This is a genomic window from Catenovulum agarivorans DS-2, assembly GCF_000568405.1.
Lineage (GTDB): Bacteria > Pseudomonadota > Gammaproteobacteria > Enterobacterales > Alteromonadaceae > Catenovulum > Catenovulum agarivorans_A.
Genome location: NZ_ARZY01000036.1, coordinates 1 through 47,117 on the forward strand (window position 1 = coordinate 1; position 47,117 = coordinate 47,117).

The following is a 47,117-nucleotide window of genomic DNA, read 5'->3' on the forward strand; positions in this document are numbered from 1 at the left end:
TTAGTTAATGCCCATGTCGGGCGTACACAAGTAAATCCAGGTGACGCCTACGGCGCACCTAATTTAGGCGCTATGTGTTTAAGTAAAAATGGAGATTACGATGAATAGATTTAAAACACTTGGATTAACTTGTGGCCTATCTGGTGCTGGTATAGGTTCATTTCTTAGCTATTTGGCTATCACAGAATCATTAAGTTCTACCGTAATTACAGCGCAACAAGCGGGAATGTATTCTGCTATTTCAGCAACGATTTTTGGTATCTCTTTGGCATTTATCGGCATTATCTATAACAAACAAAATTGATAAAAACACATAATAATCAAGCAGGTGTATCGTAAAGCATAGCCGCATATCAAAGTGTTGAACAAGGCCAGAGCGCAGACGTTTGGTGTGGAGAGTAGGGTTGGTTTGACAGCCCTTCTTTATATAGCAAACATCAGAGCCACTGTATTTTTTATAGCCTCATTATGTACTTAAAGAAAAATGAAACGTATTTGCCCTAATTGCCTAAATAAATCTATTGCTATATTGCCGCTGATACTTTGGTCTGCGCGTTGCAAAGTGTGTAATTCAAAAATAGCAATCAATCAGTTTTATAGCTTTTTGTTTTATATATTATTTACACCAGCTTTGATTTTCGGTGCATTCTACTTTCACGATTATATGAGCTATTATTTGGTTTTATTTGTTATGTTTGTCTATTTTGTGTGCATTGTTGGGTTCGAAATAGTTGGGCCATTAGTAATACGAGAGCGCGGCAGGTAAAAAACGGCACACAATAAATAAAGGGTATGTGTCGCGAAGCCGACATATCATCCAAGTATTGAACAAGCTCGGAGCGCAGACATTTGGTTTGAGGGAAGGTTTGACAGTTCTTCTGTATATAGCAAATATCATCGCCACTGGAGAATTTGAGTAAACACAATACAAGAAAATGCTAGGGAAGCAGACGCGCCCAATATTTCGGCGTTGAGACTGGAGGAATTCTACTGTCTCGTTAGACGTACGAGGTAACTGTTTGAAATATATATTTATTCTTTTTATATGTTTAGGGCTAAGCCAAAATTCATTTGCTGCTAGAAATTACATATTCTCGCCAACCCATGTTTATTTTGAGTATAGTGGCGGGTATAAAGTTGAAATTAAGACATCTCAGGATGGAAAATCACTGGATTCATTAACTGTAACACTAAAAAGCACTATTATTTCGATACCAAGTGAAGACCTTAAAATAGTTAAAAATCCTGTATTAAATAACGTTTCTGTCGCTGGCGGCACTATGGGTAGTGGTAAAGATGATGTTCTTCAATACGTTACACTGGGGTATGGCGCTATTTACTACCTTGGTGATGCTGTTGAAGAGCCAATTCCTGACGATTTGTTTGAAAACAGCAAGTATTTGGCTTTGCCTAGTAAGCAGGATCTGGGTTTAGGTAAAAAGCTGGCGATTACTTTTGTTGCTGAAACACTGCCAGATCACCTTGATAAAGCATACGAAATTTTCAGCCGTAAAGGTGCCTATGCGAAATTTAAAGCGTTTTTGAGTTCTGTAGACAAGCTAGAACTATGGTATGAGCACGAGGCGCAATCCCTTAATCAAGCGATAAGAGACTGGTGCAATAGCAACAGCATTAAAATTACCAGCGATTCCTAATAATCAAATGTTGGGGTCGGCTTGGCTCACTGTCGTTGTCATTATTAAAATCAACGTATAAAAACACCTTTGCCGGATGTGCAGCAAAGGTGTTTAGCTTGTTGATTATCAAATCAAACAAAGGGACAGGGTTTAAAACAATTTAAAAGTTGTAGCGGGCGCCTTCACCGAGCCAATATCGCAAACAGTCGGTATAGCTGTTCGATTATCCAGAGCTAGGAAAAATACCTCGCTCTGGATAAATAACTTTGCTAGAAATCAACCAGTAGCGGGGCGCTGGGTTGATAACCAATGCGATGGCTAATTATTTTTACTGTGGCGCCTGCAGGTACTTGGATTGCTTGTTGATAAATAGACCATGTTTTTGGTTCGTAACCATTTTCTATTACTTTATAGCCAATTGAAGCACCAGCTGTTGCACAGCGAATGGTTAATTGATTGCCATTTTTGTGGACCTGTGGATTTTCAGTAACCGGTTGCGTGGTTTGGTTATTCCATAGTTGGCTGACTAAATCACGCTCTGGCAACTGTGGGTTATCTCCAATTGAATTTAACCAGTTGTTCATTTCTATCCGAAGTGTTTGTAGCTGTTGTGCATATTTTGGATCTTGCGCTAGGTTATGCAGCTCATGAGGGTCTTCGAATGTATCAAATAACTCTTCTTTCGGTTTTGAATCTCTAAACCATTGAGCTTGATGTGGCGTGAGTTTGTTTTCTGCTTTGAGCCGCAACAGTTCTTGCATTGTTGGTATTTTTTCACGATAGGCCACAGGTAAATAGTAACCTTGTTGTGGGCGGTAGTTACGAATGTATTTATAACGCTTGTTTTTAACTGCTCTAATTGTGTCGGTAAAACCGTCAAAACGGTCGGCAGCCGCGTGTATATACTGTCGTTTTTGTCCGTCTAAGAAATTTTGGCCGTGCATGTTTTTAGGGATGGGAGCGCCCGCAATAGCAAGCGTTGTGGGCGCAAAGTCGATAAAACTAATGAGCTGATCGTCAGTGGTTTTGGCCCATTTACCATTAGGGAAGCGCACTACTAGTGGTACTTTTAGGCCACTGTCGTAAATCAGGCGCTTCTGCCGTGGCAATGGCCCTCCATGGTCTGAATAGAAAAAGATGACTGTATTGTCGAGTAACCCATCGTTTTTTAGTTGTTGTAATACCGCGCCCATTTGTCGGTCGGTCTCGGCTAAATTATTGTACATTTTCCACATGTCTCGACGCACAATGGGGGTGTCAGGCAAATATGGTGGGATATTAAATTGAGTTGTTTTCGCAACATGGATGGGGGTTTCATCTTCGCTGGTTTTAATCGCATGATGTTTTGGTAGTTCTGCGATACGCGCAACATCATCTGAAAAGTAATGGCGCGATTCTATTTTTCGAATGCCATAGGGTTCAAACAAACCTGACTCGTGCGTGGTGGTGAAGTTAAATACTGCAAAAAAAGGTTTGCCTGAGGGGCGATTACGCCAGTGCGCATATGGGCCATTTTCATCCCATGCGGTAACAGGGGCTTTAAATTGATAATCGGTTTTTAAGTTATTCACCGTATAATAACCCGCCATGCGCATTAGCTCACTGAGCATCTTTGCTTTTGCAGGCGGGATGGCTTCGTATTTTGGTAACCCTGTTTCGTCAGTATTGGACGTTGTACGCATATGATTGGCACCAAATGCGCTTGGATACATACCAGTCGCAAGTGCCGCTCGACTTGGTGCACAAACACCGGATGTTGAGTATACATTGGTATATTTTACACCTTGCTGTACAAGCTCACTTATAGTCGGTGTTTTGATTGTGTTGTCGCCATAGTCGGGCAAGATAGGGCTCATGTCTTCTACCACTAGCCAGAGTATATTTGGTGGTTGTTGCGAGGTTTGATTAGCTGTCGCCACCAAAGGGGGCAATAGCGCTGAACAGGCAAATACAATTGCATACTGCCTTATGAATTTTAATAGTTGCATGTGTTAATCTTCCAATACTTGAAGTTCAATTGACTTAAATTGAATAGTGCTATTTTCAGCCTGAATAGCGATATAACCAGACTTCATTTCAGTGCCTTTGTAATACTGAGCCAACGACTGTGATTTTTCATCTAACACTGGTCGACTATATTCCATCACCAGTTGTCCATTGACATAATGCTTAATTTGCTGATTTCCTCGCACTTCTATTTCCACATCGACCCATTGAGTGCCGCGATAAGTCTTTGAATTCGAGTTGATGCAATGTTTGGTAATCAATTTGTTTTGCATGTATATATGTGCACCTGGACTACACATATTAGCGGTCGACCTTTGTTCTGTATCGGCATTTGCGCCCAAGAGTTGAACCTCTATGCTAGTTGGAAAACGTTGTTTTAACTCCATGGACTCCGGCGGCTGAGCGTGGATCATAAAACCATTATTCTTCCATGCATTGCGATAACCTGGCAGTTGTTGTTGTAAAAATCGGTAGGTTGCGCGCAGCTTGTAGTGCGAATACGGTGTTTTATAAAAGAGATGGCCAAACTCGAAGTTAAATTTTTCGTATTGGTCGTAATTCGTTGTCAAATAACCGTCTTGAACTCGAAAGGTGTTTTTATAATTTTCACCCAAAGGGTAACCAGCAAATTTTGCTGTCCATCCGTCTAGCGTTTTTCCATCGAATATGGCTTGCCATTTGCTCGTATTGGCCAAAACTGGAAAATTTATACTAGCTGTCGCTAGCAATAAAATAAGGATATTTTGAAGCTTCATAATGTTTACCGAAAAGAATTTTGGCTATAGCTAAGCAGAATATTCATAAACAATCAATATGCGTCTGGTTTTACACATTTATCATTAACATTAATAAAGTTTGTTAACATGTTTAACTTTGTTTGCTTGATTGTGATTGTAAGTGATGGTTAAATGGTGTTTTTTGTAAGTAACTGCGTATATTGAATGAAAGTACAATTGTTAAAGACACTGGTTGTCGCCCACTTTGCATTTTACTCTTGGGCTTCCCATGCAGCTCCTAGCTATGTTGAACAAAATGGAACTGTGGTGATTGAGGCAGAAAACTTTGCTGCGCAGCATTTAGACAACAAGCGTCGCTGGCATATTTTTTCGCAAACACAATTCCAACACAAATACCAAGACAGTGATTTACCTCATTTCGAAAACGCAAGTCGTGGCGCATATATTGAACTACTACCAGACACACGCGCAAACCACCACGAAACCTTAGTTAGAGGGGAAAATTTCGCTGAGTTTGGTGGTGCGGTGGCGGTATTGTCTTACCCTGTTTTGTTTGAAACGCCTGGTCGGTACTATATTTGGGCGCGTGCTTTTAGCACGGGTAGTGAAGACAATGGGGTGCATTTTGGTTTAAATAATCAATGGCCAGAATCGAGCGCGCGACTACAATTGTGTGATGGTAAAGATCAATGGACTTGGTCGTCTGCTCGTCGTGTACCAGAAAATCATTGTGGAACACCGAATACGGTAACGATCGATGTGCCAACTGCCGGAGTGCACAATTTTATGTTATCGATGCGTGAAGATGGCTTTGAGTTAGATAAGATCATTTTAACCCAAGACAAGCATTTTCAGCCGAATGGCCACTCCATGGCTGAAACAATTGCAAGCCAACAACAGTTTCCTGAGAAAACTCAGCTTAAAGGTATTTTGCAATACAAGCGTATACTCGACTCAAGCGAAAATTTTAAATATGTAGTTGATAAGCGAGAGGTCGGTACTCATCAACTTACTCTAGTGACATTATCGCAGCGTATTGGGCAAACCAGTTTTCAAATTCTGCAAAATGGTCAACAAATAGCAAGTTTTACTAACCCCAAGATGTCAGTCGATAATAAAGAGCTTTATCTATCAGTTGACGGGGTGTCTTTAAGTAAAAACGATATTATTGAAGTTAAAGTTCAACCAGATCAAAGTGGACAGCCTACACAAAACTTATGGCGGGCGCTGGTGGTTGGAACGCAAAAGTAGTTAAAAACCTTTGGGTTGGGAAATAGTGTGATAAATACAAGATTTAAAAAATGTGCAATGGTGTTAGCTGTTGCGATTCTAAGTGCATGCTCTAATGGGCAGCAAACGGATAAGCAAGCAACGGCTGATATTCAACAAAAGCCGGTTAAAAAGCCTAATATATTGTTTATTTTGGCCGACGATCATAGGTGGGATTTAATTGGTAAGTATCATCCGATTGTCAAAACACCAAATATAGATAAATTAGCCGACCAAGGCACAGTGTTTAAAAACGCTTTTGTTACCACACCCATTTGTGCTTCTAGTCGCGTGAGCATTTTAACGGGTTTAACGGAGCGCACGCATGATTTTACCTTCGCTCAACCAGCCACGGGCGCTGAAGAGTCTGCGTTAACTTACCCTAGTGTTTTAAAACAAAATGGCTACCAGTCTGCTTTTGTTGGTAAATATGAGATCAAGCTTTCAGGTGAAGACAGCGAAAGATTCGACTATTTTAAACCCTTGCTGCAGGCAAAAACAGAGCAATACAAGGGCAAAGAATTACCACAAACTTATTATATTGCTGAGCTTGCAAAAGACTTTATCCATCAATCAAAGTCTTCAGATAAACCATGGGTCATGGCCGTCAATTTTTGGAATCCACATGCGCATGACAGAGACGAAGAACTGCAATTCCATTATCCTGAAGAGTTTGAATCTTGGTATCAAGACGTAGAAATCCCGCCAGCAAAACTGTCATCAGATGCAGATTTTGCTGCTCTGCCAGAGCCATTAAAACAGTCAGCTGCTAGAATTCGTTGGCAGTTTAGATTTGGTAGCCCTGAGCTGTATCAAAAGATGACTAAACGCCACTATCGTGCGATTAGTAGCGTTGATAAAGCGGTTGGCATGATTTATCAATCGTTAGAAGCGCAAGGCATGGCCGATAATACAGTTATTATTTATACCGGTGACAATGGATATGCGATGAATGAACGTCAACTTGCTGGTAAATGGTACGGATGGGAAGAAGATTTACGTGTACCTTTGATTATTTACGACCCGCGCAATCGTCAAGCGGGTGGAAAAGAAGTCGAAAAATTGGCATTGAATATAGATATTACGCCAACTATTTTGGATTATGCTGGCGTTGACGCACCAAAATCTTACCAAGGTCAAAGTTTACTTCCGTTAGTCGGGCAGGCTAACGATGTAAATTGGCGCGACGAATTCTTTTTTGAGCATATGTATCAGCCGAAACGCTTTTTAATACCTCCTATGGCTGGGGTTCGCACGGAGCAATGGAAGTATGTCGACTTTTACAAACACGACCATGTTCAGTTATATAATTTAGTTGAAGACCCGCAAGAGCAGTTCAATCTTGCCAACCATCCTGACTATGCGCACCAGCAACAACAGATGGCTGAAAAACTAGCTGGATATATTCGCAAGTACGAAGCTGCAAGAAGTGACGAGGTGAAAGCGCGAGGCCAATATCCCAATAGCCAATAGTGTTTGCTTTGGCATTAAAAAAGGCGCTATGTAGCGCCTTTTTCGTTGTAAAAATCAATTGTGTTATGTCGTTTTAAGATGCGTTTAGTTCAGCTTTATAATATAGCTTGGTGCCAGCTTCTTTAACTATTTTGGCAATGCTGCAAATTAGGTCTGGGGTAAATTCGGTGATATGTGCAGTAATACCAATTGCCGCGACTGGGTTGCCTCGGTAATCATAGATTGGCGCAGCTAGACAGCGAACTTCGTTGGTGTATTCTCGCTCATCCATTGCGTAACCCTTAGCAACTACCTTTTTTAGCTCTTCTTTAATTTGCGCGACCGTAGTGAGCGTTTTATCTGTCCGTTTTTCAAAACCCACTTCGTTAAAAATATCTTCAATTTTATTCGCATACAGGTGTGCCATAAAAATTTTACCTGTGCTAGAGCAATGTAAAGGCGCTAACGTACCTTGGCGCGAAGCTATTTTTGTTGGTCGAGGGCTGTCGCATACCTCAATGATCAGTGAGTTGTAACCGCTCGGTACAGCAAGATGAGACGAGAAACCTGTTAAAACAGAAAGTTCGTGTAATACCGGTACGGCTCTTTCTCTAAGTTTATTGGTTGATACCATTTGCAAACCAATATTTAACAGGCTATTGCCAGCAAAATAATGACGGCCCTGCTTGGAAGCCATTTGCTCGTGGATCAACGTTTTGAGAATTCGAAAAACCGTGGTATGAGGCATATCTAGCCTGTTTTCAATTTCAGAAGCGGTTAAACCCCGATCACTTTCAGCCAGCATCACCAGAATTTTACAGGCGTTTTTTAAATTCGGGATAAGGTAATCATTCATTCATACACCTCTTTGGTTGAAAAACTTCCACAACTTTTTGTTTATCAAAAGTGACAATTTCAAATTCAGTTGTTAAGATTACGTTATTGGTCACAAGTCGTCAAATTATTTCAATTGTGGTCAGTGGTTTTTTCTTCTAAAGGTGCTACTTATGACGTTTATTAACCGTATCAAAATAAAAACCCGCATCATTGCACTTGTTATGATCCCTCTAATTGTGACTGCTTTGTTAGCATTTGAAAAATTGAGGGATGCTCAATTAGCTTTAAAACAAGCAGAAAATTTAGAGGTATTGCAAAAATACGTTTACATCACAGCACCACTGTTATCAGCGTTACAACAGGAATTGCTCTATACCAAGATGTATTTGGGGCCGGGTGGTCCTTCTGAGCCCATAGGTATGGAGTACAAGCAAGATATGCTTAATGCCCGGATTCCAGTAGATAAGGCACTAAAAAACTACAAGGCATTTATTCAAAATCAGCAGCAATTTGCACAATTCGACCAATTCGTAAAAGATATTAATGCAGTTAAAGCGGCTTTGGAACGTTTTGAATTTGTCCGTGACTTAGCAAAAAAACGTTTGAAGAAGTTAAAAAACACTCCAGAAATGCAAGTGGAAGGTAAATACACATGGACGATAAGAGGCTTTCAAAACTTGGTTGATAAACTGATTTATAGCACCAACCAAGTGGTGTTGTTGGCAGCAAAAAATGACAAATTATCGCTGTACGCAAATGCGTTTAAAAATTTAGTGTATGCACAAGACAATGGGCTAATACTGGTAAGTGTAGTATACCGAGGCATCACAGGTACCTTGACGGTCAACTTTTATGGCGATTTGATGAAACGTGCAGCGTTAGAAGCGTCATACTTAGACAACTTTATTCGTTTTTCTAGTCCAGAAACGGTTGAATATTATAATAAACAACTCGGCGACAAACAGTTTTACCGATTTGCGGTAAACAAGTATGAACACATTCGTAGAAAAACCCTTGATTATGTTGATAAACCCATTGATTTAGATAAAGAAGAATGGCTAAAAATTGGTAGCCAAATCAGTCAAGGGTATGAGCGTGTTATCGACAAAAGTTTACAAGATATCGAAACTGCTAAAACGGAATTAATTGATGATGCGCAATCGCAAGTATACAACTTAATTGGCTTGATTACCTTGCTGATTGTTTCGCTTGCTTTGCTGTCGTTAAAAATTATCATGAGTATCAATACCCCGCTTAAAGCATTGATGGGCGATTTTGATAAGCTGGCGACGACTAAAGATATGACGTTACGGAGCCAAATTGAAGGGCAAAATGAACTCAGTTTAGTTGGCCATGCGTTTAATTCGTTGATCGGTACTTTTGAAAAAACTTTATCAAATGTGCGTGAAAAGATAGTCTCGCTTGATAGTATCTCTAAACGAGTAACCAGCTCAATGCAAGACTCGATGCGACTGATTGACAATCAAAAAGAAGCGACCGAAAGTATTTCGGTCGCGGTAAACCAAATGACATCTACTACACACGAAGTTGCCTCGATGGCATCTTCGACTTCTGAAACCGTTAAGCGTGTTTATGATATATCCGTGACCAGCCAGCAAGATGCAAACAGAACAAAAGCCACTATTGATGATTTGATTGTTGAGCTGGGTGAAACCAATGAGTTAGTTGTGAATTTGAACAATGAAGCCGATCAAATTAGTAATGTTTTACAAGTGATTAAAGGCATTTCTGAACAAACCAATTTATTAGCGCTTAACGCCGCTATCGAAGCTGCTCGTGCTGGTGAAATGGGTCGTGGTTTTGCGGTTGTAGCTGATGAGGTTCGAAACTTATCTAAGCGCACTCAAGACTCAACTGAACAAATTCAAAATCAAATTGAAGCTTTGATCAGCGGTGCTTCACAAGCGACCAACAAAATGCAATCGTTGCAAACAAGTGGTCAAGCTGCGGGAGATATCGTAGAAAAAAGCACTGCAGCTTTTGCTGTTATTAACAGTGAATTAGATCAAATTACCGACATGTCGAGTCAAATAGCCGTTGCTGCTGAAGAACAAACCAATGTCGCGGACGAAATTAATCAACGCATTCATGCAATAAAAGACGATTCTGACGCAATGCACCTGCAAAGCCGAGAAACCTTGTCATCAATAGAAACCTTATCGCAAAACGGTGATCAGCTGTTAGCGAATATTTCAGAGTTTAATTTTAAATAATATTATCCAAAAGTATTTGTGAGTATATACTGGGCATATTCTTTTTTACTCTTTAGGCTTGCAGTTATGAAGTTATTGGTGGTGGAAGACAACGAGCATATTCGTAAATCAATCGTTCGTGCTTTCAAAGCTAATAAATATGTTGTAGACGACACTGGTGACGGTGAAGATGGCTTGTGGCACGCATTGGAATATAATTACGATGTAATCGTGCTTGATATTATGCTGCCCAAGCTAGATGGCAAACAGATTTTGCAAAAAATTCGCCAAGCAGGTAAAGACACCCCTGTATTGTTTTTAACAGCGCTAGACCAGCTAGACGATAAAATTGAAGGTTTTAAAATCGGTGCGGATGATTACTTAGTAAAGTCTTTTGCAATAGAAGAATTACTCGCTAGGGTAGAAGCGCTTAGCCGTCGTCGCTATCAAGCCATTTCATCCGTCATTAAGGTGGCTGACTTAGAGCTCGACAGAAGCGCTCGAACAGTTAGTCGCAATGGCCAATTGTTATCGATGACGCCTCAATCCTTCTCGTTGCTCGAACTATTTATGCTGCGTAAAGGTCAGGTCATTTCTCGTAGTGAAATTGAACAGTGTATATATGATGAGCATGTCAACCCGATGAGCAATGTGGTCGAATCTGCTATATATGCTCTTCGCAAAGCGTTACAAGTTGATAAATCACAACCGCAGTTAATTCAAACTAAACGGGGCATGGGATATTATTTACAGGATCCCGGTTGTGAATAGTTTAAGAAATCAGCTGCTGGGCTGGTTATTACCCAGCTTTATTGCTTTGTATACGATTGCGGCGGTTAGCCTATATCAAGTTGAGAAAGCACAGCAATATGAAAAATTAGATCAACAACTGCGCCATGTGGTCAATATGATGCGCTCAGAACTACTTCGCTCGCCTGGTAAAAGTCGTGAGCAACGTCTTTCTATAGAAAACCTACAAAGAGTATTGGCATTGGTCAGTGAAGATGAGCGGATTAACACACTCTATTATCAAGTGCTAAATCATAAAAAAGAATTGGTGTTGCGTTCAGAGTCACTGGCAGAAGTGCAGTTGCATATTCGTCCTGGTCCTATGATGTATACTCAAGCCTATACGGAAGATTTAACTCTTTATATTCGTAATGTATCTATACCTGAACGCCGTTTACGCAATCGACTGGTGGTTAGTATTGCACTTGATAACGCTGAGGCTATCAGCAAATTATCCCAGTACAAACAGCTGTTAATACTAGGTGGTGTGGTGTTCTGTTTGTTGTTTGCTTTGATTCTTATTTTTGTATTACGAAAGACTCTTCGTCCAGTCGAAAATTTAGCACAGCTAGCTGCAAACATGAATGCAGATAACTTGTCACAGCGTTTTGCTGCCAATGCAATGCCATCAGAAATTAGACCTTTTATAAATAAGTTAAATGATTTAATCAGCAGGTTAGATAATAGTTTTGCGCGTGAACGGCAATTTAGTAACGATTTAGCCCATGAAATGCGAACGCCGTTGGCCGCAATACGATCAGTCGCAGAGGTAGCGCAAAAGTGGCCGAGTGACAATATTAACGATGAACTTGCAGACATCGAATTATTAAGCAAACAAATGCAAAATATGGTTGATACGCTACTGACGCTTGCACGGTTAGATTCGGACAACCATAAACTTGAAGAAGAAAATATTGCGCTGGCACCATTTTTACAGCACATAGTTAAATTACATGAAAAGGCAATTTTAACCAAGCAACTGACATTTAAACTGAATGAGATAGACGCGGATGCAAGCTTACATACAGATAAAAATCTATTTCATATTCTATGGTCTAATTTAATTGGCAACGCAGTGAGTTACGCGCCAAACGGTACACAAGTTAAACTGATGCATACAGTTGGTTGTGTCAGTATTTGTAATGTTTGTGACGGTTTAACTGAAGCTGATTTAGACAATATATTTGAGCGCTTTTGGCGACACGACAGTGCGCGCACTAACCAAGCCCACAGTGGTTTAGGATTGTCTATTGCTAAACGCTGTGCCCAATTAATGCAAGGGCAACTGACAGTTGAATTGCAACAGCATGAATCTGGTACACAAATATATTTTCACTTTTTTTATAAAAAATAATAAATATTTTAGTTTGCTCATCTTACGCTCATATAGCTTTTTATAAGATAACCTCGTCAACTAAACAAAGAGGTAATTTACATGAAAACTTTAACTACACTCATTTTAGCTTCATTGTTAACTGTTAGTGCAACAGCAAGTGCTGAGGGCGACCATGGCAAAATGCATAAACGTGTTAGTCCATTACACAAATTATTTGATGCCAATAAAGACGGTGTTATCGACGCGGGTGAAATAAGCAACTCAACCACGGTGTTAAATGGCTTAGATGTTAACCAAGATGGCCAACTTGATAAGGTTGATTTTAAAGCCTTGCGTGAAGCCCATGGTGATGAGATGCGTAAGCACAAGCGTAAAGGCAAAAAGCATTGCGGTAAAAAAGCTATTTTTGCGAAAAAAGATAGCAACAAAGATGGTGTGTTAGATAGCTCAGAAATCAAAGCCGAATTTATTGAAAAGTTTGATAGCGACCAAGATGGTGTTGTGAGCAAACAAGAAGTCAAAGATAAATTCGCCGAAAGACGCTCAGCCAAATAAGCTTGAATAGTTAGACGTATTCCCAATCAAGCGTTGTCACGCAAGTTGCAACGCTTTATCCCCTTAATAAAAAATACCCATTTATGTAGCTCGCTACACTTCAATCGCTATGCCTTGGATAGATACTAGGCAAACTGCTGAAAAATTGTGCTCGAAAGAACAGCAGGCCTTTGATTCAGTTTATCAGTAAAAATCACTCAAGAGATATTCAAAATGTTTAAGGTATGTTGCAAAAATGTATCTTTTAAAGGTTGTTGTTTGCTTTATGTTGATTTAATATGATTAAAAATAATCGTTAGTGGTTTGTTTGTCGTATAGTGAGGGCAATATGAAAGGTAATAATTTTTTAATGCTGTTTTTAAGGGTTACTTCGGTGGCTATGCTGTGTTTATTGATAGCTGCAAAGGCATTTGCATTTGACCTGAAAGTTCCTAAACCATCAGACCCTGCCCATAACCATAAAATAGCTTTATTAAAACTGGTTGTTCAGCATGCACCAGAGCACAATATCAACTTGGTTGAAATACCTACGGGTAACCGACGATATCAAATTAGTTTAATTGATACAGGCGACCTAGATTTAATGTGGGCACCTAAAAATAACGAGTTAGAGCAACAAATGCGTGCAGTACAAGTTGCGTTAGACCAAGATGTATTGGGGGTTACCGGCCTAATTGTGCGTAAATCTGATGTCGGTCGCTTCAGTGCCTTGAGCAATATTAATCAATTAAAATCGTTGAAAGCGGGTGTACAAAAAGCATCGGTTACACGACGGATTTTGGAAGCGCACAATTTCACTGCTGTATCTACACTGCGCGGCAGTTTTGCACATATGCTGGATGGTGGCCGGTTTGACTACTACTTGACCCCTATTTTTAAAGCTCAAACTGTGGTTGATCGCTGGGCCGCTCAAGAGAACATAGAAGATGTAATGGTGCATCCAGATGTACTAATTAAACTACCCTTAACCAGCTATTTTTACGTTAGAAAAGATAATCAGAGACTAGCGAGTATTATTACAGACGCTCTGCATAATGCGATTGAATCAGGCGATTTTGAAGCTTTACTTAAGCAAAGCCACGAATACAAAGCGGCGGAAGTTTATTTGAATAATCAAAATCAAACTATATTCGACGTAACTGGTTCAATTTGACTAGGTGATACTGGCTTTACATTGTTTTAATTGAAATAAATTGATTGAATGTGATTGTTTTGTTGCGGTATATTAAATTAGGTTAAAAATAATAGAAAAACAAATATGAAACAGAGTGAATTTGACGTAATAGTTGTAGGTTCTGGCATTACAGGTGGTTGGGCCGCAAAAGAGTTTTGTGAGAAAGGCTTCAACACCTTAGTGATTGAACGCGGTCGGAATGTTGAACATCGAGGCCCTGAATATACAGATATGCTGGCGCCGTGGCAGATTGAAAACCGCGATCTTATCCCTGAAAGCTTTTCTGAAGAAGGTCGTTATCCTCATATCTTGGGTAAAGGGTATTTGAGAAACTCGACTAAACAATTTTTTACCGACGAAAAAGAACATCCTATTTCGTACCCAGAGGACAAGCCATTTATGTGGGTACGAGGTTATCAATTGGGAGGACGCTCGTTAACTTGGGGCCGACAAGTTTTACGGTGGAGTAAAAAAGATTTTGAATCAAACGCTAAAGATGGTCATGGTGTACCTTGGCCAATAGGCTATGACGACTTGGCTCCGTGGTACGATTATGTTGAATCATTTATCGGTGTATCTGCCAACAAAGATGGTTTAGACGCTGTTCCTGATGGTGTGTTTCAAAAGCCATGGGAGATGAGTGCGCCAGAAAAACATATTGCGAGTAATCTAGCTAAGCATTATGACGACCGCCGTTTAATAGTGGGTCGTGCAGCTAACTTAACAGAACCAACCCAAGAGCAATTAGAGTTGGGTCGAGGGCCATGTCAGGCACGTTCTTATTGTAAAAAAGGCTGTAGCTTTGGTGGTTATTTTAGTTCTTTATCTGCCACTTTACCTGCGGCAAAACGCACTGGAAAATTAACTTTAGTAACCGACTCTATAGTCGCAACTGTAGACTACGATGAGCAATCGGGTAAAGCTTCGGGTGTGACTGTGATTGATGCACACACCAAAGAAAAACGCAGTTACAAAGCGCGAGTCGTATTTTTATGCGCCTCAGCTTTGGGGTCAATTCAAATATTATTAAATTCGAAATCAAAAAGCTTTCCAAACGGTATTGCTAACTCAAGTGGTACTGTTGGTCGCTACATTATGGACCATTACACTGGGGTGATAGCTGATGGTGAAGTGCCAGGGTTTGAAGATAAATATAATTATGGGCGCAGACCAATCGCGACTTACATTCCGAACTATCGACATGAGCAACACCCAGGGACCGACTTTATTCGTGGTTATGGTTATCAAGCAACGGCAACTCAGCGTAAAAACACAGGTACAACTGCAAAACGAGTAGGTATTGGTGCTGAAGTAAAAGCACAAGCAAGACAACCTGCACCTTGGCGTTTCTTGGCGTTAATGTATGGTGAAATGTTGCCTTATTACGATAATGTTGCGAGTTTACACCCTACAAAAACTGACCAGTGGGGTATTCCACTATTGCATATTGATGCGACCATTAAAGAAAATGAACGCAAGCAAATTAGGCAAGCGACTAAAGATATTAAAGAAATGCTCGAAATTGGTGGTTGCACCGACATAAACCTTCGTGTAGTTCCTGAAACAGAGCACATCAAAATAGGTGATAGAATTCACGAAATGGGTGGCGCGTGCATGGGAGATGACCCGAATACTTCGGTACTCAACAAATGGGCGCAAGCACACGATGTGCAGAATCTATTCGTCACTGATGGGGCATGTATGTCTTCTTGCGCAACACAAAACCCATCGCTTACCTATATGGCGATTACGGCCCGGTCGGCTAATTACGCGGCTAAATTATTAGAATCTGGCGAACTATAAGAGGTAACAACATGAAAGATTTAAAAATTACCCGACGCGTATTTTTAGGTGGTTTGGGTGCATCTGCAATTGTTGTTACCGCGCCCGTGCTGGCGAGTGTGGTCAATGCCGATACGGGCATTCAACAGGTGACAAAAGCAGGTCAATTTTTTACCGCTAACGAGTTAACTGTGCTGGTGGATGTTGCCGAGATTATGATCCCTCGTACTGATACCCCAGGCGCAACTGACGTCCATGTAATGCCTGTGCTCGATGCAATGATGCTCACATGGGCGGGCGATAGTACTAAATCACAGTTCAAAGCCTTGGTTCAGCAAATTGAGCAGCTAGCAAAAAATTCTTTTGAGCAAGAATATATTCAATTAGACCAAGCGAGTCGTAATCTATTGATTTCAGAATTGGACAAAAGAGCATTTGCCAATACCAAAACTGACTTGTCTGAAAATTACCGTGAGTTTAAAGAATTGGTATTCCACATTTACTACACCTCAGAAGAAGCCAACCCTGACTACAAAGTGATACCTGGTGGGTATAGAGGCGATATTACCAAGTTGGAGCTAATTGAAATAAACAAGCGAGGGTATTTATAACAATATCACCAGCGATATATTTAAATACATCGCTGGTGCATGAAACATCGGGTAATTGCTTGAGCAATGATGTTTAGGCAGGTAGTGACTTCGCTATTTTAGTTGAGCCAATACCGGATCATTTGTTTGTTGCATCTTGCTATAAAGTTGTTGTTCAAGCTTTTTAACGATTGCTTGATATTTGGGGTGGTCCTTTTGGCTAATTAAGTTAGTTGTTTCATCCGGGTCATTAACGAGGTCGTAAAACTCATCTCGACCTTGGTTTTTAAAATCTTTAACTAGCTTATATTTGCCGTCACTATACATACGCATTTGCGTTACACTTTGATGCAACGTTGAATAAGCAGCGTAATAGTCAGTTGATAATATTAAGTTTTCATCTAGCAATGCAGGGGTAAAGTCTTTACCTCGAATAATGTTATCTTTACTTATTTTACCTTTAGCAATGCTAACTAGGGTTGGAAACCAGTCAAGGTTAGGCATGGTTGAGAGGTTTACCGAGCCTGCTTTAATTTTATTTGGCCAACGTACAATGGTTGGTACTTTTAAGCTTGGGTCGTACATATTTGGTCTTTGCCCTGTCGGGATATTGTCTGTACCTTTAGATTTTTTGTTTAATAACCAAAAACCATTGCCTTTGTGCCACATACCATTAAAACCTATGTTGTAGCCGTGATCAGATGTGAAAATTACTAGGGTATTGTCAGCTAAACCTAACGTATCTAAAGTTTCCATTAATCGACCTATGTTGCGGTCAATACCTTTGACGCTAGAAAGGTATTCGCGCATTAACTTAGTACCGCGCTCGGTATTTAAGTTTGGGTAGTCCGGGTGCGGCAGTTTAATATCCATATCTTTAAATGGTGCTTCGTCTTCTGGCGCGACAGGTAAAAACCTGTAGTGGGGCGCACGGTAGTGCAGCGACAAGGCAAATTTTCCTGCTTTATTATTTCTTATAAAGTCAATTGCATAGTCGGTGAGTATGTCTGTAGTTAAACCTTCAAGTTGAGTTTCTACACCCTTTACTTCAAGTTGAGGATTAACTGGTGATGCGCCACCTTCTCGAAAGCCGATAAATTCGTGGTAGCCATGTTTAGTCGGGTGAAAAGGCTCTTTTTCCCCTATGTGCCATTTGCCAATTAAACCTGTGTAGTAACCAGCTTGTTGTAGTACTTCGGTCCAAGTTTCGTATTTTGTATCTAAACCTAAATCAAATTGATGACCCGTTAAGGTTTTAGCCTTTGGATTGTTATTTATCCAATCATCAATACCTAGCTCATATCCATATTGAGAGGTTAATAAACTAGCGCGTGATGGGCTACAAACTGGTGTTGTTGCATAAGCATTTGGCAAGTACATGCCTTGCTCGGTAAGTTTATCTAAATTTGGGGTAATTGCTTGGGTATTACCTGCACGGCCGAGCGCCCATGGTGCTTGATCGTCTGTATAAATAAATAAAATATTTGGTGTGTCGTTTGTTGCTGCTTGGCTGTCCGAGTCTGAATCGGTAAAAGTTGAACTGCAGCCGCTTAATAATACTAATGTGGCTGATAGTGCAAAAGCTAGTTGCTTCATGTTTTTGTGCCCTTCAATCAAATTTTGGAGAATTTAGCTCTTTAATCGAATATTACTACTTTTACGCAATTTTGTATAATTTATTGATTAAATGTGATTGTTTGTGACTTTGTTTGGGTGTTATTATTAGCAAAAAGTCCAAATAGAGTAAGTAAACATGTTTAGTGAGTTGTCGAATAACATCAAAAAACAATTGAAAAATTTGTCTAAAGCCTGCGTGTTAGTTGGGTTAACTATGCAAAGCCCTTTAGCCAATGCACAACAAGCAGAGGTGTTAGATACACAAGCAATCGACTTTGCTTGGTCTGGTCACCGAATTAAACCTTATTTGTTAACTCGTGGTGAACACCAGTTTGTCGCCTATTTTGATGCGAATCGACAAATGACAGTTGCTTACCGTGAACTGAAAGGCAAATGGCGTTATTACAAAGTAGATAGTTGGTTGGGGTGGGATAGCCACAACTATGTCACCATGGAACTCGATTCTGTTGGCAATTTGCATGTCATGGGCAATATGCATGCTGATCCATTAGAGTATTTCCGTACCTCTGAGCCATACAATATCCGTTCGTTAAAACGCGTTAACACCATGGTCAATGCAAATGTTGAGCAACGAGTGACATATCCTATTTTTATGCTCAATAAAGCGGGCGAGCTATTGGTTAAATACCGAAGTGGCAGCAGCGGCAATGGTGACGAAATTTACAACATTTATGACACCAAAACAGAAACTTGGAAAAAATTACACAGTAATCAATTTTTAGACGGCCAAGGTTTAATGAGTGGTTATTTTGAAGGCCCAACGTTAGGCCCAGATGGATATTTTCATTTAATTTGGGTATGGCGTAATTCACCCAATGCGGCGACTAATCATTCATTGTCGTATGCCAAAAGTGCGGATTTAGTTAATTGGCAAGACTCAAACGGCAAAAGCATTAGCTTGCCAGTTACTTTAAATAAAGCTGAAGTGGTCGACCCAGTTGAGCCGTTTGGCGGCATGATCAACGGTAACGTTAAACTCGGTTTTGATAGCCAAAAACGCCCAGTGATCTCTTACCACAAGTACGATGCCAAAGGTAATACACAAATGTTTGTTGCACGCAAACTAGGTAAAAAATGGCAACATGTACAAATTAGTAATTGGACAGATTTTCGTTGGGACTTTGGTGGCCATGGTTCGCTGGGGCGTTTTCCAATTCGCCCACAAGCGCCTGTGGCATTAAATGATAACGAACTCGGTGTAACGGTTAGAAAAAACGAGCAAATTTTACAGTTTGTTTTGGCACAAGACACGCTTAAAACCAAACAGGTTGTGCCGTCAAATCTGTATCCACCTATTATCAAAAAGGCTTCAGAGCATGCTAATCAGTCGTTGTTGACTGATCCGCGTTTTAATTTTGAGCTACAAGTATTTGAAGGCAAGGGCGATTTAAGCCCGGCGGGTGGTCAGTATTATTTGTCTTGGTATAACCAACCAGGCAACAGGGACAATGCCCATTCAGTTATTAGCCCTGCAAGCGTTTTACTATTGCACGAAATTAAAGATTAATTAATCAAACCCTGAAATAAATTAAGGGATTAACCTAAAACTAAAAGGACTTAAAATGCCTAAACTTAAACCACTACTACTTATTGCTGGCTTATGCACCGCTTTTGGTGCACAAGCTAGTATGTTTGATGCTCAAACCGCTGCAGCTGAGAAAGACTATAAAACGGCCGCAATACACTTTAAAAGATCGGCTGATTTAGGGTTAGCAAAAGCTCAATCATCTATCAGCCAGCTATATTTACATGGTGCAGGGATTAAAAAAGACCCGATTAAAAGTTTTGTGTATATGGCTATGGCATACGACCAAACAAAATCCGACGAGCTACGTGGAAATATGGCAGGGATCTACCGCTCGTTAGCTAAAAATCAACAAGAAATAGCACTGACTCAATATGAAAAATTTTCGGCACGCTATAGCCAGCAAGCTTTAACCAAACGTATTTACCCAGTGTTAAAAGCGCGACCAATTGTTTGGAAAGCGGGCAAGAAGCTTAAGCAAGCTGACAATCGAGGGGTTCAAATATCGATCTTTTCGGTTAATCGCATGCCATTGATGACAACTATCTACCAATACGATATCGCTGAAGATGGATCGGTTAGGGATATATCAGTTGCGCATGACTTTTTCGCCAATACTAGTATGAAAAAAAACGCGACCATGGCGATGTATTACGCAAAATATAGCGTCAGAAAACGCAAGAATGGTCAACCAGTTTATGTCGAGAATTATCGTACTCGTTGGGTACAAAAAGAATTGACCCGAGAGTATATAAAAGATGAATTACCCAATTTTGATCGGCTGATTAACCAGCTTGAAAAGCTGGCAAAAGCTGACAACGCAGGTGCAATGTACGAGCTTGCAATGTACTACATAGCGTATCCTGCACTACAAGTTAAACTCGCTAAAGCGCTCGACTATTTGCAGCGAGCTGCTGAGCTGCAGCACCCTGAAGCTGCAGCTGAATACGCATATCATTTATTTAGAGGGTATGGACGTGCCAGAAACCCAAAAGCCGGCTTTAAGTATTTGTTGCAAGGTGGTATTGCAGGTAGTGCGAATGCACAATACCGCCTCGGGCGGGAATTGCTCAGTGGCAACATTGTCGAACGAGACATCACTAAAGCGATGTTTTGGTTAGAACAAGCCGTGGAAGCTGAACATGCTGCTGCGAAGTACTGGTTGGCTCGCACTTTAATTGATCACACCAAGCTGGATGAGCAATCCAGTAAACGCGTAGCGCAATTGTTAGATGACGTTGCCGAAAGCGAAAATGTTAATCCCACCTGGTATTACTATCGTGCAAAACATCAAAATTTAATCGGCAAACAAAAGCGCGCTCAATCTTTGTTTACTGAGGCGAAAGATTTAGCAAAAGAATATGGCTGGAATGTGGGTGATTGGGTGTTACAAGGGTGATTGTTCTTCAGCTTTTGTTGTTCTAAATCAAAGTGTACAAATTATTTGCAGATTTGTAGTGCTAAATTTCAAATGATTTAATATGATTTTATTTGGTTGATATTGATTTTTTTTGTTTTTAGGATAAATAAATGAGCGACAAACAGATAAACGAAGGATTTAAGTATTTACACCCGAAAGATCAGATAATTTTGATTATGGAGCGCGTATACGAATATGAAATGACCACAACTTCGGGTGGCAATATTTCCATCAAAGACGACAATGGCGATATTTGGGTTACACCGGGTGGGGTAGATAAAGGGAGTCTCGTACGAGATGATATTGTTTGTGTAAAAGCAGACGGCACTATTGTTGGTAGACATAAACCTTCGTCTGAGTATCCATTTCATTTAGCAATCTACAATGTACGCGATGATATTAAAGCTGTACTGCATGCACACCCACCTGCTCTTGTGTCGTTTTCAGCTGCAGGCATAGTACCAAACAACAGTTTATTAGCTGGGGTAAAAGGCATTTGTGGTGATGTTGACTTTGTCCCTTATGCATTACCAGGTAGTGAACAATTGGGTGCAAACATTGCCGAATCGTTCGCTAAGGGCTTTAATTCTGTTTTATTAGAAAATCACGGCACGGTTACAGGAGCAGATAACTTGTTTACCGCGTTCAAGCAATTTGAAACTTTAGATTACACGGCCCGTATTCAGATAAAAGCTGCGCCATTGGGCACAGCATTGCCATTATCTGATGCTGATCAAGCGTTAGATGCAGCTAAAGTAACTCAGGTTGAACATTTCACCCCAGAAAAAACCAATAGCTGTGAAAAAGAATTGCGCTACGAAATGTGTCGGTTTATTCAACGCAGCTATGAACAAAAGCTGATTACCGCCACTGAGGGTACTTTTGCGCAGCGCTTATCTGATAATGAATTTTTATTAACGCCACATGGTTTAGACCGCAAATATATGTCGCCAGAGGACATTGTATTGGTGCGTGATGGCATGTGTGAAAATGGTAAAATACCGAGTTATTCTTTAAAAATGCATCAAGCCATTTTTAAAGCAAACCCTACAATTAACTCGTGCATTATCGCTCATCCGCCACATTTAATGGCGTTTAACATTACCAATAAAACACTCGACTCTAAAATTATTCCAGAGGCCTACATTTTAATGCGAGATATTCAAACTGTATCGTTTGCATCTTCCATTAATAATGTCGCTGAAGTCGCCGAAGTATTAGGCGAAGCTAGCCCTATTTGCATGCTGCAAAACAACGGCATTATCGTAACGGGTAGCAATATGTTGCAAGCATACGACAGGTTAGAGGTGTCTGAATTTACTGCCAAGGCTGTGTTAGATGCTTATCAGCTAGGACATGTAAATATTATGGGCGAAGCTGAAATTAATGAGTTGAAAGAAGCATTTAACTTGTCTGATTAGTGGTTTAGTTTTTTGCTATGGAAGCCACAAACAAAATGGAAATTTGGTTCGTGGCTTCGTGAATTCCTTCAGCGCCTTACCCATTTTTTCTTGCTTTCAGGGGAACGACAGATTTTATTCGCTTTTGCTAGCTCGTTGACTGCCCTAGTAAAAGCCGACTTAGACAACCCAAGCTTAGCTTGAAGTTCTTGGTTTAAAGCTTGTGGTGAGTGTAATTGAGCATATATTTGCTCGGATGGTGACACTGTCTTAGCAGCTATTGGTACAACGGTGTTGTTTTTTGTTTTGATGATATCGCATGTTCCGCCAAGCAAATTACACTGAAATTTAAATGCGGCAATTAAATTGAGATCATTACTGTATAACTTAAGCTTAACCGAAGCTAGTTTCTTTCTATCTAGTGTAGCCAATATACGAGACAAATATGCAATGATGTAGAAATCAGCTTGGTTAGCGCCACTCGGATAATCGCTTAAACAATGATACAAATTTTGCTCGCAAAACTGAGCAATCGAGTCTGATTTAGTAAACACAAAAACCTTATCAATGATCGTAGCTTCAATTTTTGATAATTCTTTTAGTCCGATATTTTCAGCATCAACAAAAATCATGTTCATAATTTAATCCTTTAAATGTGCTCAATAGCTATGGCTTGTTAATAGTAACTTACACCATACTTTATTTGAACAAAGTCATTTGGAAATGTGACTGCTTTGGCCTCTACCAATTTCACTGGATTATCAAGGTTACCAAACAAGGGGATACCTTCACCCAAAATAATTGGCGCTTTGGTGATTGTCATTTCATTGATCAGTTTAAGTTGAAGGAAAGAGGTAATAGTTGCACCGCCATCAATATATGCGTGTTTGAAACCTTGCTGTTCAAGCTGCTCGATTAGGCTAGCTATTTCTCCAGTAAAAATCTCAACCCTGTGTTGTAAATTAGCTGGTGGAGCCGTCAGTGTTTTGCTTAACACATAAATTTTAATGTTTCCATACGGCCACTGTTCAGGCGATAAGTTAAAAGAAGAAATAGCCTCCATGCATTTTCTTCCCATTATCATGCAGTCTACAGAGCTGATAAAGTTATTAAACCCCATATCTGAATTGTTAGACATATCGGCTTTTGAATCACCAGCCTTATGAAGCCAACTTACATCACCATTAAGGGTTGCGATGTAACCATCCGCGCTTGTTGCAATATAGACTGAACATTTCATATGCTTATTGTTTTCCTTATGTTTGCAAATATTTTTGAGTGTCCACACAACAGACGCTATGTTTTGATTTTTTTAGTTTATTAATGACTTTTTGGTAACTTGAAACTAATTCTTCAGTTTGTCTTGACGCTATAAACTGAGGCAAGTAGGCCATATTATCTATGGGGTTAGTAGCTCCCTTTAGATATTGCGTTAACTTTATACTCAAAAGCATGACCCTAGTCATTACTACCATTCAATGCTTTTGAAGATAACTTTATTCGTATGGGTAATAAATCTAATTTTGGAATTTTTTATATCAATATGCCATTTGGTTGTACTCGGAAAGGTATGTACTTGTTTAAGTTCTTTACCTTGTTTGGTTGCAAACCACATGGTGTTAATGTCTGAATTTTCTGGCTGTGTAATAATTAGTAGCTTATTTTTTATTTCTCGTGAAAGCTTGGAAGAATTGTTTAGTACACGGCCACCACCGCTATAAAAACCAATACCATTTGAGTTTAAACCTGTTTCAAATGTAAAAGCTTGAATGTTCCAAACTTGCTCTGGCTTAAATAAGAATGACTGAGTCTCGGACTCTGGATCAAAAATTAAGATATTGGAAATACGTATTTTAGACCGACTCGAAAAAACACCACCTGATTCAGTTTTTTCTATTACAGGGTAATAAAATAAACCTGTTATTGGATCATAGCCTTCCTTAACACTTTGGTAGTAACCGCCAGCCAGGACATTAAAAGATAGTAATAAAGCTAAAAATATAGATTTTTTCATTGAAACTCCATTTGCCATATGAGGTGTTTGTTTTTGATGCAATAAGCGCCGCAGTATACGATTTTACACGCCTAAGTGTTTAGCTTTTATTAGACAGGGGAAGTTTGGAAAGTTTCAAATAAGTGCGAGGATAAGATTAGAGGCCTTGCGGCCTCTACCTAGTGCGTCTACAAATAAGCGTTATAAACAAGCGCTTTTTGTGGTTTGCTCGACACTGCGGCAAATTGTTGAGAAGTGCTCAGGGTCAAGGCTTGCACCACCTACCAATAAACCATCTATATCGGCTTGTTCAAGCAATAGGTGTGCATTGTTTTTATTGGCGCTGCCGCCATACATAATGCGAATAGTGTTGGCCGTTTCAGGACCATACATGTCTGTTAATTGTTTGCGTATAAATGCATGAACCTCTTGTGCTATTTCTGGTGTTGCAGCTTTACCTGTGCCTATTGCCCATACTGGTTCGTATGCAATACACAAGTTTTTGTTGGTTAAATCCATATCTTCAAGCGCTTCACGTAATTGATTAGACAACACTTGTTCGGTTAAACCTTGCTCGTATTCCTGTTGGCTTTCACCAATGCAATACACAGGTGTTAAATTTGCTTCTAGTGCGCGCGCTATTTTCATTTGGCAGCTAATATTGTTTTCGCCAAAAATCTCGCGGCGCTCCGAGTGGCCAATAATGCAATAGCGACAGCCAGCTTCCTTTAACATACGAGCTGATGTTTCACCGGTAAACGCGCCAGAGTCGTGTTTACTGATGTTTTGTCCACCTACTTTAATTGGCGAGTTGCGTAAAAAGTTAAGCATATCGCGAATATAAAGGTATGGAGGGCATACTACTACTTCTGCCAAATAAGCGTGCTGAACAAAAGATGACACTGATTTACATAATAAATCTATATCACCATTCAGCTTCCAGTTAGCCATAATAATTGGTCGGCGTTGATCAATCATATTTTCTTGTGCTTTCATGTGTTTGGTCTTATGTGTCAATTTATAAAATTTTTTGTTGCTTTATTGTACACCTAAATGTTCATGTTTGATTGTAATTGTGTGAATGTGAGGTATTTTGTCTGTTTATGGGGTTTTTGAAAAATTGTCCAATTTGAGGGGTAGCAATTTTGCTAAAGGAAAGATCAAGTTTGCGTTTGTGTAACGAATTTCGATTAACTAAATTTGTGTTACACAAAAGCACTAGGTTAAAAATACCAATGCGCTGGTTTAACTCCTGTAAATTCTGTGCCTAGCTGGTAAATTTGCTTATCGAGCAAACAGCCTAAAATTATTTTATTTAAGCCAGCCCCAGCAAACGCTAGTGATGAAATATTTTTAAGCTCAGCTGGATTATTGTCTAAATGTGGTCTGCCCATGGTTAAATTTTGAAAAGCAGCTTCAGCTTTATTAACGTGCTGATCATCGCTTATTTCTAACATTAATTCCTGTTCACCGTTTTCTGATACTTTTATAACGCGATTGCTAACTATGCTGGTAACCCAAAAGTTACCTTGGGTATCACGCGTTAAACCATCAGGGAAGGTGCCTTCAGCAAATTTGCACACAACAGTCTGATTACACAAATCACCATTTGGCGCGATATCAAATTTTAGTAATTCGCGGCTAAAAGTCGCATTAGCGTATAACTCTGTGCCTTCGGGGTTAACCCAACATTCGTTGGTATAACCTAAACCGTCGGCAACAATTCGGGCACCATGTTGGTCAATTAAAATAATAAAACCATCATTACAGGTTGGTTTATAGGCTGCAGCGCGCGGTTGGGTGCGGGTGCTTACCGTAATCCAAATACGGTTTTGCTGATCTAAATAAACAAAATTGCTGGGTGGCAGTGCTTCGCCGTCTATTTCTAATAAAAATGCCTCTATGCTGTTGTCGCGTTTTAAGCGAAAAATGCCGCCTTTGTCCGCACCCAAATGGGCAATTAAAAAACTGCCATCTTTTAACATGGCAAAACCATTGGTTTGTAATAGGCCAAAACCTGGGTATTCACCACCATAAAAAACTTGGCTGCCGTCTGGGTTTATTTGCGTGATGCCGCCTCTAAAATCGGATACGTATATTTCGCCTTTGGCATTGGTTAATACACATTCAGGGCGGGTGAGTTGTTGGCCAATTTTTTTAATAGGACTATTAAATTTGTTTATTGTGCTCATTTTTCGAATTCTTTTTTGGCTTTACATTCCAGCACCGCTAGAGGAATATTTTCGCAAAAACGTAGCAAGTACGTCCTTGTATACTTCGCTTTTTCATCCATGAAAAAGAAATTTTGCTCTAAATATTCCCCTATCGGTACTTCAATCTACATTTAAACAAAGTTGTTCAGTGATACTAGGCTCGGTACTTATAGAGCTTACCAGGATGTACTCGCAGCGTTTTTGCGAAAGTGATGAGTCCACAAGCCCTGCACCCCAAGCATCAATCGATACCTTAACTTAAAGTTACCACGCGTTTATGCTCGTTCGAGTGATAAACCGCATCGACTATTTTAATATTGGTTAAATACTCGGCTGCGGTATTTTCAAGTGGTGTCTGCTGAAAATAATGTTTCACTATGTGCTCTATGGTTAAAAACACACAGTCACCACCAAATGCTTGGTCTTGCCATGGGTAAACTATTTGCTGCTCTTCAATTTGGTTAAATGCTCTGTGCCAAATACGCGCTTCACCATCCAAACGCAAACACCCTTGAGTGCCTTCAATCCACATTTCACCCATAGTGCGTCGGTGATTTGTCGCCGCGTGATCTAAACAGCGATTACCGTCAAATAAGGCACTGATGTTATTCGCCATATCAAAATGAATTACCCCGCTGTCTTCCCCCTGTATAACTGGGTTACATTTACGCAAACGCGCACTTACTTGAGTAATTTCACCAAACAAAAATCTAAACACATCAATAATATGTATCGCGGTTTCGTGTACTAAAAACTTCGGCATTTGTTGAAAATAAGGTTGGCGTGCAAGGTAGGCATCATCACCTTGACCATCACCAGGGCGTAGCTTAAAACTAACGTTGAGCACATCACCCACAAGGTTTTTCGACAATAATTCAGCTAATTTTCGATACCAAGGCATAAATCTAAAGTTTTCATGAATAATAATGCTTTTGTCTTTTTGTTTGGCATATTCAACCAAGCTTTCAGCTTGCGCGAGCGACTCACAAAATGGCTTTTGGCAAATTACGTTGGCACCTAAATCGATTGCTTGGCGCACATTGGTGTCATGCGTGACAGGTGGGGTGATTACATCTATCAAATCAGGTTGTAAATGTGCGATATCGGTTATGCTTGATGCAACATTTGCAATGCCATATTCATCTGCAACACGTTTAGCATTGTCGATATTACGGTTCACTACAGCAACAACGTCTATTGGAAAAACTTTGCTTAGACGCTGCCATGCTTGATAGTGAAATTGAGCAAAATAGCCAGTGCCAACACAAGCAACTTTTAGTCTATTCATAAATTAAGCTTCCTCTTTATTTGGTTGGCTTTTACAAGCGCTACAGCATTTGCGCAGCAAAGATTTAAACCAAGGCATTTGCTGAAAAATAACCACTAACATAATTAAAATTAAGATGAGTGAAACAGGGCGCGACAACATAGGCAATAAATCACCTTCGGTTGTTAATAATGCGCGGCGCAGGTTTTCATCCGCCATTGGCCCCAAAATAAGGCCAATTATCATTGGCGATATAGGGTATTTCAGTTCAATCATCCAATAAGCAATAATGCCAATGGGTACCATTAAAAATAAATTAAATACATTTAATCCCAGCGCATAACTGCCAAGCACACACAAAATAGCAACAAACGGCATAAATAAGGGCGCTGGCACTTTTAAAAGTTTAACCACTTGTTTGGCCAGCAACATGCCATTACAAAACATAGCGATGGATGCCAACACTAAAATTGCGGTTATTTCTAATAAAAAATCTGGTTTTTCGACTGGTAAAGTCGGGCCAGGATTAATGCCGTGCAGCATTAACGCACCGAGTAACATAGCTGCTGGTGCACTGCCTGGAATGCCTAAAGTGAGTAGCGGAATAAGCGCGCCACCTATACACGCATTGTTAGCCGTTTCAGAAGCGATTAAGCCAGATTTATCACCTTTACCAAATTTAGATTTGTCTTTGGCTGCACCTTTAGCTGCGCCATAAGACACCCAGCCTGCAATATCCTCACCGATACCAGGTACGGCACCAATGCCAACTCCAATGCTGGCAGAGCGTGCGATGTTTTTACCGTTTTTACGAATTTCAGAAAGCTCAGGCACAACCGAATCAAATTCTTTTGCTTGGGCGAGTTTTTTGCGCTCGGCTAACACTTTGATTATTTGTGGAATACCAAATGCACCAATTAATACCGGCACTATGTCTAAACCACTATCGAGTTGTGGCATATCAAAAGTAAAGCGAGGGAAAAACTGCAAAGTATCGCGGCCAATGCAGGCTAAAAACAACCCAAAAAAGCCTGCAATCCAACCTTTAAGTGCATCCCCTTCGCTGGTGAGTGTGCCACTAATTAAAATGCCAAACAGCGCCAATAAAAAGAACTCAAATGAAGTAAATTGCAAAGCGACACTGGCAATTAGTGGGGCCATTAGTACTAAAATTAATAAGCCAAATAAAGTGCCAATGGTCGATGCTGTGGTAGTTAAGCCTAAAGCTTTGCCACCTTCACCTTTGCTGGCAAGTGGATAACCTTCCATTGCTGTTGCCGCGGCCGCGGCAGTGCCTGGAATATTAATTAAAATGCTTGGGTAGGAGCCACCATAAATAGCGCCAACGTATAATCCCAATAAAGCCAGCAGCGCTGAGTTAACATCTAACCCATAGGTTAGTGTGGTTAATAAGGCGACCCCTAAAGTTGCGGTTAACCCAGGCATCGCACCAAAAATAATACCTAAAAAGCTCGCCCCAAAAACAATTAATAAATTAACCGGATCGGTTGCTAAACCCCATAACACAGTAAAAAAGTGCTGAAATTGTTCAATCATCTTAAAACCCCAACACTTGATAATAAAAATAGTCGGTTAACAGTAAAACACTGCTTTCGCTGGGCATTGGTACCAACAATAAATACTTAAAAATAAGCACAACTATGATTGGCAACAACACGCAGGCAAATAACAAGATGCGTATTTGTTTATGCAATTGATTGGCTGTTAGATAACGTTCAGTTTTATACAAAACAAAACCGAGTGCGGGAAAGCTAATTAAGTCGCCCATATATAAACGATTGCTGTCTGACTCAAATGCAACAAATAAATTGAGTAAAAACAGCAACGCCGCAACAAAACAGAATACCAGTAACACTTGTTCATTGAGCTTTTTCGCATCAGCTAAATAAAAGCGGCAAGTTATTGTGAGTTGAAACAAAATAGTTGCTATTACAAAGTCACTGTTGGGGATCAGCCCATAAACATAACCGGCTAACATCAGTACCAATAAAAATTTATCGATAGACTGTTGCGAGAATTTGCGGCTTGGTGCTGATGCTAGGCTGAATAAACTCTGCTGTTGGCTTTTTGCTGTTTTGTATAACTTAAGTAATTGAATACTCGCCAGCAATAAAATGCAGCTACCAACTACTAAAGGGAATAACGCAGGTGAAACGTACCAAACGTTTTCTAACCCACCTTGGCTAGCCGTTAATGGGTAAGTTAAGCTTTCAGCCAACATAGCCAAAGCAAAAATTACCAAAGCAAGGCTAGTAAAGGCTTCGCGACGATAATTAATCGAATCTGTCTTTGAAATTTGCATATATCATCCTTGTGCATTTATTTGGTTAATGCCAAATTTAGCAGGCGAGTGTTTAGCTGCGCCTAACTCTTCAAGTGTCCAACCAAATAACGATTCTAACTTGCTAAACACTTCTGAGGCTTGTGCACCTGACTTGCCAGACAATACAAAGTAATTATCATCCGCCCACTGTTTTACTTTGTCACTTTGCATTGCTTGGTTAAATGCTTGAGTGAGTTTGATTTTTATGCTGTCGGGTGTGTCAGCATTGACGGCAAAACCAATTACTTGAGTAATTGGCAAATGTTGTTTTAATGCAGGGTAAACATCTAAAGCTGTTGGAATATCTCCGATGTCGTCAGCACTGAAAGCTTCATTGGTTAACATAGCCAGCGGTCTGAGTTGACCACTTTTAATTAACTGTTGTTGCTCAGCCATTGAGGTGATAACAATATCTACTTCTTCAGTTACCACTGCTGTTTGTGACGGTGCCGAGCCTGGGTAGGGTACAAACTTAAACTCAGCTTGGGTGCCTTTAGCAAAAGCCAATAAATTTAAATGATGCAGAGAGCCTGAACCAGCAGCAGCTGCTTTAACTTTATTTGGATTAGCAAGTGCGTATTCAACTAATTGTTCAACGCTGGTAAAAGGTGAATTTGCGCTCACGGAAATGAGATCTGGCGAGCCACCAATAATAAATGGATACCAAGTATCCATACGCTCTGCCCAACCGCCCATAACAGCTGCAGTGACACACGACTCACTTAAACCCACTAGCGTGTAACCATCGCTGCGTCTTTGATTTACATAACTTAAACCTAAAGAGCCTGCGACGCCACCAGGTTTATTGGTTACGTTAATGTCTGCACCTAACGCTTTGGCCAGCTCTGCTGAAATTATGCGGTTGGCAACATCTGTACCGCCGCCAGCAGACCAAACGACCACATTAGTTAATGGCCGACGCGGATAACTATCAGCATCGGTCGAAATTGTTTTTACGCCGACTAAAATGCTGATGATTACCCCACATATCAGCATTAAAGTTATCGCGTTTGTATATTTTTTGCTTGAGTTGTTCACTTTGCTATTTCCCTTTTGTGTATTTTTAAGTTGGGATGTTTAACCTGAGTTCAGGTTACTTTTTTTGGCGGGGTTTACCCCGCCAAATTTGTTAGCAAGTAATACTGTTATTTTGTAATTGTTTTAATTTGGCAAACACAGTGTCATAAATTGCTTGTGTGCCTGACGTGCCACCAAACTCAAATGGTAAAATTTCACCACTTTCGTAGGCAGCTTCTACTGCTTTGGTAATGTCTTGTGCGGCTTTTACTGCGCCTTGATTGTCAAACTTGTCGCCTAGCCAATCAAGCATCATTGCCGCAGATAAAAACATAGCGGAAGGATTCGCTTTACCTTGCCCCATAATATCTGGTGCACTGCCATGGCAAGGTTGGAATACCGCATGGTCATCACCAATATCTGCCGAAGGTGCCATGCCCATGCCACCCATTAAACCTGCGCCTAAGTCAGATAAAATGTCACCGAACATGTTCTCAGTTACCATTACATCAAACATCCAAGGTTGGCGAACCAATTGTAATGCGGCTGCATCTACATAAATGTGGTTGGCTTCAACGTCTGTATAGTTTTGAGCTACTTGATCAAATATTTGACGGAAGAAAAAGAACGAACCTAAAACGTTAGCTTTATCAACACAAGTCACTGCGCCTGAATAACCCAATTGTTTGCGGCGTTGACCCATTTTAAACGCGAAGTTAAACAATCGTTCGCTACCTTTACGTGTGATAACTTGGGTATCTTTTGCAACATCGTCACCTTCTTTTTCAAAGCGATTACGTGACGCAAATAAACCTTCGGTCGACTCGCGAATTAATACAAAATCTAACTCATGTCCACGTTTATCCGCCAGTGGTAAAGGCAAACCTTTTAGCGTTTTTACAGGGCGAACACCTGCGTATAAATCTAAGGTTTCACGCAGCTCTAACTGTGGGGCAATTTCACGACCATCAGGATAACGAATAGACGGCATACCCATACAAGCTAATAATATGGCATCCGACGCTTTGGCTGTCGCCATAGAATCTTCAGGCAGGGCAACACCGTGCTCTTGGTAGTAAGCTGCGCCAGCTTCTAAATTAGTAAAATTACATTCTACGTCATATTTTTCGCACGCCGCTTTCACTAATTCTAGGGTGATTGGCGTTACTTCAACACCAATTCCGTCACCCGGAAATACCGCAATATCGAAAGTCGATTTAGTCATAATGAGCCTCAAAAATAGTTATAGCTGCACAAACCTATAGGTCTCCAGCAGGTTTAATAAGGTGTGTTTACCTTTAATTCGGTGGTTTCTATGTATTTCAGCGGCAAGGTTGGCATTGCCTGCTTTTATTGCGTTGACTAGGTCAATGTGATCTTGAGTTGACCCAGTTGGTTTCGGCCGCAAGTGCAAAGTGAAGTAGCGCACTCTGTGCGCTTGACCCCAAAATTGCAGCACAACCTGTTTTAATCTTTGATTGCCAGTTAAATTAACTAAAGCTAAATGAAAAGCTTCGTCGGCTTCTGCCCATGCTTCTAATTGGTCATTTTCTAATGCTTGTTCCATCGCTTCAGTTGGTGCAGCGAGAGATTTATAGTCTTCTTCGGTAAGCTGTTTTTCTGCGAGTATGCGTGCGGCTTCAGATTCTAGCGCAGTTAAAATGTCGTAAATTTCGGCCATATCTTCTACCGAAATAGGTTTAACTCTAATGCCATGCCTAGGTTTAATTTCAATCAAACCTTCTTTTTCTAACCGAACGCAAGCCTCGCGTACTGGGGTACGGCTGATGCCAAAACGCTCAACCAGTGCTTTTTCTAAAACCTGCTCACCTGCTTTGAACTGGTTATTTAAAATTTCTTCGCGAATGGCTCGGTAAGCAATTTCAGCTAAAGGTAAATTTTCTGAAGTTGTGTCTTTTTGCATTTTTTGTTTTATCGTGTACGTTAATGTATACATTAATTTTTAGCCAGTTTATACTGACTTTAATCAAGGTTTCAACTGAAATTGTTTTAATATGACAGTAAATGAAAAGAAAAAACCAATACTCGGTGCAATTGCCGACGACTTTACTGGCGCGTCAGACCTAGCGAGTTTTTTGCTAAAAGGTGGCTTAAAAGTTGTGCAAATAAATGGGGTGCCAAGCCAAGATATTGAATTAGCTGATGATGTTGATGCAATTGTAGTTGCACTTAAATCACGCACTTGTGCAATTAACCAAGCGATTAGCGACTCAACCGCCAGCCTTGCTTGGTTACAGCAACAAGGTTGCCAAAAATTTTATTTTAAATATTGCTCTACATTTGATTCGACCAGCGAAGGCAATATTGGCCCGGTTACCCAAGCTTTATTAGCCAAACTTGAAAGTGAACAGACAATATTTTGCCCAGCGCTGCCAGTTAACGGCCGCACAGTTTACCAAGGGCATTTATTTGTGTTTGAGCAGTTGTTGTCAGACAGCCCACTGCGTAACCACCCATTAACGCCCATGTTAGACAGCAATTTAATTCGGTTATTACAACCACAATTAGCTGAAGAAAATGCCCAGCGTTTGCAGCTAATGAACTTAGCTAGTCTACACAAACGACCCGCTTACCAAAAAGTAGAGTCGGCATATTGGGTAGTTGACTGTGTAAATGACAACGACTTGGAAAAAATCGCCCAACTGTTTGCAACCAACCCAGATTACCCATTATTAACCGGTGGCTCTGGTTTAGGTGAATATATGGCGCGCGAATATGTTAAAGCGGGCTGGCTACAACAAAGCAACACTAGCCACAAAATTACTAAAAACGATGGCAAAACCCTTATTTTAGCCGGCAGTTGTTCGCAAGCCACACGCAAACAAATTGATGTTGCACGTACACAAGTACCAACACTTGCACTAGATGTTGATGCCATAGCGACAGGCCAACTAGACCCAGCAACTGTATTAGGTTGGATAAACATGCAACACAGTGAAGCAGTGGTTTTATATACCTCTGCCGAGCCAGAAAAAGTATTGGCTGCACAAGCTCAATTTGGCAAAGAGCAAGTCAGCGAAAAAATTGAACAGTGTTTAACTCAAATTGCCAAGCTGGCACGCGAAAACAACATTTTAAATATAGTGGTCGCGGGTGGAGAGACTTCAGGCGCAATTGTCAGCGGACTTAACTTAACCGCATTTACCGTTGGCCAAAGCATTTGCCCAGGCGTACCTGTAATGCAAAGCCACCATGCAGACGGTTTAATTGTTGCGCTTAAATCTGGCAACTTTGGTGATGAGAATTTCTTTTTAACTGCGTTGGAGACAATACAATGACCCCATTAGCGCTAGCTCGTGAACAAATGGTGACACTGGGTAAATCTATGTTTGATAGAGGTTTAACCCCAGGTGCCTCAGCAAATATAAGTATAAAAGTGGAAGAAGGTTTTTTAATGACCCCAACAGGCTCATGCATTGGCTTTTTAGATGCTGAGACTTTAAGTTTGTTGGATGAAAACGGCAACTTAATCAGTGGTGATAAACCTTCAAAAGAATTTATTTTACACAAAGCTATGTACGACCAACGCCCAGATGCTGGTGCAGTTATTCACCTGCATAGCACTTGGTCAACTGCGCTTTCATGCAAAGCAGATTTAAATCCGGATGATGTTATTCCGCCATTAACCCCATATTTAATTATGCGTTTAGGTCGTATTGGTTTAGTCCCTTATTTTCCACCAGGGGCGGCTGAATTAGGTGCTGCAGTGCGCGAAAAGGCAGCTGCACACGCAGGTATTTTAATGGCTAACCATGGGCCAATAGTGTCCGGTAAAGATTTAATTACCGCCATGTTTAACATGGAAGAGCTAGAAGAAAGTGCCAAATTAATGCTGTTGTTAGAAGGCAAAAATGTAAACCCGTTGGCTGAGTCTGATCGCCAAGAATTATTAGCCCGATTCGGCTAAAGCAAGGAAAAAGATAGGAAAACATAATGTACGTAGTCACAGTCGATTTTATAATTAAACCAGCACACCTAGCTGAATTTTTACCAGCCATGATGGAAAATGCGAAAACTTCATTAGAAGTGGAACCTGAGTGCACATACTTTGACGTATGCCAAAGTGAAAGCAAAAGTAACCACATATTTTTGTACGAAATTTACAACTCAGAAAAAGCCTTTCAAGACCACCTAGCCAGTGAGCACTTTAAGCTGTTTAGTCAAACCGTTGAAAACTGGGTTGAATCAAAAGCAGTGAATATATTCAACCGCTGTTAAGTTATATAAGTTAGATGAATAGCCCCGCAATGGGGCTATATTCGTTTCCCGCCAGGCGCCAGCATCTAAATTGTTTTTAACCACAGGTGAAAAAGAAACTGAAATTGACTGTTTTGGTAAGCCGGCATTTCCATACTTTGGTCTGTTGATTTTAGATGTCATTAATCGCACTGAAAATTCAATGACACAGGCGCATACCTTTAAAGCCGTTGAATTGAGTATGTTGGCGCAAAAACAAGCGGATTCACTTTAACTTAACTCGCTTGGAAATAAATACTGTACTATATTTGATGGGTTAACTTTTCTCGGCGCTAAGCAAAGTTTTAGGGACATAGATGAACTTAATCCATCAAATTAGTATAAAAACACGCATCATTATTTTGGTTATTATTCCGCTAGTTGCGACCTTGTATTTCGCAAATGGCCGGCTCAATCAAGCTCAGCAAGAACTTAGTAACGTTGAGAAGCTTGAAGTGCTACAGCAGTATATTGATACCGTATCGCCACTTATTTCTGGCTTGCAGGTAGAGCGCCTTTATACAACCCTGTATGTAAACAAAAAAGATCATGAAATCGCGGACTATAAATCACAATTACAACAAAGCCGACGTCCGGTTGATAAAGCGCTAGCAAGTTATAGAAAGTTTATCGCCAATACCGAGGCGTTAAATCAGTTTAGTGAATTACAAAAATATATAAAACAAGCAAAAATACGCTTAGATAAGCTAAACGTGATAAGAGACTTGGCCGACCAAAAAATCAAAAACACCCCAGATCCAGAAAACCCTGGACAAAAAATATGGACATTGCTTTCGTATAAAGTGGCTTCACAAATTTTAATAGACAGTGTTCACCAAGTAATTTTGCTTTCAAGCGGCAATAAAGAGCTGTCTAATTTGACCAATGCTTACCATAGCTTAATGAATGCCAAACACACTTCTTTGTTGCTGGTAACTGGTTACTATGGAGGCTCAAGAGCGCCGCTAAACGTAAACACCTTTGGTGAAATTATAAAATTGGCATTGGTAGAAGATATTTACACCCGAAACTTTGTTAGCTTTGCACCACAAGGTTTAGCCGAAACTTTTAAGCGAGAACTTTCCAGCAAAGAAATATACCAATATGTGCGTAATCAATACGAGCAATTAAGACGTAAACACCAAAAAGCAATAGGAGTACCGTTAGGGGACGAACCCAGAGAATGGCTAGATAAAGGTTTAGAAATAGACGGCTACTACGCGAAAATGATTGATTTAGTATTGCAGCGTATTGAGCTAGTAAAGGCCGAGTTAGTGGACAATGCACAAGCGGCTGTAACCAATACAATTATTGTTATAGTTGCATTATTGGTCGTTTTAATAACAGTGTCGTCAAAAATTATCTATAGCATTAACTCGCCACTTAAACAGCTGATGCGTGATTTGACAAAGCTGGCCGATAGCAAAGACATGACCTTGCGCAGCGACCTACCAGGAAACAATGAGCTAAGCGAGGTGGGCAAAGCGTTTAATTCATTAATCGAGTCTTTTGAAGATACTTTGTCTATTGTACGTAAAAAAGTATTGTCTATGGATGACACCAGTAAAGGCGTTGCAAGTTCAATGACTGGTTCAATGCGTTTGATCGACAGCCAAAAAGAAGCGACTGACAGTATATCTGTAGCTGTTAATCAAATGACAGCCACTATCTATGAAGTGTCGAAGATGTCAACCTCAACCTCAGATACAGTGCAGCGGGCTTATGACCTGTCGATAGAAAGTGAAAAAGATGCAACTACCTCGAAAGAAACTATGGATAAGCTGTTCGCCGATTTGGGAGACACTGCGTATATAGTTGCCAACTTAAATAACGAAGCTAGCCAAATAAGCAATATATTGCAGGTGATTAAAGGCATATCAGAACAAACTAACTTGCTTGCGTTAAATGCAGCGATAGAAGCGGCCAGAGCAGGCGAGCAGGGGCGAGGATTTGCAGTGGTAGCTGATGAAGTAAGAGAGTTGTCTAAACGCACTCATGAGTCAACCGAGCAAATACAATCGCAGATAGAAACTTTAATCAATGGAGCACAAGCGGCAGCTACAAGAATGGAAACGCTACAAACCAATGGACAAAGTGCAGTGCAAGCAGTTGAAAAGAGCACCCAAGCATTTATAACTATAAAAGCTGAGCTTGACCAAATAACCGACATGGCCAACCAAATAGCAGTTGCAGCTGAAGAACAAACCAATGTTGCAGATGAAATTAACAAGCGCATACATAGCATATCAGACGAATCAGAAGCTATGTATCAACAAGGCAATGAAACTTTTGATTCAATTAAAACCTTGTCTGCAAACGGTGAAAAACTGAGAAACAATATTGAAGTGTTTCATTTCAAATAGTCTATTTTGTGTTAAGAGAGCGTATTACTGAGTTTTTGCGATAATTTCACTTGCAAGTAATATAGTTATTAAACTGAATAAAGCTAAAAGGTTTACTAAGCACTGCAAGCCAACAAAATATAGAGTAGAGGCAGCGCGGCTCCAATTTTTAAAGGCTTTGTTGATACGAGCCCATACTAATGGGCTCCATATTAAGTTTAAAAATACCACCAACATCAATATATGAATTAGGGCTAATAAGCCCCATTGTTGATAATTCAAATCTTCTATTTGTGCGATAGATGTTTGGATAAATGCAAATACAACACCGAGCAAGCAGAACCCAAGTCCAGCCGAGCCGACTAATAACACGTTTGATCGGTCTATTCTCTGTGCTTGTAAATTGACAATTAAGCCGATAAGCGCGCTGATAAGCGCGCCTAAAATGCTTATAACAATCAAGCTAGTTTGACTAATTGCTAAAATCACTTAGATTTGCCTATGGCAACGACGATCTTAGAAATTTGCTGTGATGGAATTTTAATCCCTTGACCACTACCAACCGAAACCATCAATTTACCCTTATACTTTTGTTTATCACCATTATTGTCAACATAAGTCAGCTGATCTTTATTGACGACTAAATTGAGTGTTTTAGTTGAATTGGCGGATATATTATTACGCTCAAATTTAACCAGTTGACGAATAGGCGTTTCTACGGGAGCGTTAGGCATAGACAAGTAAACTTGTGTCACTTCGTCTGCATCAATTGCAGATTGGTTTGTTACATCCACAACTAGGTGCAAATTACCTTTGTTGTCAAAGTGGTGTTTGTTTATCTCATAGCTGAAGTCTGCATAACTTAAACCATATCCAAATGGATACAACACCTCACCTTTAAAGTATTTATAGGTACGGTTTTGCATGCTGTAATCTTTGAAATCAGGTAAATCAGCAACCGATTTATAAAACGTAACAGGTAATTTACCCGATGGGCTAGTGTCACCATAAATAATGTTTGTTAATGCGCTACCCGTAGCTTCGCCGGGATAAAAGCCCTGAATAACTGCGTCGAGGTACTCATCTTCCCAATTCAGTGCCATAGCGCTACCACTCATATTGACCAAAATTACAGGTTTACCCAGCTGTTTTAGTTTTTTGAGTAAAACTTGTTGGCTGGCAGGTAGTTTTAAGTGGGTTCGGTCGCCACGAGAGAATCCATCTAATTCCAGTGGCATTTCTTCGCCCTCTAAGTTTGCTGTTATACCACCAACAAAAATGACAACATCAGCTTTTGCTGCCGCAGTTAAAGCTTGTTGTTCAAGGTCTTGTCCTACATCTATCCAAGATAGGTTGACCATAGGTTCAATAACATTGCTGTGCCAATATGAATGCAATTTAGATTCAGCATTAAACTGGTATTTTTGTCCTTGTACGAGTTTAATCGCGCTATTTACAGGCTTGCCATTAATGGTAAAGCTGATATTTTTTGCTGAGAATTGGTATTCAGCCGTTTTTGTTGGTTTGATAAAGCCACGCCAACGCACCGAAAATTCTTGTTCAGGCTTGCCATTGATAGGTGAATTTTTCCAATGGTAATTAATTTGCGTGTCTAATTGGCGTTTTACGGGTTGGTTTCCAAAATGCGGGTTGGCAAAATACTCAGTTATCAACCCCGCTTGTTCTTGGCCTTTGTAGTCAAGACTGACAAACTCACTTGCAGGCACAGTTTGATAATGGGTATATATTTCGTCGATTAAGCTAGTGCCTACATGGTAAGAAAATTGCGCATCAGCCAGTCTATTTTCAAAAGCCGCTTTTGGTGTTATTGGCTGAATAGGCGTGCCATGATAGTTACCCACCAATATAGATTGGTTATCTGCATTTGGGCCAATTAATGCAATTTTTGCATTTTTATTCAAAGGTAAAATACCATTGTTTTTTAGCAGTACCATAGATTTTTCAGCGGCCTCTGTCGCCAATGCTAAATGGTACTCAGAGCCAACAACACTTGTTGGAATTTGTGCATAAGCAACTTGGTCGCTTGAATCAAACATGCCTAATTTAAAACGCGCATAAAATAATCGATAGAGTGCATTATCTATGGTTTTTTCATCAATTAAACCTTGTTTAACCGCTTCAATCAGATAACTAAAAGTATTGCCGTGATGATCGCCACAGTTTAAATCTGTACCTGTTTTTACCGCCATAGCTGCAGCTTTTGCTTCTGTGTCTACAATATGGTGTGATTTAGGATCGTAAAAGTCTGCAATTGCGCCGCAGTCGGAAACCATATAACCATTAAAGTTAAATTCGTCGCGTAGTTTGTTTTGGATTAGCTCATAGTTGCCGCATGCGGGTGTGCCATTTACACTGTTGTATGCACACATAATGGATGACACATTTGTTTGTGCAATGGTGTCTTTAAAGGCTAGTAGATAGGTTTCGGCCAAATCTTTCGCTGTGGCATTGTAATTGTCGCTGTGCCTTGAAATTTCTGGACCACTGTGCACTGCATAGTGCTTTAATGTAGCGACAGATTTCAAGTAAGTGTCATCGTCACCCTGCAAGCCATTTACAAAATTAACCGCAATGCGTGTCGTTAAATAAGGGTCTTCACCGTAAGTCTCTTGACCACGTCCCCATCGAGGATCCCTAAAAATGTTAATATTGGGCGACCAGTACGTTAAGCCTGTATACATACTGCGATTGCCATCGGCTAAAAAGGCATGGTGTTTGGCTCGACCCTCTTCAGAAATTGCAGAGGCTACTTTATATATTAATGCTTCGTCAAAAGTAGCGGCTAAACCAATCGCTTGTGGGTACACAGTAGCGCTGCCAGCTCTCGCAACGCCATGTAGTGCTTCATTCCACCAGTTGTATTCGGCAATGCCCAATCGGGGAATTGCGGGCGACTTATCAAACATTTGGCTGACTTTTTCTTCAAGGGTTAATCTGCTGATTAAATCTTGTGTTCGCTGTGCAAAACTTAATGACTGATTTTGAAATGGGAGTTGTTTAGTCTGTGGTTGTGTGTTTTCAGTTAGCGTGCACCCAGCAACAACTGCAGTTGCGGCACAGGCAAATAAAAGTGCTTGGGATATTTTTGTCATTTTAAGAATAACCTTTTGGTTTTTAGCATTAGGCGCTGAGCCTAACAACTCAGATTTGGTTATTCGTCTAACCACTTGTAAAAGCGCTAATTTGAACGTTCAGATTTACGTTTACCGATAACTACAGACTAAAGATCACTCCGACCAATGGTCATTTATGAAATTTTACAACCGAACTTAGCCTATTATGCACAGGTACTATGGCCATTATGTTTATTTATGAAACTTGCGCGATTGTGATAGGGTTGCTGACAACCAAAGCTCGACCAGCATGTGAATTTTTTGTAATTATTTAGGGTGGGTAAATCTATGCCTAGGTTCAACATTCGGTTGTACAGGTATTTGAACGCTTATTGGTTTTGTTTTAACCTTTGAAAATAAATGAATTTCTTTATCGAGTTAGTTCAACTGAAAGTTGAACGTTCAAATTTGACGCAATGTAGCGGCTAAGTCGAATAGGCAAGGGAAGGTTGATAAATTTTAACCTGCATATAACAAGGCTGGGTAATCAAACTCAGTTATAAAGGGTATAAAAACATGGCACATAAAACTATATCGCAAAAACCTGCCTTCAAATTGTCACTGGTAGCAGCTGCTATTACAGTTACTGGCGCGGTTACTCCGTTGCAAGCATTGGCTGAAGGCAACAGCAAAACTGAAAGTGAGGTTGAAACAATTGAAATTCGTGGTGCACGCGGCAGTTTAATTAGCGCACAGGCAATAAAGCGCGACGGTGAAACCGTAATGGATGTTATTTCAGCAAAAGACATTGGCTCTTTACCAGACCGAAGTGTTTTAGAGGCAGTCGTAAGACTGCCTGGTGTATCAATAGAGCGGTTTGCCGGTGCAAACGATCCTGATCATTTTAGTGTTGAAGGCAGTGGGGTTGTTATTCGTGGCTTAACCCATACCCGCAGCGAATTTAATGGTAGAGACACATTTACTGCAGATTCTGGCCGAGGGTTAAGTTTTCAGGACGTGCCACCAGAGTTAATGGGCGGCGTGGAATTATATAAAAACCAATCAGCGGATATGATTGAAGGCGGTATTGCTGGCACGGTAAATTTGGTCACACGTAAACCTTTTGACAGCAAGGATAGGGTATTAGCTTTTACAGCAGACGCGACATACTCAGACTTTATTGAAGAAACAACACCCACGTATTCGGGGCTTTATAGTGACATTTTTACTTTAGATGCAGGTCGTTTGGGTATTTTATTAAATTACTCTAACTCCAACTTAAAAGCTCAATCAGACGGTACTCAAATTGGGAAATATTATCAACAAAATAGACAGGTAGGTGGTAAAGATGTATTTGTACCTGAAACCACTCGATTAACCCGAAAAAAAGATGATAGAGACCGAGAGGGTTTAGCGGCATCTTTACAGTGGGAAAATACCGACCGTACTTTATTGATTACGGGTCAGTATATTCGTTCTGATTCGTCAAATGCATGGACTGAAAACGCCATTGAAATGGCCGACGACGCTGTAATTAAGGACTTAATACCTGCTGAAGGCACGGAGTTTGAGTATTCTGACCAGGGGTTATTTGAGTCTGGGTTAATCACGTCTACAGCCGGCTGGCGTGGCAATGGTGAACCAGAACGTTTACCAGGCGGTATTTTTGGCCCACAACATGCCATGATTACCCGACACAGAGATACTGACTCAGTTGTTGAGGATATTGGGGTAAACATTAAATATCGACCTAACGATTCTTGGTCTTTTAATTTAGATCTGCAACAGGTAGACGCTGAAACCACAGTAAATGATTATTCATTAATGGGGGCTACCCGCGCGGTTGTAGGCATAAAACAGCAAGGTGTAGATACACCCAAGATATCTTTATTTGATCCTGCTTATCAACCAGACGCACAAAGCGATGTCACCGATCATTTTACTAATCCACACAATTATTTTTGGCGCAGCGCCATGGAACATATTTCAGACAATGAAGGTAAAGAAAAAGCCTTTGCGGCTGACGCACAATACACCTTTGAAGATGGCCTAATTGCTTCAATTAAAGTGGGTGCTCGTTATGCCAAACGTGAACAAGTTACCCGTCAATCTAAATACAACTGGGGTTGGCTGTCTGAAGCCTGGGCTGGCAATGGTAATGCTTGGTTTGATGCCGAAGGTGACGAACTAGGCGCAAACTTGAATAAAGACTATCAGCAAGTTACTTTTGACGACTTTGCTAAAGGTGATGTGTTAAACACCAGTGGTGGCAATTCATTTTTGTTCCCAACCGAAGAAATCGTAAAGGATTATGCTAATTGGCAAGATAGATTTTCTAGCTTATCACCCGGTTGGAATCCGCTAGCGGCAAGAGACCGTGCTGTTGGTCACTTTATACCGAATGAAATAAATGACACAAAAGAACAAAATTCAGCCGTTTACATTAAAGCTAATTTTGACGGTGAAATGGCGGGTATGCCGTTTAGTGGTAATTTTGGTGTGCGTTACGTTAAAATTGAAAACCAAACTGAAGGTTTTGTAACCTTTCCTGATACTGTTGGTAAAACCAATGACGACGGCACTGCTGATTTAACTGATCCTGATTGGCATTTACCAGCTGATCAAGCCGCATTCGGTAATGGTGCATTTGTGCCTCAAACGGGTACATCTGAATATACCAATGTGTTACCAAGCTTCAACTTAAAAGTTAATTTGGCAGATGACTTAATTTTACGATTTGGCTTTTCAGAAGCCATTGCACTGCCTGATTTAGGTAACCTTAGAAACTATGTTGAGATATCCGAAGAAGACCAAATAATCACCTATCAAGGTGAAGGGGACAACCGCACTATTGTATCTGCACCTTATAGTCGTTATACCGCAAAATCGGGTAACCCCAATTTAAAACCTATGGAAGCATATAACTATGACCTTGCACTTGAGTGGTATTTTGCAGAAGGCGTGGGGTCATTAACAACATCGTTATTTTACAAAGACCTGAGTAATTATTTTATCAATAACACAGTTGAGCGTGAATTTGCCAACAATGGTGCGACGCAAAAAGTGCTAGTTGCAGGCGCGACCAATGGAGATGAGGGCACTGTGCGCGGCGTTGAATTTGCCTATCAGCAATTTTTCGATTTTTTACCAGCTAGCTTAAGTGGCTTAGGCATGCAATTTAACTACACATACATTGAAGAGGAAGGCTCACCAAATTCTAATTTAGCTCCCGATAAACCAAATTCAGCAGAAGGCGAAGGCGTTGCATATGACAATTTGCCACTCGAAGGATTGTCTAAAAATAACTACAACCTAGTCGCTATGTACGAAAAATACGGCGTATCGGCTCGACTGGCTTATAACTGGCGCTCAGATTACCTGCTAACGACTAAAGATGTCATCACTGAGTTACCTATCTATAACGAGGCAAGCGGGCAACTAGACGGCTCAATTTTTTATAGCTTGAACGACAACATCCAAATTGGTTTGCAGGGTACCAACCTAACCGACGAAGTAACCCGAACTTCGATGCAGGTGGATCAAGCTGGCAATAGAGCAGGGCGTTCTTGGTTTGTAAATGACCGAAGAATCAGTTTTGTTGTAAAAGGCAATTTTTAATTCAACTGGGCCTGTAAACAGGCCCTTTTTTTCAAGGCGACCAATATGCAACAAACAGCACCTAAAGCAATACAACACATTGCAATTGTTGGCGGGGGCTCTGCGGGGTGGATGACTGCGGCAACATTAGCAAAAGTATTACCCAAAGAATTTTGCAAGGTAACTTTAATTGAATCACCACAGATAAAAACAGTGTCGGTTGGTGAAGCAAGCATACCGCAAATACAATTGTTTAATCGAATTTTAGAAATTGATGAAAACGAATTTTTACAAAGAACAAAAGCCACTTTTAAATTAGGTATAGAGTTTCATAACTTTGCGCGAGAGGGAGATTGTTATTTTCATCCATTTGGTAGTTACGGCACCAATATGGACGCCTTGCCATTTCATCATTTTTGGCTGAAACAATCTCAAACGGGAAATACCCTAGACATTGAAAATTACTCTTTGGCGGCACTTGCTGCGCGTCAAAATAAATTTCAGCGGCCTACAAATAGCGGCAATTCGCCATTATCTAGTATTAATTATGCTTTTCATTTTGATGCAAAATTATATGCAGATTTTTTGCAGGACTATGCGGTTAAGCGTGGGGTTCAACACATCGAGGCCAACGTAACCAATGTTAGTTTAAAAGCTGACAACGGCTTTATTGACAGCTTATTTTTAAATGATGGACAAAAAATAACGGCAGATCTGTATATAGACTGTAGTGGCTTTAAAGGTTTATTAATTGAACAAGTATTAAAAACTGGCTTTGAAGATTGGAGTCACTACTTGCCATGTGATAGTGCGGTTGCCCTAGCTTGTAAAAACACTCTTGGGTTAACCCCCTACACGCAAGCAATCGCACATCAATCTGGTTGGCGTTGGCGTATCCCCCTGCAACACAGAGTGGGCAATGGTTTAGTATACGCAAGTGAATTTATGCAACACCAGCAAGCAAGCAAATTGCTACAAGAGGAAATAGAAGGCCAAGCGCTGGCGGATATTAACTCATTAAAATGGACAACCGGCATGCGCAACAAAAGCTGGAATAAAAACTGTATTGCAATTGGATTGTCAGCAGGCTTTTTAGAGCCGATGGAATCAACTGGCTTACACCTAATTCAATCGGCCATTGCTAAATTGATGACATTATTTCCAACCAAAGAGTTTGCTCAATGTGACATAGATAGCTACAACGCACAAACACGCAAAGAATTTGTCAATATTCGAGACTTTTTAATTCTGCATTACAAAGCAACTGAACGTGAAGATAGTGAATTTTGGCGCTACTGTAAAAATATGCAAGTGCCAGATTCATTGCATGAAAAACTAACAATGTATCAAGAAACAGGGCGCATATTTAGGCAAGACAATGAGCTATTTAATGAAACATCTTGGTTAGCAGTTATGCATGGACAAGGCATTAAAGCCAACCGCTATCATCCGCTAGTAGACAGGCTCGAGCCAAGCGAAATATCACGTCGGCTTCAACATATAGAAGATGTGATAAAACGCTCGGTTGCAACTATGCCAGATCATAGCCATTTCATTAACCAGTGTTTTTCCAATAATTTTTGCGATATTCAGTCGGGGTAACCCCAGCTAGTTTCTTAAAAAATGTATTAAAGGTTGCTTTGGAATTAAAGCCTGCCCAATCCATAATATCCAACATGGTAGCCTTTTTATTTTGCGGCATTTCTAGTAGTTTTTTGCTTTCTTCAATTCGATAATAATTGATAAACTCGAAAAAGTTTTTGTCAAAATGTCTATTTATTAGATTGGATAAATTGCGTGCAGGCATACCCAATTGGCTAGCTAAATTTTCAAGCGTGAGTAAGTGATTTAAATAGGGTTTCTTTTCTTGCATAAACTCTGTGACTAGCGCAACTTGTGCTGGGTTAATCACCTCTTTGTGTTTGTCTGTGCTTGGTGTTGGTTCACTACTAATGCCTTTGAACACAGGCGAATATCCAGCGCTGAAGAATATTAATCCGCTGATCATTAACATCACAACATAGTTTGACGTTAGGCCAAATAACTCATGGTCAATGGTTAATCCTAGCTCATAAGAAAAAACCAGCGCAAAAGCGACTACTATGGCGTCAATACGAATGACCAAAAAGCCAATGACTAAAATTTTAAGCCAATTCAAGTCAACACTTTCAATGTCAGCCACTTCGTTTTGCAGTTGTTTTTGGTAACGTTGAAGCTCAATCAAACACATCACGCCAAAAATAAGTCGAATGCATTCTCGGGTAATATGAATAAAGCGGCTTAACAAATCGGATGTTGCGATTATGTTGCCTTGCAGCACATCTATTTTTGTTTGATTATCCTCCATCCACCAAGTGACTGCGAAATAAGTTAAAAACAATACAAAGGGTAGAAAATAAACTAAATCTGTCGCTTTTAGCTGATAATTTTTGTAAATCAATGAGCGTGTGTACAACAGTAATAAAGGCGCTTCTAGCCAAAAGGCTAAACCAAACGAGTGAAACAAATTGGGCGATACATCTAAAGCCCATAATTTAAATGCAGCGCCAAAGTTAATTAAGTTATCAATAGGAATGGCCGCTTGAGCACACAGGAAGCCAGCTAACAAATAATTACTAATCAACCTGAGATCTGGTTAAGCCACCACTAAAT

The 47,117-nt window shown here is 40.3% G+C and carries 39 protein-coding genes; 21 read left to right on the top strand and 18 right to left on the bottom strand.

Annotated elements, in window-relative coordinates; genetic code table 11:
* Positions 1 to 100 precede the first annotated feature (100 nt).
* Both DS2_RS15480 and DS2_RS20740 read left to right on the top strand, forming a co-directional pair.
* Positions 101 to 304 (top strand): hypothetical protein, encoded by a 204-nt coding sequence (locus tag DS2_RS15480; protein ID WP_035015755.1) that lies wholly within the window; start codon positions 101 to 103, stop codon positions 302 to 304.
* Positions 305 to 1,019: 715 nt separating this feature from the next.
* Entirely contained in the window at positions 1,020 to 1,655 is a 636-nt protein-coding gene (locus DS2_RS20740) for a hypothetical protein (protein WP_200870157.1), read from the top strand.
* Positions 1,656 to 1,906: 251 nt separating this feature from the next.
* Here DS2_RS20740 and DS2_RS15490 read toward each other — a convergent pair whose 3' ends face one another.
* Both DS2_RS15490 and DS2_RS15495 read right to left on the bottom strand, forming a co-directional pair.
* Positions 1,907 to 3,625 carry a sulfatase-like hydrolase/transferase gene (locus tag DS2_RS15490; RefSeq protein ID WP_035015756.1) on the bottom strand — a complete coding sequence of 573 codons (1,719 nt, stop codon included), beginning with the start codon at positions 3,623 to 3,625 and terminating at the stop codon, positions 1,907 to 1,909.
* Positions 3,626 to 3,628: 3 nt separating this feature from the next.
* Positions 3,629 to 4,399, bottom strand: a complete 771-nt coding sequence (locus DS2_RS15495; RefSeq protein WP_035015757.1) for a 3-keto-disaccharide hydrolase — start codon at positions 4,397 to 4,399, stop codon at positions 3,629 to 3,631.
* A 186-nt stretch (positions 4,400 to 4,585) separates the two neighbouring features.
* Here DS2_RS15495 and DS2_RS15500 point away from each other — a divergent pair, with 186 nt between their 5' ends.
* Both DS2_RS15500 and DS2_RS15505 read left to right on the top strand, forming a co-directional pair.
* On the top strand, positions 4,586 to 5,632 hold the full coding sequence (locus DS2_RS15500; protein ID WP_035015758.1) for a hypothetical protein: 1,047 nt from the start codon (positions 4,586 to 4,588) through the stop codon (positions 5,630 to 5,632).
* Positions 5,633 to 5,659: 27 nt separating this feature from the next.
* Entirely contained in the window at positions 5,660 to 7,123 is a 1,464-nt protein-coding gene (locus DS2_RS15505; protein WP_235188629.1) for a sulfatase, read from the top strand.
* Positions 7,124 to 7,196: 73 nt separating this feature from the next.
* Here DS2_RS15505 and DS2_RS15510 read toward each other — a convergent pair whose 3' ends face one another.
* Positions 7,197 to 7,958: an IclR family transcriptional regulator gene (locus DS2_RS15510; RefSeq protein WP_035015759.1), complete on the bottom strand. Its 762-nt coding sequence runs from the start codon at positions 7,956 to 7,958 to the stop codon at positions 7,197 to 7,199.
* 151 nt (positions 7,959 to 8,109) lie between these two features.
* Between DS2_RS15510 and DS2_RS20020 the strand changes: the two genes are divergently transcribed.
* The 7 genes from DS2_RS20020 (at position 8,110) to DS2_RS15545 (ending at position 16,399) form a co-directional block, all read left to right on the top strand.
* Entirely contained in the window at positions 8,110 to 10,173 is a 2,064-nt protein-coding gene (locus DS2_RS20020; RefSeq protein WP_051479932.1) for a methyl-accepting chemotaxis protein, read from the top strand.
* 66 nt (positions 10,174 to 10,239) lie between these two features.
* Positions 10,240 to 10,923, top strand: a complete 684-nt coding sequence (locus tag DS2_RS15520) for a response regulator transcription factor (RefSeq protein WP_035015760.1) — start codon at positions 10,240 to 10,242, stop codon at positions 10,921 to 10,923.
* Positions 10,916 to 12,295, top strand: coding sequence for an ATP-binding protein (locus DS2_RS15525; RefSeq protein ID WP_035015761.1), 1,380 nt, complete (start codon positions 10,916 to 10,918; stop codon positions 12,293 to 12,295). Before DS2_RS15520 ends, DS2_RS15525 begins: the two co-directional genes overlap by 8 nt.
* Positions 12,296 to 12,376: 81 nt before the next feature.
* Entirely contained in the window at positions 12,377 to 12,832 is a 456-nt protein-coding gene (locus tag DS2_RS20025; RefSeq protein WP_051479933.1) for a hypothetical protein, read from the top strand.
* A 328-nt stretch (positions 12,833 to 13,160) separates the two neighbouring features.
* Positions 13,161 to 13,985, top strand: coding sequence for a substrate-binding periplasmic protein (locus tag DS2_RS15535; protein WP_035015762.1), 825 nt, complete (start codon positions 13,161 to 13,163; stop codon positions 13,983 to 13,985).
* A gap of 105 nt (positions 13,986 to 14,090) precedes the next feature.
* Positions 14,091 to 15,809 (top strand): GMC oxidoreductase, encoded by a 1,719-nt coding sequence (locus DS2_RS15540; protein WP_035015763.1) that lies wholly within the window; start codon positions 14,091 to 14,093, stop codon positions 15,807 to 15,809.
* 11 nt (positions 15,810 to 15,820) lie between these two features.
* Positions 15,821 to 16,399 (top strand): gluconate 2-dehydrogenase subunit 3 family protein, encoded by a 579-nt coding sequence (locus DS2_RS15545; RefSeq protein ID WP_035015765.1) that lies wholly within the window; start codon positions 15,821 to 15,823, stop codon positions 16,397 to 16,399.
* Positions 16,400 to 16,492: 93 nt separating this feature from the next.
* Here DS2_RS15545 and DS2_RS15550 read toward each other — a convergent pair whose 3' ends face one another.
* Positions 16,493 to 17,974: a sulfatase gene (locus DS2_RS15550; RefSeq protein ID WP_035015766.1), complete on the bottom strand. Its 1,482-nt coding sequence runs from the start codon at positions 17,972 to 17,974 to the stop codon at positions 16,493 to 16,495.
* A gap of 157 nt (positions 17,975 to 18,131) precedes the next feature.
* Here DS2_RS15550 and DS2_RS15555 point away from each other — a divergent pair, with 157 nt between their 5' ends.
* The 3 genes from DS2_RS15555 to DS2_RS15565 all read left to right on the top strand — a co-directional run bounded on the left by DS2_RS15555 (position 18,132) and on the right by DS2_RS15565 (position 22,382).
* Positions 18,132 to 19,523 (top strand): BNR repeat-containing protein, encoded by a 1,392-nt coding sequence (locus DS2_RS15555; RefSeq protein WP_051479934.1) that lies wholly within the window; start codon positions 18,132 to 18,134, stop codon positions 19,521 to 19,523.
* A 55-nt stretch (positions 19,524 to 19,578) separates the two neighbouring features.
* Positions 19,579 to 20,940: a tetratricopeptide repeat protein gene (locus DS2_RS15560; protein WP_035015767.1), complete on the top strand. Its 1,362-nt coding sequence runs from the start codon at positions 19,579 to 19,581 to the stop codon at positions 20,938 to 20,940.
* A gap of 131 nt (positions 20,941 to 21,071) precedes the next feature.
* Entirely contained in the window at positions 21,072 to 22,382 is a 1,311-nt protein-coding gene (locus DS2_RS15565; RefSeq protein ID WP_035015768.1) for a class II aldolase/adducin family protein, read from the top strand.
* Positions 22,383 to 22,450: 68 nt separating this feature from the next.
* Here the strand turns inward: DS2_RS15565 and DS2_RS15570 are convergent, their stop codons facing one another.
* The 11 genes from DS2_RS15570 to DS2_RS15625 form a co-directional block, all read right to left on the bottom strand.
* Positions 22,451 to 22,999 (bottom strand): hypothetical protein, encoded by a 549-nt coding sequence (locus DS2_RS15570; RefSeq protein WP_035015769.1) that lies wholly within the window; start codon positions 22,997 to 22,999, stop codon positions 22,451 to 22,453.
* 38 nt (positions 23,000 to 23,037) lie between these two features.
* A complete protein-coding gene (locus tag DS2_RS15575) occupies positions 23,038 to 23,601 on the bottom strand; it encodes a dihydrofolate reductase family protein (RefSeq protein WP_035015770.1) in 564 nt (187 codons plus the stop codon).
* A 228-nt stretch (positions 23,602 to 23,829) separates the two neighbouring features.
* On the bottom strand, positions 23,830 to 24,375 hold the full coding sequence (locus DS2_RS15585; protein WP_035015773.1) for a hypothetical protein: 546 nt from the start codon (positions 24,373 to 24,375) through the stop codon (positions 23,830 to 23,832).
* 180 nt (positions 24,376 to 24,555) lie between these two features.
* A complete protein-coding gene (tpiA, locus tag DS2_RS15590) occupies positions 24,556 to 25,350 on the bottom strand; it encodes a triose-phosphate isomerase (protein WP_035015774.1) in 795 nt (264 codons plus the stop codon).
* 227 nt (positions 25,351 to 25,577) lie between these two features.
* Entirely contained in the window at positions 25,578 to 26,546 is a 969-nt protein-coding gene (locus DS2_RS15595) for an SMP-30/gluconolactonase/LRE family protein (protein WP_035015775.1), read from the bottom strand.
* Positions 26,547 to 26,820: 274 nt separating this feature from the next.
* Positions 26,821 to 27,855 carry a Gfo/Idh/MocA family protein gene (locus DS2_RS15600; protein WP_035015776.1) on the bottom strand — a complete coding sequence of 345 codons (1,035 nt, stop codon included), beginning with the start codon at positions 27,853 to 27,855 and terminating at the stop codon, positions 26,821 to 26,823.
* Between the two features lie 3 nt (positions 27,856 to 27,858).
* Positions 27,859 to 29,391 carry a tripartite tricarboxylate transporter permease gene (locus DS2_RS15605; RefSeq protein ID WP_035015777.1) on the bottom strand — a complete coding sequence of 511 codons (1,533 nt, stop codon included), beginning with the start codon at positions 29,389 to 29,391 and terminating at the stop codon, positions 27,859 to 27,861.
* Between the two features lies 1 nt (position 29,392).
* The gene (locus tag DS2_RS15610) at positions 29,393 to 30,157 is read right to left on the bottom strand and encodes a hypothetical protein (RefSeq protein WP_035015778.1); all 765 of its coding nucleotides are present in this window, start codon (positions 30,155 to 30,157) and stop codon (positions 29,393 to 29,395) included.
* A 3-nt stretch (positions 30,158 to 30,160) separates the two neighbouring features.
* Entirely contained in the window at positions 30,161 to 31,216 is a 1,056-nt protein-coding gene (locus DS2_RS15615) for a tripartite tricarboxylate transporter substrate binding protein (RefSeq protein WP_035015779.1), read from the bottom strand.
* Positions 31,217 to 31,307: 91 nt separating this feature from the next.
* On the bottom strand, positions 31,308 to 32,420 hold the full coding sequence (locus DS2_RS15620) for an isocitrate/isopropylmalate dehydrogenase family protein (RefSeq protein ID WP_051479935.1): 1,113 nt from the start codon (positions 32,418 to 32,420) through the stop codon (positions 31,308 to 31,310).
* 18 nt (positions 32,421 to 32,438) lie between these two features.
* A complete protein-coding gene (locus tag DS2_RS15625; RefSeq protein ID WP_235188630.1) occupies positions 32,439 to 33,152 on the bottom strand; it encodes a GntR family transcriptional regulator in 714 nt (237 codons plus the stop codon).
* Between the two features lie 58 nt (positions 33,153 to 33,210).
* Between DS2_RS15625 and otnK the strand changes: the two genes are divergently transcribed.
* From otnK to DS2_RS15650, 5 genes are all read left to right on the top strand, one after another.
* Positions 33,211 to 34,494, top strand: coding sequence for a 3-oxo-tetronate kinase (gene otnK, locus DS2_RS15630; RefSeq protein WP_035015780.1), 1,284 nt, complete (start codon positions 33,211 to 33,213; stop codon positions 34,492 to 34,494).
* Positions 34,491 to 35,123: a 3-oxo-tetronate 4-phosphate decarboxylase gene (otnC, locus tag DS2_RS15635; protein ID WP_035015781.1), complete on the top strand. Its 633-nt coding sequence runs from the start codon at positions 34,491 to 34,493 to the stop codon at positions 35,121 to 35,123. Before otnK ends, otnC begins: the two co-directional genes overlap by 4 nt.
* Before the next feature lie 26 nt (positions 35,124 to 35,149).
* Entirely contained in the window at positions 35,150 to 35,434 is a 285-nt protein-coding gene (locus DS2_RS15640) for a putative quinol monooxygenase (RefSeq protein WP_035015782.1), read from the top strand.
* A 70-nt stretch (positions 35,435 to 35,504) separates the two neighbouring features.
* Complete coding sequence (locus DS2_RS15645) at positions 35,505 to 35,687, top strand: hypothetical protein (protein ID WP_035015783.1); 183 nt, start codon at positions 35,505 to 35,507, stop codon at positions 35,685 to 35,687.
* An 82-nt stretch (positions 35,688 to 35,769) separates the two neighbouring features.
* Complete coding sequence (locus DS2_RS15650) at positions 35,770 to 37,815, top strand: methyl-accepting chemotaxis protein (RefSeq protein WP_035015784.1); 2,046 nt, start codon at positions 35,770 to 35,772, stop codon at positions 37,813 to 37,815.
* A gap of 24 nt (positions 37,816 to 37,839) precedes the next feature.
* Here the strand turns inward: DS2_RS15650 and DS2_RS15655 are convergent, their stop codons facing one another.
* Together DS2_RS15655 and DS2_RS15660 are read right to left on the bottom strand one after the other, a co-directional pair.
* Positions 37,840 to 38,283 (bottom strand): hypothetical protein, encoded by a 444-nt coding sequence (locus DS2_RS15655; RefSeq protein ID WP_035015785.1) that lies wholly within the window; start codon positions 38,281 to 38,283, stop codon positions 37,840 to 37,842.
* Positions 38,280 to 40,907 (bottom strand): glycoside hydrolase family 3 C-terminal domain-containing protein, encoded by a 2,628-nt coding sequence (locus tag DS2_RS15660; RefSeq protein WP_035015794.1) that lies wholly within the window; start codon positions 40,905 to 40,907, stop codon positions 38,280 to 38,282. The genes DS2_RS15655 and DS2_RS15660 overlap by 4 nt, the downstream gene beginning before the upstream one ends.
* 537 nt (positions 40,908 to 41,444) lie before the next feature.
* Here DS2_RS15660 and DS2_RS15665 point away from each other — a divergent pair.
* Together DS2_RS15665 and DS2_RS15670 are read left to right on the top strand one after the other, a co-directional pair.
* Positions 41,445 to 44,486 (top strand): TonB-dependent receptor, encoded by a 3,042-nt coding sequence (locus tag DS2_RS15665; RefSeq protein WP_081754303.1) that lies wholly within the window; start codon positions 41,445 to 41,447, stop codon positions 44,484 to 44,486.
* Positions 44,487 to 44,531: 45 nt separating this feature from the next.
* Positions 44,532 to 46,067, top strand: a complete 1,536-nt coding sequence (locus DS2_RS15670) for a tryptophan halogenase family protein (RefSeq protein ID WP_035015786.1) — start codon at positions 44,532 to 44,534, stop codon at positions 46,065 to 46,067.
* On the opposite strand, the gene DS2_RS15675 is transcribed toward DS2_RS15670, so the two are convergent.
* On the bottom strand, positions 46,021 to 47,088 hold the full coding sequence (locus DS2_RS15675) for a helix-turn-helix domain-containing protein (protein WP_051479936.1): 1,068 nt from the start codon (positions 47,086 to 47,088) through the stop codon (positions 46,021 to 46,023). The two genes, DS2_RS15670 and DS2_RS15675, sit on opposite strands and share 47 nt — an antisense overlap.
* Positions 47,089 to 47,117: the final 29 nt, after the last annotated feature.

Bases quoted from the DNA above. Each gene is read 5' to 3' on its own strand.
- DS2_RS15480 (WP_035015755.1), top strand. From the start codon at position 101: ATGAATAGATTTAAAACACTTGGATTAACTTGTGGCCTATCTGGTGCT.
- DS2_RS15490 (WP_035015756.1), bottom strand. From the start codon at position 3,625: ATGCAACTATTAAAATTCATAAGGCAGTATGCAATTGTATTTGCCTGT.
- DS2_RS15495 (WP_035015757.1), bottom strand. From the start codon at position 4,399: ATGAAGCTTCAAAATATCCTTATTTTATTGCTAGCGACAGCTAGTATA.
- DS2_RS15500 (WP_035015758.1), top strand. From the start codon at position 4,586: ATGAAAGTACAATTGTTAAAGACACTGGTTGTCGCCCACTTTGCATTT.
- DS2_RS15510 (WP_035015759.1), bottom strand. From the start codon at position 7,958: ATGAATGATTACCTTATCCCGAATTTAAAAAACGCCTGTAAAATTCTG.
- DS2_RS20020 (WP_051479932.1), top strand. From the start codon at position 8,110: ATGACGTTTATTAACCGTATCAAAATAAAAACCCGCATCATTGCACTT.
- DS2_RS15520 (WP_035015760.1), top strand. From the start codon at position 10,240: ATGAAGTTATTGGTGGTGGAAGACAACGAGCATATTCGTAAATCAATC.
- DS2_RS20025 (WP_051479933.1), top strand. From the start codon at position 12,377: ATGAAAACTTTAACTACACTCATTTTAGCTTCATTGTTAACTGTTAGT.
- DS2_RS15535 (WP_035015762.1), top strand. From the start codon at position 13,161: ATGAAAGGTAATAATTTTTTAATGCTGTTTTTAAGGGTTACTTCGGTG.
- DS2_RS15540 (WP_035015763.1), top strand. From the start codon at position 14,091: ATGAAACAGAGTGAATTTGACGTAATAGTTGTAGGTTCTGGCATTACA.
- DS2_RS15545 (WP_035015765.1), top strand. From the start codon at position 15,821: ATGAAAGATTTAAAAATTACCCGACGCGTATTTTTAGGTGGTTTGGGT.
- DS2_RS15550 (WP_035015766.1), bottom strand. From the start codon at position 17,974: ATGAAGCAACTAGCTTTTGCACTATCAGCCACATTAGTATTATTAAGC.
- DS2_RS15555 (WP_051479934.1), top strand. From the start codon at position 18,132: ATGTTTAGTGAGTTGTCGAATAACATCAAAAAACAATTGAAAAATTTG.
- DS2_RS15560 (WP_035015767.1), top strand. From the start codon at position 19,579: ATGCCTAAACTTAAACCACTACTACTTATTGCTGGCTTATGCACCGCT.
- DS2_RS15565 (WP_035015768.1), top strand. From the start codon at position 21,072: ATGAGCGACAAACAGATAAACGAAGGATTTAAGTATTTACACCCGAAA.
- DS2_RS15570 (WP_035015769.1), bottom strand. From the start codon at position 22,999: ATGAACATGATTTTTGTTGATGCTGAAAATATCGGACTAAAAGAATTA.
- DS2_RS15575 (WP_035015770.1), bottom strand. From the start codon at position 23,601: ATGAAATGTTCAGTCTATATTGCAACAAGCGCGGATGGTTACATCGCA.
- DS2_RS15585 (WP_035015773.1), bottom strand. From the start codon at position 24,375: ATGAAAAAATCTATATTTTTAGCTTTATTACTATCTTTTAATGTCCTG.
- tpiA (WP_035015774.1), bottom strand. From the start codon at position 25,350: ATGAAAGCACAAGAAAATATGATTGATCAACGCCGACCAATTATTATG.
- DS2_RS15595 (WP_035015775.1), bottom strand. From the start codon at position 26,546: ATGAGCACAATAAACAAATTTAATAGTCCTATTAAAAAAATTGGCCAA.
- DS2_RS15600 (WP_035015776.1), bottom strand. From the start codon at position 27,855: ATGAATAGACTAAAAGTTGCTTGTGTTGGCACTGGCTATTTTGCTCAA.
- DS2_RS15605 (WP_035015777.1), bottom strand. From the start codon at position 29,391: ATGATTGAACAATTTCAGCACTTTTTTACTGTGTTATGGGGTTTAGCA.
- DS2_RS15610 (WP_035015778.1), bottom strand. From the start codon at position 30,157: ATGCAAATTTCAAAGACAGATTCGATTAATTATCGTCGCGAAGCCTTT.
- DS2_RS15620 (WP_051479935.1), bottom strand. From the start codon at position 32,420: ATGACTAAATCGACTTTCGATATTGCGGTATTTCCGGGTGACGGAATT.
- DS2_RS15625 (WP_235188630.1), bottom strand. From the start codon at position 33,152: ATGTATACATTAACGTACACGATAAAACAAAAAATGCAAAAAGACACA.
- otnK (WP_035015780.1), top strand. From the start codon at position 33,211: ATGACAGTAAATGAAAAGAAAAAACCAATACTCGGTGCAATTGCCGAC.
- otnC (WP_035015781.1), top strand. From the start codon at position 34,491: ATGACCCCATTAGCGCTAGCTCGTGAACAAATGGTGACACTGGGTAAA.
- DS2_RS15640 (WP_035015782.1), top strand. From the start codon at position 35,150: ATGTACGTAGTCACAGTCGATTTTATAATTAAACCAGCACACCTAGCT.
- DS2_RS15650 (WP_035015784.1), top strand. From the start codon at position 35,770: ATGAACTTAATCCATCAAATTAGTATAAAAACACGCATCATTATTTTG.
- DS2_RS15660 (WP_035015794.1), bottom strand. From the start codon at position 40,907: ATGACAAAAATATCCCAAGCACTTTTATTTGCCTGTGCCGCAACTGCA.
- DS2_RS15665 (WP_081754303.1), top strand. From the start codon at position 41,445: ATGGCACATAAAACTATATCGCAAAAACCTGCCTTCAAATTGTCACTG.
- DS2_RS15670 (WP_035015786.1), top strand. From the start codon at position 44,532: ATGCAACAAACAGCACCTAAAGCAATACAACACATTGCAATTGTTGGC.